Below are 56167 nucleotides of genomic sequence, written 5' to 3' on the forward strand. Positions count from 1 at the left end.
CCGCCCCTGCTCTGCCCGCGCCTGCCCGCTCGCGTCCGCCCCTGCTCTGCCCGCGCCTGCCCGCTCGCGTCCGTCCCTGCTCGCGCCTGCTTTCTTCGCGATCTTGTGACTTTCTGCAGGAACGGTGCCGCGCAAGGTCACAAGATCGCCCCGAGGCGGGCCTGCTCTCCCCGCGCCCGCCCCCCCGCGCCCGCTCCCCCCGCGCCCGCTCCCCCCGCGCCCGCTCCCTCCCGCGCCCGCTCCCCTCCCCGCGATCTTGTGACTCTGCGCAGGCCCGGGGCTGCGGGAATGATCAAGATCGAGCAGCGGCGTTCATTGCCTGCTGCAGCTGGAGCGCCACCACATCGGGACGAGACCGGATGAGCGAGGCCGGGAAGCGCAGGATGCGGTCGCCCTTGATCCAGACGTCGTTCTGCCGGATCATGTCGGCGGCCCACTGCTCGTCGACGACGTGGTACGCGCCGTCGACCTCCACGTGCAGGCGGAACTCCGGCCAGTAGGCGTCCAGAAACCGGTTCCGCCCGGCCGCGTCCCGCCGGCGCTGCTGCAACTTCGGCGCGGGTAGTTCGAACTTGCGGCAGAGCGTGACGAAATCGACCTCGGCCAGTGACAGCGCACCGCCCGCGATGTCGGCGATCGTCCTGGCGATCAGGCGGTGCCGTTTGATCCGCGGGAACACATCGAGAACCCGCCCGATCTCCTCCGGCGTCACGCGGCGCTGCTGGCAGGCGGAAACGACGATGGTACGGGCCTCGTCGTCACCCTCCGCCCACGCCGCCGCGTCGACGACCGAACGTGCCTGCGTGGTGCGGGGTGGACGGCCGGTCCGGCAATGGCTCTGCGGCAGCCGGGCGGTGCGGAAGATCTGGATCTCCGGCATGTCGGGTGGCAGCCGCTCGGCGTTGCCGGTCCGATTCCGGGGCGCCGGGATCAGCACCTGGATCGGCTCCCGGCGGAGACCGACGACGCCGCCGGCCGTCGCGGAGCTTCGCCCGGCGAGAAGCGCGCCCGGTCCGGCGGTCAGGACCGCTACCCAGAGCTGTTGTTCCGGATGCATCGGGCCGTTGTGGGTCAAGAGCAAATTGCGACAAATCGTACGCCAGCGGCCCAGCTCGAGGTGCCGATGTACCGGATGCCGGCCCAGCAACGCTTCCGCCTGAGTCCGCGTCAGCACGCCCGACTGTTCGAAGGCCAGCCAGTCGAATTCGCTCGCATCCCCGTTGGGGCAGTCCCATCGCACCGGCCCACCATGACGTCGCGGGCATCCGGTTCGCTTCCCGAAGTCGCCAGCCTGTGGATACGCCGCCCCCATGTGGAAACCGCCGCAGAGTCACCGCCACAGCAAGCCTCCGCCACAGCAAGCCTCCGCCGTCACTGAGCAGCCGCCGCAAAGCCCGCGATCTTGTTGATTCCCGCAGGAACGGTCCTGCGCAAAGTCACAAGATCGCGGGAAGGTGGCCGGGAGTGAGCGGGGCGTGGGGTGGCCGGCCCCCGTTTCGCCGCGATCTTGTGGAGTTGCGCAGCTCCGGGTCTGTGCAGAGTCACAAGATCGCGGGGAGCGGGCCGGGAGTGGGCGGGGTGTGGGGTGGCCGTCCCCCGTTTCGGCGCGATCTTGTGGAGTTGCGCAGTCCCGGGCCTGTGCGGAGTCACAAGATCGCGGGGGAGCGGGAAGCGGGGAGCGGGGAGCCGGGAGGGGCGGGGAGCGGGGATCCGGGAAGGCGGGGATACACGAAAGCCCGCGTCGAGACGACGCGGGCTTTGTGGGGGTTGCTGAATATGGCTCAGCTGGCGAAGAACGCGCGGGGGTCCGCGACGAGCACGCCCTGCTCGGTCAGGCGCTCGATGAGGCCGGAGGGCGAGATGTCGTAGACGATGGCGAGCGCGCGCAGGTCGTCGGCGCGGATCGACAGGACGCGGCCGTTGTAGTCGCCGCGCTGCTGCTGGATGGCCCGGGCGTAACGAGCCACGTAGGCGAGGTCCTCGCCGGTGGTGTCGTACAGCTTCTCCAGGTCCAGCACGATCTTGTTGGTGGCCTCGAGGCGGATGCCGCTGCCGTCGGGCAGAAGCTCCGAGACGGGCACTCGGTAGAAGTCGGCCAGTTCGGCCAGGCGCGAGACGGTCACCGCGCGGTCGCCCCGCTCGTACGAGCCCACGACGACGGCTTTCCAGCGGCCGTTGGACTTCTCTTCGACGCCCTGCAGGGACAGGCCCTGCTGCTGGCGGATGGAGCGCAGGCGGGCGCCCAGCGACTTCGCGTACTCAGACGGCATACGGACACTCCCGGTACTGTGCTGGCCCGGAGGGTTCTTTCCTCGCGGATCGCTACGCTGCGTGACGGTACGGAGTTTGCGACCGCCGGTCAAGTGTTGGTTACCGATGAGTCGCGCGGGCCGCACCAAAGTTACCGGCTGTATCCCCAGTTACAGGATTTGTCCGGTTCGCTCCAGTCAGGCACGTCACCATGGTCAACGCTGCGTCCACTGGTAACGTAGCGTCAGCCATCGGGACGGCCTGAAGCGGGGCTTGTTCCGACCGACATCCTTTAACGACCCGTCCCGTGAGGCGGGGAAGGAGGTCCGCCGTGGCGCAGCCACGCGCAGACGCGCCCAGCAAGATCATTTTGGAAGGGTCCGACCTGCACCGGGTCGTCGACCGGATCGCTCATCAGATCCTTGAGAAGACTTCCGGCGCCACCGGTACCGTGCTGCTCGGCATCCCGACCCGCGGTGTCCCGCTCGCCCACCGCCTCGCCGCCCGGATCCACGCCTTCGAGGGCGTCGAGGTCCCGGTCGGCTCCCTCGACATCACGCTCTACCGCGACGACCTGCGGCTCAAGGCCACCCGCGCGCTCGGCAAGACCGAGCTGCCCAGCGGCGGCATCGACGGGCTGCGCGTGATCCTCGTCGACGACGTGCTCTTCTCCGGCCGCTCGGTGCGCGCCGCCCTGGACGCCCTGCAGGACCTGGGCCGGCCCAGCTCGGTGCAGCTCGCGGTCCTGGTCGACCGCGGTCACCGGCAGTTGCCGATCCGCGCCGACTACGTGGGCAAGAACATCCCGACCGCGCTCAGCGAGAGCGTCAAGGTCGCGCTCACCGAGATCGACGGCGCCGACGAGGTCCGCCTGATCGGAGGCCTCAAGTGATCAAGCATCTGCGCTCGGCCGCGGACCTCGACGCCGCGACCGCCACCCTCATCCTGGACACCGCCGGCGAGATGGCCTCGCTGTCCGGCCGCGAGGTCAAGAAGCTGCCGGCGCTGCGCGGCCGGACCGTCGTGAATCTGTTCTACGAGGACTCCACCCGTACCCGGATCTCTTTCGAAGCCGCTGCCAAGCGGCTCTCCGCCGACGTCATCAACTTCTCGGCCAAGGGTTCGAGCGTCTCCAAGGGCGAGAGCCTGAAGGACACCGCGCTCACCCTGCAGGCCATGGGTGCCGACGCCGTGGTGATCAGGCATGGCGCGAGCGGCGCGCCGCACCGGCTCGCGGAGTGGGTGGACGGCTCGGTCGTGAACGCCGGCGACGGCACCCACGAGCACCCGACGCAGGCGCTGCTCGACGCGTACACGATGCGCTCGCGCCTCGGCCGGCTCGACGGCCTGCGGGTGGCGATCGTGGGCGACGTGCTGCACAGCCGGGTGGCCCGCTCCAACGTCCTGCTGCTGACCACGCTCGGCGCGCAGGTCACCGTGGTCGGCCCGCCGACTCTGGTCCCGCTGGATCTCGCCGCCGCGCTCTCCGAGAAGACCCAGATCTCGTACGACCTGGACGCGGTGCTGCCGGACAGCGACGTGGTGATGATGCTGCGCGTGCAGACCGAGCGGATGCAGGACTCGTACTTCCCGTCGGCCCGCGAGTACAGCCGGCGGTACGGCCTCGACATGCGCCGGCTCCAGAAGATGCCCGACCACGCGATCGTGATGCACCCCGGCCCGATGAACCGGGGCATGGAGATCGCTCCCGAGGTCGCCGACTCACCCCGTTCCACCATCGTCGAACAGGTCGCCAACGGCGTCAGCGTCCGGATGGCCGTCCTCTACCTGCTTTTGGGAGGCAAGTGATGGCGTACCTGCTCAAGGGCGTCTCGGTCCTCGGCGCCGAGCCGGCCGATCTCTTCATCAAAGATGGCGTAATTTCCGACAAATCAGACGATAAAGCGGAAGTCGTCGACGCGACGGGTCTGGTGGCCCTGCCCGGCCTCGTCGACGTGCACACCCACCTGCGCGAACCCGGCCGCGAGGACGCCGAGACGGTGGAGACCGGCTCGCGCGCCGCGGCCCTCGGCGGCTACACCGCGGTCTGCGCCATGGCGAACACCTCGCCGGTGGCCGACACCGCGGGCGTGGTCGAGCAGGTGTGGCGGCTGGGCCGGGAGGCCGGCCTCGTGGACGTGCAGCCGATCGGCGCTGTCACGATCGGCCTGGCCGGCGAGCGGCTCGCCGAGCTCGGCGCGATGGCGACCTCGGCCGCGAACGTGCGGATCTTCTCGGACGACGGCTTCTGCGTGGCCGACCCGAAGCTGATGCGCCGGGCCCTCGAGTACGTGAAGGCGTTCGACGGCGTCATCGCCCAGCACGCCGAGGAGCCGCGGCTCACCGAGGGCGCGCAGATGCACGAGGGTGAGGTCAGCACCCGCCTCGGCCTGACCGGCTGGCCCGCGGTCGCCGAGGAGGCGATCATCGCCCGGGACGTGCTGCTGGCCGAGCACGTCGGCAGCCGCCTGCACGTCTGTCACGTCTCCACGGCCGGCTCGGTCGAGGTCCTGCGGCAGGCCAAGGCGCGCGGGGTCCGGGTGACCGCCGAGGTGACGCCGCACCACCTGCTGCTCACCGACGAGCTGGCGGCGGGCTACGACCCGGTCTTCAAGGTCAACCCCCCGCTGCGTACGAGGAAAGACGTCGAAGCTCTCCGCCAGGCGCTGCGGGACGGCGTGATCGACGTCGTCGCGACCGACCACGCGCCGCACGCGGTGCAGGACAAGGAATGCGAGTGGGCGTACGCGCGCCCCGGCATGCTGGGCCTGCAGACCGCGCTGCCGATCGTGCTGAGCGTCTTCGGCGAGGACTGGGAGCTGATCGCCGACCGGATGTCGATCGCGCCGGCCCGGATCGCCGGACTGACCGGGCACGGCGGCGACCTGACGGCCGGCACGCCGGCCAACCTGACGCTGGTGGACCCGTCGTACCGCGGGGTCGTCGACCCGGCGGAGCTGGCGAGCCGCAGCCGAAACACGCCGTACGCGGGTATGACCCTGCCCGGTCGCATCGTGGCGACCTTCCTGCGGGGCGAAGCGACGGTTCTGGACGGAAAGGCGGTCAAGTGACCAAGGCGATTCTGGTTCTCGAGGATGGGCGCACGTTCCACGGCAGCGCCTACGGCGCCGTAGGGGAGACGTTCGGCGAGGCGGTGTTCACCACCGGCATGACCGGCTACCAGGAGACGCTGACCGACCCGTCGTACCACAAGCAGGTCGTGGTGCAGACCGCGCCGCAGATCGGCAACACCGGGGTGAACGACGAGGACGACGAGTCGGACCGGATCTGGGTGGCCGGGTACGTGGTCCGCGACCCGGCCCGCCGCCCGTCGAACTGGCGCTCCCGGGGCGACCTCGGCGAGCGTCTCGCGGCCGAGGGCGTCGTCGGCATCAGCGGCGTCGACACCCGCGCGCTGACCCGGCACCTGCGCGAGCGCGGCGCCATGCGGGTCGGCATCTCCTCGCTCGACCTCGACCCGGCCGCGCTGCTGGCGAAGGTCAAGGGCCAGCCGGAGATGCTCGGCGCCGACCTCTCCGCCCAGGTGACGACGTCCTCGCGCTACACCGTGAAAGCGGAAGGTGAGCACCGCTACACGGTCGCCGCGCTCGACCTCGGCATCAAGCGCAACGTGGCCCGCCGGCTCGCCGAGCGCGGCGTCACCACGCACATCTTCCCGGCGTCCTCCTCGATCGAGGACCTGCTCGCGGTGAGCCCGGACGCGGTCTTCTTCTCGCCCGGCCCGGGCGACCCGGCGACCGCCGACGGCCCGGTGGCGCTGGCCCGCGAGGTGATGCGCCGCGAGGTGCCGCTGTTCGGCATCTGCTTCGGCAGCCAGATCCTGGGCCGCGCGCTCGGCTTCGGGACCTACAAGCTCGGGTACGGCCACCGCGGCATCAACCAGCCGGTGCTCGACAAGACCACCGGCAAGGTCGAGGTGACCAGCCACAACCACGGGTTCGCCGTGGACGCCCCGCTGAACACCGTGATCGACACGGACTTCGGCGGCGTCGAGGTCTCGCACGTCTGCCTCAACGACAACGTGGTCGAGGGCCTGCGGGGCATCGAGGTCCCCGCCTTCACCGTCCAGTACCACCCCGAGGCCGCTGCCGGCCCGCACGACGCGGACTACCTGTTCGACCGGTTCGTCGAGCTCGTGGAAAAGAAGGGCTGACGCGACATGCCGAAACGTGAAGATCTCAAGCACATCATGGTGATCGGCTCCGGCCCGATCGTCATCGGCCAGGCCTGCGAGTTCGACTACTCCGGCACCCAGGCGTGCCGGGTCCTGCAGTCCGAGGGCATCCGCGTCTCGCTGGTGAACTCGAACCCGGCCACGATCATGACCGACCCGGAGTTCGCCGACGCCACCTACGTCGAGCCGATCACCCCGGAGTTCGTCGAGCTGGTCATCGCGAAGGAGCGCCCGGACGCGATCCTGCCGACGCTGGGCGGCCAGACCGCGCTGAACACCGCGATCGCCCTGCACGAGAGCGGCGTCCTGGAGAAGTACGGCGTCGAGCTGATCGGCGCGAACGTCGACGCCATCCGCAAGGGCGAGGACCGCCAGCTCTTCAAGGACATCGTGGCGAAGGCCGGCGGCGAGACCCCGCGCTCGCGGGTCTGCCACTCGATGGACGAGGTCCGCGACACCGTCTCCGAGATCGGCCTGCCGGTCGTCATCCGGCCGTCGTTCACCATGGGCGGCCTCGGCTCCGGCATGGCGCACACCGACGAGGACCTGGAGCGGATCGCCGGCGCCGGCCTCGCCGCCTCCCCGGTGCACGAGGTCCTCATCGAGGAGAGCGTGCTCGGCTGGAAGGAGTACGAGCTCGAGCTGATGCGCGACAAGAACGACAACGTCGTGGTCGTCTGCTCGATCGAGAACGTCGACCCGATGGGCGTGCACACCGGCGACAGCGTCACCGTGGCGCCGGCCATGACGCTCACCGACCGCGAGTACCAGAAGCTGCGTGACCTGGGCATCGCCGTGCTGCGCGAGGTCGGCGTGGACACCGGCGGCTGCAACATCCAGTTCGCGATCAACCCGGACAACGGCCGGCTCATCGTCATCGAGATGAACCCCCGGGTGTCCCGCTCGTCCGCGCTCGCCTCGAAGGCCACCGGCTTCCCGATCGCCAAGATCGCCGCGAAGCTGGCCATCGGCTACACGCTCGACGAGATCCCGAACGACATCACGCTCAAGACGCCGGCCGCCTTCGAGCCGGCCCTCGACTACGTGGTCGTGAAGATCCCGCGGTTCGCCTTCGAGAAGTTCCCGGGCGCCGACAAGGAGCTCACCACCACGATGAAGTCGGTCGGCGAGGCGATGAGCCTGGGCCGCAACTTCGCCGAGGCGCTGAACAAGGCGATGCGCTCGATGGAGACCAAGGCGGCCGGCTTCTGGACCGCACCGACCTTCGAGAACCTCGACGAGGCCCTCGAAGCCCTGAAGATCCCGCACGACGGCCGGCTCTACACGGTCGAGGCCGCGCTGCGGCTCGGCGCCACGGTCGAGCAGGTGCACGCGGCCAGCGGCCGGATCGACCCGTGGTTCCTCGACGAGATCCAGGCGCTGGTCGACCTGCGCGCCGAGATCCTCGCGGCCCCGGTCCTCGACGACGAGCTGCTGCGCCGGGCCAAGCGGAACGGCCTGTCCGACAAGCAGCTCGCGGTGCTGCGGCCGGAGCTGGCCGGCGAGGACGGCGTGCGCGCGCTGCGCCACCGGCTCGGCATCCGCCCGGTCTACAAGACCGTCGACACCTGCGCCGCCGAGTTCGCGGCGAACACCCCGTACCACTACTCGTCGTATGACGAGGAGACCGAGGTGGCGCCGAGCGACCGGCCCAAGGTGATCATCCTGGGCTCCGGCCCGAACCGGATCGGCCAGGGCATCGAGTTCGACTACTCCTGCGTGCACGCCGTCCAGGCGCTCCGCGGTGTCGACTACGAGACCGTGATGGTCAACTGCAACCCGGAGACGGTCTCCACCGACTACGACACCGCGGACCGGCTCTACTTCGAGCCGCTCACCTTCGAGGACGTCCTCGAGGTCTTCCACGCCGAGGACAGCTCCGGCAGGGCGGCCGGCGGCCCGGGCGTGGTCGGCGTGATCGTGCAGCTCGGCGGCCAGACCCCGCTCGGCCTGGCGAACCGGCTCAAGGAGGCCGGCGTCCCGATCGTCGGCACCTCGCCCGAGGCGATCGACCTGGCCGAGGACCGCGGCCTGTTCGGCGCGGTGCTGGCCGAGGCCGGCCTGCGCTCGCCGGACCACGGCACCGCGACCACCTTCCCCGAGGCCAAGGCGATCGCCGACAGCATCGGGTACCCGGTCCTGGTCCGCCCGTCGTACGTGCTCGGCGGCCGGGGCATGGAGATCGTGTACGACGAGCCGACCCTCCAGGGCTACATCGAGCGGGCCACCGAGATCTCCCCGGACCACCCGGTGCTCGTCGACCGGTTCCTCGACGACGCCATCGAGATCGACGTGGACGCGCTCTGCGACGACACCGGCGAGGTCTACCTGGCCGGCGTCATGGAGCACATCGAGGAGGCCGGCATCCACTCCGGCGACTCGGCCTGCACGCTGCCGCCGGTCAACCTGGCCGCGCCGCACCTGGCCGAGGTCCGCCGCTACACCGAGGCGATCGCCCGCGGCGTCGGGGTGCGCGGCCTGCTGAACGTGCAGTACGCGCTCAAGGACGAGACCCTCTACGTGCTGGAGGCCAACCCGCGCGCCTCGCGGACCGTCCCGTTCGTCTCCAAGGCGACGGCGGTCCCGCTCGCCAAGGCGGCCGCCCGGATCGCGCTCGGCGCCACCATCGCCGACCTGCGGGCCGAGGGGCTGCTGCTGGCCGAGGGCGACGGCGGCTCCACGCCGGTGAACGCGCCGATCGCGGTGAAGGAGGCGGTGCTGCCGTTCAAGCGGTTCCGCACGCTCGCCGGCAACAACGTGGACAGCCTGCTCAGCCCGGAGATGAAGTCGACCGGCGAGGTGATGGGCATCGACGCCGGCTACGGTCAGGCGTTCGCCAAGTCGCAGGCCGCCGCGTACGGCTCGCTCCCGACCAGCGGCAAGGTCTTCGTCTCGGTGGCGAACCGGGACAAGCGGTCGATGATCTTCCCGGTCAAGCGGCTCGCCGACCTCGGCTTCACGATCGTGACGACGGCCGGCACCGGCGAGGTGCTGCGCCGCTACGGCATCGAGTGCGAGGTCGTCCCGAAGCACTACGAGAGCCCGGGCACGAACGCCGTCGAGCTGATCCTGGCCGGCGAGATCGCGCTGATCATCAACACCCCGCAGGGCTCGGGCGCGAGCGCCCGGCTCGACGGGTACGAGATCCGCAGCGCCGCGGTCACCGCGAACGTGCCGAGCATCACCACGGTGCCCGGCGCGGCCGCCGCGGTGATGGGCATCGAGGCGCTGATGCGCGGCGACATGACGGTCCGCCCCTTGCAGGAGTGGCACGCTCTGCTCCGCCCGGAGCTCGTCCAGCAGGGTTCAGCTCAGTGAAGTTCTTCGACAACGCCGTCCGGCCGGTCCTGTTCCGGCTGGGCGGCGGCGACGCCGAGCACGCCCACGAGTGGACGCTGAACCGGCTCGCCTCGCTGCCCGGGCCGGCTCTCGACGCGATGCGCCGCCGGTACGCGTTCGCCGCGCCGGTCGACGTGTTCGGCGTCCGGTTCCCGAACCGGGTCGGCCTGGCCGCCGGGATGGACAAGAACGGCGTCGCGCTGCCGGCCTGGCCGGCGCTCGGGTTCGGCTTCGTCGAGGTCGGCACGGTCACCGCGAAGCCGCAGCCGGGCAACGACAAGCCGCGGCTGTTCCGCCTCAAGGAGACCGAGGCGATCATCAACCGGATGGGGTTCAACAACCTCGGCGCGGCCGCCCTGGCCGACCGGCTCGCGGCGCTCGGCAGGCTGGACGTGCCGCTCGGCATCTCGCTCGGCAAGTCCAAGGTGACGCCGCTCGAGGAGGCGGTCGAGGACTACCTGTTCTCGTACCGGCTGCTGCACCCGTACGCCGACTACATCGCGGTGAACGTCTCCTCGCCGAACACGCCGGGGCTGCGCAGCCTGCAGGACCGGGACTCGATCGCGGCGCTGCTGAAGGCGCTGAACGGCCCGGTGCCGGTGCTCGTGAAGATCGCCCCGGACCTGACCGAGCCGGCCATCGCCGAGCTCCTCGAGGTCTGCCTCGAGCACGGCGCGGCCGGGCTCATCGCGACCAACACGACGCTGTCCCGTGACGGCATCGCCGAGTCCGACCAGCACCTCGCGGGCGAGGCCGGCGGGCTCTCCGGGAAGCCGCTCACCGAGCGGGCCCGGGACGTGGTGAGGTTCGTCCACACCGAGACCGGCGGCCGGCTGCCGATCATCGGGGTCGGCGGCGTGATGACCGTCGACGACGCGTCCCGTCTGCTCGACGCGGGCGCCTCGCTGGTGCAGCTCTACAGCGGGTTCATCTACCGGGGACCGGACCTGGTCCGCGCGGTCGCCCGCGGCGCCCGCCCGATCCGTTCGCACCGCGCCCGATGAGCGCCGGGCGCGAGGACCTGCTCGCGCTCGACCGCGCGCACGTCTGGCACCCGTACGGCCCGATGCCCGGCCGCACCGACCCCTATCTGGTGGAGAGTGCGGCCGGGGTCCGGCTGCGGCTGGGCGACGGCCGGGAGCTCGTGGACGGGATGTCGTCCTGGTGGGCGGCGATCCACGGCTACCGGCACCCGGTGCTGGACGCCGCGATGGCCGAGCAGGCCGGCCGGATGAGCCACGTGATGTTCGGCGGGCTCACCCATGAGCCGGCGATCCGGCTGGCGAGCACCCTCGTCGAGCTCACCCCGCCCGGCCTCCAGCACGTCTTCCTCTGCGACTCCGGCTCGGTCGGGGTCGAGGTGGCGATCAAGATGGCGCTGCAGGCCCAGCGGGCCCTGGGACGGCCGGGACGGCAGCGCCTCGCCACCTGGCGGGGCGGGTACCACGGCGACACGTTCCACCCGATGAGCGTCTGCGACCCGGTCGGCGGCATGCACGCGCTCTGGTCCGGGGTCCTGCCGGCCCAGGTCTTCGCCGGGCCGCCGCCCGCGGAGTTCGACGACGCCTACGCGGCCTCCCTGGAGGAGATGATCGAGCGGCACGCGGACGAGCTGGCCGCCGTGATCGTCGAGCCGGTCGTGCAGGGCGCCGGCGGGATGCGCTTCCACCATCCGGAGTACCTGCGGGTGCTGCGGGAGGCGACCGCCGCGCACGGCATCCTCCTGATCTTCGACGAGATCGCCACCGGGTTCGGGCGGACCGGCCGGCTCTTCGCGGCCGAGCACGCCGGGGTGAGCCCGGACATCCTCTGCCTCGGCAAGGCGCTCACCGGCGGCTACCTGACGCTCGCGGCGACGCTCTGCACGCCGGCCGTGGCCGCGGCGATCTCGGCGGGCGAGGGGGGCGGCCTGGCCCACGGCCCGACGTTCATGGGCAACCCGCTGGCCTGTGCCATCGCGAACGCGTCGATCGGCCTCCTGCGCGACGGCCGGTGGGCGGCCGGCGTACAGAAGATCGAAAGCCGGCTGAAAGACGGCCTGGAGCCGCTCCGCGGCGCGCGAGGGGTCGCCGACGTCCGCGTTCTCGGCGCCATCGGCGTGGTGCAGCTCGATCATCCGGTGGACATGGCGGCGGCGACGGCGGCCGCGGTGGCCCAGGGCGTCTGGCTGCGGCCGTTCCGGGACCTGATCTACACGATGCCGCCCTACGTCGCCGACGAGGCGGACGTGGACCGCATTACCGCGGGGATCACCGCCGCGGTGGCAGCTACCTGACACGTTTGGGGGAAAAATAATGGAGACCTTCGGCGAACGGCTTCACGCGGCCGTAGCGGAGCGTGGTCCACTGTGCGTAGGCATCGACCCGCATGCATCTCTTCTCGCCCGCTGGGGCCTCTCCGACGACATCGCGGGCCTGGAACGCTTCGCCCGTACGGTGGTCGACGCACTGGCCGATCGGGTGGCGGTTCTGAAACCACAGTCCGCGTTTTTTGAGAGATTTGGGTCACGTGGCGTCGCGATTCTTGAGTCAACTATCCGACAGTCGCGAGAGGCGGGTGCTCTTGTCCTCCTGGACGTGAAGCGGGGCGACATCGGCTCGACGATGGCCGCGTACGCGTCCGCGTATCTCGATCCAGCGAGTTCTCTGCGTGCTGACGCGATTACTGTGAGTCCCTATCTCGGAGTCGGCTCGTTGCAGCCGGCATTCGACCAGGCGGCCGCTCACGGCGGCGGAGTCTTCGTCCTCGCGCTGACCTCGAACCCCGAGGGCCCGGCCGTGCAGCACGCCGTCGCGGCGTCCGGGAAAACCGTCGCGCAGACGATCATCGACGAGATTGCCCAGGTCAACGCGGGTGCGCAGCCGCTCGGCAGCCTCGGCCTCGTGGTCGGCGCGACGATCGGCGAGACCGGACACGACCTCTCCAAGGTCAACGGACCGCTCCTCGCGCCGGGCCTCGGGGCGCAGGGCGCGACACCCTCCGACCTGCGCGCGGTCTTCGGCGAAAGCCTGCGGAACGTGTTGCCCTCGTACTCACGCGAGGTTCTCGCCGCGGGCCCGGAGATCGCCGATCTGCGGGCCGCGACGGACCGTGTTCTGGACGACTGCCGCGCCGCGCTCGGGTGAAACGGCCTGCTTAACAGGGCGTCAGGATGCGGTCGACGGGGTACCCCCACGTTGCCGAAAGCGCCGTTGACCGCTAGTTTTCCCGGCGCCGGGAACCACATGCCCCTTTGGTTCCCTGGCACACCACGTTTCACAAAGCGCCGGTATTGAACTACCGCCGCGTAAGGGACCTGAGGAGAACTGGTGCCGCTCCCGTCACTGAGCCCCGAACAGCGCCAAGCTGCGCTGGAGAAGGCCGCGGAAGTTCGCAAGGCTCGGGCTGAGCTGAAGGAACAGCTCAAGTCCGGCAAGACCACCCTCGCCGCCGTGCTCGACCGCGCGGAGGCCGACGAGGTCGTCGGCAAGCTGAAGGTCTCGGCCGTGCTTCAGGCGCTGCCGGGCATCGGCAAGATCCGGGCGACCCAGATCATGGAGAAGCTCAAGATCGCTGAGAGCCGCCGGCTCCGTGGTCTTGGCGACCAGCAGCGCAAGGCCCTCCTGGGGGAGTTCGCTGCGAACTGACTCATGGGCTCGTGTAGACATGAGCCGTGAGCATGGATGACGACGCGCGCCCGGCAGCCCGCCTCACCGTTCTTTCCGGCCCCTCCGGGGTCGGCAAGGACAGTGTGATCGAGCTGATCCGGGCGCGCTCGCCTTGGATCAAGTTGTCCGTGTCGGTGACGACCCGCAAGAAACGGGACTACGAGACCGACGGCGAGCACTATCACTTCGTGAACCGCGCCGAGTTCCAGCGCCTGATCGACGGCGGGCAGCTGCTGGAGTGGGCGGAGTTCGCGGGCAACCTCTACGGGACACCGCGGGCGCAGGTCGAGGGCTGGCTCTCCCAGGGCCGGCCCGTTCTGTTGAAGATCGACCTGCAGGGCGCCCGTCAGGTGCGTGCCGCGATGCCGGAGGCCCAGCTGGTCTTCCTGGCGCCGCCGAGCGTCGAGGAGCTCCAGCGCCGTCTCATCGGCCGGGGCACCGACGACGCCGAGACGATCAAGCGCCGGTTGGCCCACGCCGACGAGGAGCTCGCCGCCGAGTCGGAGTTCGACGTCACCGTGGTGAACGACTTCGTCGAGCGTGCCGCGGATGAGCTGGTAGGATTGCTCGGTTCGTTATACCTCGCACACGAGCATTGATTCTCGACGATTAAGGACTTCACCACAGTGGGAACCATCGCGAACCCCGAAGGCATCACCAACCCGCCGATCGACGAGCTGCTCGACAAGACCTCGTCGAAGTACTCGCTGGTGATCTTCGCGGCCAAGCGCGCCCGCCAGGTCAACGCCTACTACAGCCAGCTCGGCGAGGGCCTGCTGGAATACGTCGGACCGCTGGTCGAGACCACGCCGCAGGAGAAGCCGCTCTCCATCGCGATGCGCGAGATCAACGCGGGCCTGCTGACCGCGGAGCCGACCGACAACCCGTGATCTGATCGTTTCACCATGCTGATCCCGCGTCCCGAAGCCTGGGCGCGGGATCGTTTGTTATCTAAGGTGCGGTAGTGACCGAAGTCGTTCTTGGAGTGTGCGGTGGCATCGCCGCGTACAAGGCCTGCGAGCTGCTGCGGCTCTTCACCGAGTCGGGGCACGGGGTGCGCGTCGTGCCGACCGCGTCGGCGCTGAAGTTCGTCGGCGCGCCGACCTGGGCCGCGCTGTCCGGGCGGCCGGTCGCCACCGAGGTGTGGGACGACGCGCACGAGGTGCCGCACGTGCGGATCGGCCGGGCCGCCGAGCTCGTCGTGGTCGCGCCGGCCACCGCCGACATCCTCGCGAAGGCCGCTCACGGCATCGCCGACGACCTGCTCACCAACACGCTGCTCACGGCGACCTGTCCGGTGATCTACGCGCCGGCCATGCACACCGAGATGTGGGAGAACCCGGCGACCCGGGCGAACGTGGCGACCCTGCGGTCCCGGGGCGCGTTCGTCCTGGAGCCCGCGGTGGGCCGGCTCACCGGCAAGGACACCGGGAAGGGCCGTCTTCCCGATCCGGCGGCCATCTTCGAGTACGCGTTACGCGTACATCGCAGGGGTCTTGATGTTGATCTTGCGGGTCGTCATGTCGTGGTCACCGCGGGCGGGACGCGCGAGCCACTCGATCCGGTGCGTTTCCTCGGCAACCGCAGTTCCGGCAAACAGGGCTATGCCATCGCGAAAGCCGCGGTGGCCCGTGGCGCCCGGGTGACCCTCGTCGCGGCGAACGTGTCCCTCCCCGATCCGGCGGGCGTCGACCTGGTCCGGGTCGGCACCACCGAGGAGCTGCGCAAGGCCACGGTCGAGGCGTTCGCGGCGGCCGATGTGGCGATCATGGCGGCGGCCCCGGCCGACTTCCGCCCCTCGAGCGTCGCCGTTCAAAAGATCAAGAAAACCGACGAGGGTACGCCGGCCCCGATCGAGCTGACCACCAACCCGGACATAGCGGCCGAACTGGGGGCGTCCAAAGGGCCAGGTCAGCTGCTTGTCGCCTTCGCTGCCGAGACTCACGACGCGCTCGAGCACGCGCGCGCCAAAATGGTGAGGAAACGAGCCGACCTGATCGTCGTTAACGAGGTGGGTCCCGACCTGGTGTTTGGGCAGGACCGCAACACGGTCACCCTGCTGGGCGCCGGGGGATCCACCGACACCTACGGGGAACTCCCCAAAGACGATGTGGCCGATATGATTCTTGACCACGTCGTGGCACGCCTGGATGCCCAGGTCCCTGAGCGGCCAGTGAGCTGATTACACTTCCGCGTTACGTTGTATTCGACAAATCTGAGGAGCACCGTGGCACGCCGCCTGTTCACCTCCGAGTCGGTCACGGAAGGCCACCCGGACAAGATCGCTGACCAGATCAGCGACGGCATTCTCGACGCCCTGCTCGAGCAGGACCCACGCAGCCGTGTCGCGGTGGAGACCCTCATCACGACCGGCCAGGTGCACGTGGCCGGTGAGGTCACCACGCAGGCCTACGCCGACATCCCCAAGATCGTGCGCGACACGATCCTGCGGATCGGCTACGACTCGTCGAAGAAGGGCTTCGACGGCGCGTCCTGCGGCGTGAGCGTCTCGATCGGCTCGCAGTCCCCGGACATCGCGCAGGGCGTGGACAGCGCCATCGAGCTGCGGACCGGCGACAGCGAGCACGTGCTCGACTCGCAGGGCGCCGGCGACCAGGGCATGATGTTCGGCTTCGCCTGCTCGGAGACCCCCGAGCTGATGCCGCTGCCGATCGCGCTGGCCCACCGCCTGGCCCGCCGGCTCTCCGCCGCCCGCAAGGACGGCACCATCCCCTACCTGCGTCCCGACGGCAAGACCCAGGTCACCATCGAGTACGACGGGCTGCGCCCGGTCCGCCTCGACACGGTCGTGGTCTCGTCGCAGCACGCCGCCGACATCTCCCTCGAGTCGCTGCTCACCCCGGACATCCGGGAGCACGTGATCGGCCCCGAGCTGGAGAACCTCGGCATCGACACCGAGGGCTACCGCCTGCTGGTGAACCCGACCGGCCGCTTCGAGATCGGCGGCCCGATGGGCGACGCCGGCCTGACCGGCCGCAAGATCATCGTTGACACGTACGGCGGCTACGCCCGCCACGGCGGCGGCGCGTTCTCCGGCAAGGACCCGTCCAAGGTCGACCGCTCCGCGGCGTACGCGATGCGCTGGGTTGCCAAGAACGTGGTCGCCGCCGGCCTGGCCGAGCGCTGCGAGACGCAGGTCGCCTACGCGATCGGCAAGGCGCACCCGGTGTCGCTGTTCGTCGAGACCTTCGGCACCGAGACCGTGCCGGTCGAGAAGATCGAGAAGGCCATCAACGAGGTCTTCGACCTGCGGCCGGCCGCGATCATCCGCGACCTCGACCTGCTGCGCCCGATCTACCAGCAGACGGCCGCCTACGGCCACTTCGGCCGTGAGCTCGCCGACCTGCGCTGGGAGAGCACCGACCGGGCGGCGGACCTGAAGAACGCCGCTTCCTGAGTTTCCCTCGATCAAGGCCCGGCTCACGCCGGGCCTTGATCCGTATGCGGGCGTTCTGCGTGTTCGTTCGCATGAATGTTGTGGATGGTTCCGGTGGCCACCCCGTCGCCGGTGAACGGCTGATCCTCGTCCGGCACGCGATGCCGGCCGTCGACCCCCTGGTACCGGCCTCGCAGTGGCCGCTCGCGTGGGACAGCCGGGTCGCCGCCCGGCTGCTGCGCCTGCACGTGACACACCCGGCCCACTACGTCGCGAGCACCGAGCCGAAGGCCGCGCAGACGATGCAGGAGATCGCCGGCGCGCAGCGGGTGGTCACCGATCCCGATCTCGCCGAGGCGCACCGGCCGCACCACTGGTTCAGCGACGACGAATACCGGGCGGCCGCCCTCGCGTACCTGGGCGGCGCCTGCCCGGACGGGTGGGAGCCGCACCCCGCGGTGATCGCGAGGTTCGACGCGGCCGTGGTGCGGCACGCCGCCGCGGCGGCCGGGCTGGGGCGGACGCTGGTGCTCGGGAGCCATGGGCTGGCGCCGGTCGTCTGGATGGCGTCGCGGTACGAGCTGTCGCCCGACCCGGCCGGGTTCTGGTCGGCGCTGCGGTTCCCGGACATCGTCGAGATCGATCTGGTGGGCGGGCGGGTTCGCTGTCTGACGCACTGAGCGGGTCCGGACGGCGCTCGATCGTGTCCGGCTGCGGGTCATCGCTCGATCGTTTTCGGCTGCGGGTCGTTGCTTGATCGTGTCGGGCTGCAGCCGGATTCGATCTTCTGGGGGCGGCGGCGCGGGGGAGTGTCGGGGGGTCCGGGCAGAATGTTCGGCGATGGGGACCAAGGGCGCGCGCAGTGAACGGGAACCGGCCGAGCGGCTTCCGGTGGCCCGCGTCTGCGTCGACGTGCCGCTGCCCCATCTCGACCGGCCGTTCGACTACCTGGTCTCCGCCGACGACGACGAGGTGGCGCAGCCGGGCGTCCGGGTGAAGGTGCGGTTCGCCGGGCAGCAGATGAGCGGGTTCCTGCTGGAGCGGGTGGAGTCGTCGGAGCACGGCGGCAAGCTGGCCTACCTGGAAAAGGTGGTGTCGGCCGAGCGGGTGCTCGACCCGGAGATCACCCGGTTGGCGCGGGCGGTGGCGCAGCGCTACGCCGGCAACCTCGCCGACGTGCTGCGGCTCGCGATCCCGCCCCGGCACGCGCGGGTCGAGGCCGCCGCCGCGAAGCCGAGAGCCGAGGCCGCGGCCATACCCGATGCCGCGCTCGCGCAAGCCGGCCGCGAGGATGCCGCGCTCGGGGAAGTCGGCCGCGAGGATGCCGCGCTCGCGGAAGCCGGCCGCGAGGAGGCCGCGCTCGCGGAAGACGGTCGCGAGGATGGCGCGCTCGGGGAAGTCGGCCGTGAGGGTGGCGGGCCGGCGGACAGCGGTGCCCCGGCCGTCGCTTCGGAAAGCGCGGGCCCGGCCGGCGGCGTGGACCTCCTGCCCGGGCCGGCCGCCGGGGGGTGGGACTCCTATCCGACCGGCATGGGTTATCTGCGGGCGCTCGAGGAGGGCCGGCCCGCCCGCGCCGTCTGGTCGGCGCTGCCCGGGGAGGACTGGCCCGCCCGGATCGCCGAGGCGGCGGCCGCCACGGTCAAGGCCGGGCGGGGCGTCGTCGTGGTGGTGGCGGACGCTCGCGACCTCGACCGGGTCGACAAGGCGCTCGGCGCGGTGCTGGAGCCGGGCGAGCATGTGGCCCTCAACGCCGCGCTCGGGCCGGCCGAGCGCTACCGGCGGTTCCTCGCGGCGAGCCGGCATCAGGCGAAGGTGGTGGCCGGCACCCGGGCCGCCATGTGGGCGCCGGTCGCGCAGCTGGGGCTCGTGGTGATCTGGGACGACGGCGACGACGTGCACGCCGAGCCCCGGGCGCCCTATCCGCACGCCCGTGAGGTGCTGCTCACCCGGGCCCAGTTGGCCGAGTGCGCGGTGCTGGTGGGCGGCTTCGCCCGTACCGGGGAAGCACAACTCCTGCTGGAGACCGGATGGGCCAAGGAGATCGTGGCTGACCGTGGGGTTCTGAGGCGGCGGTCGCCGGCGATCGCGCCGACCGGGGATGATCCGCAGCTGGCGCGGGATCCCGGTGCGGTGAGCGCGCGTCTGCCCAGTCTGGCGTGGCAGACCGCGCGGCAGGCGTTGCAGGCCGGGGCGCCGGTGCTGGTGCAGGTGCCGCGGCGGGGCTATCTGCCGGCCGTGGCGTGCGCCGAGTGCCGTACCCCGGCCCGCTGCCCGCACTGCTCCGGCCCGCTGGGGTTGCAGGGCGCCCGCGACGTGCCGGTGTGCCACTGGTGCGGCCGGGCTTCGGCGGCCTACGCGTGTCCCGCCTGCGGCGAGCGCAGGCTGCGTGCTTCGGTCACGGGCGCCAGACGTACGGCGGAAGAGCTGGGTCGCGCCTTCCCGGGTGTGCCGGTGCGCACGTCCGGCCGGGATGAGGTTCTCGTCACCGTCCCGGACGAACCGGCCGTGGTGGTGTCCACGCCGGGTGCCGAGCCGTCGGCCGCCGGTGGCGGGTTCGGGGCGGTGCTGCTGCTCGACGCCTGGGCGCTGCTGAGCCGCTCCGATCTGCGCGCCGCCGAGGAGACGATGCGCCGCTGGCTGAACGCGGCGGCGCTGGCCCGGCCGGCCCGGGACGGCGGCAAGGTGGTCGTCGTGGCGGACGGTTCGCTGGCCCCGGTGCAGGCCCTGCTGCGCTGGGACCCGGGCTGGTTCGCGGCCCGTGAGCTGGCCGAACGCCGCGAGCTGGGCTTCCCGCCGGCGGCCCGGATGGCGAGCGTCACCGGCGTCGCGGCGGCCGTGGCCGACCTGCTGGCGCAGGCGAAACTCCCGGAGGGCGCCGAGGTGCTCGGCCCGGTTCCGGCCCCGGAGGACCAGGAGCGGATGCTGCTGCGGGTGTCCCGGTCCAAGGCCGGTGACCTGGCGCGGGCGCTGCACGAGGCGGCCGCCATGCGGAGCACCCGCAAGGCCTCCCAGCCGGTGCGCATCCAGGTGGATCCGGCCGACCTGTTCTGACGTCGGGTCCGGGCGCGGCGAAACGTAGACTGGGCGGGTGCAAGCCACCACAGTCAGGAGTTTCGCCGCGTGACCGTCCAAGCCATCCGTCTTTTCGGCGACCCGGTCCTGCGGACACCGGCCGATGCCGTCGTCGACTTCGACAAGGAACTGCGCAATCTCGTCAAGGATCTGATCGAGACGATGCAGGACGAGGGCGGCGCCGGCCTGGCCGCCCCGCAGCTCGGCGTCGGTCTGCGGGTCTTCACGTTCGACGTGGACGACGTGGTCGGTCACATCGTGAACCCGGTGCTCTCGTTCCCCGACGAGGAGGAGCAGGACGGCCCCGAGGGCTGCCTCTCCATCCCCGGCATCTACGTCGACACCAAGCGCCGGCAGAACGTGGTCGCGAACGGCTTCAACGAGCACGGCGACCCGATCCAGCTGGTCGGCACCGGCCTGATGGCGCGCTGTGTGCAGCACGAGACCGACCACCTCGACGGTGTGCTCTTCCTGGACCGGCTGGACGCCGCGACCCGCAAGGACGCGATGAAGCAGATCCGGTCCGCCGAGTGGTACGACGCCGCGAAGCCGCCCACGATCAAGGAGAGCCCGCACGCCGCGGGCAGCATCTTCGGGTTCGGCCGGTGATCGCGTGCGGATAGTCTTCGCCGGCACGCCCGAGGTGGCGCTGCCCAGCCTCGAGGCGATCGCCGCCTCCGGCCACGACCTGGTGGCCGTGGTGACCCGCCCGGACGCGCCGGCCGGCCGGGGCCGCCGCCTGGTGCGCTCGGCCGCCGGCGCCTGGGCCGACGAGCACGGCATCGAGGTGCTCACCCCGGAGAAGCCGCGCGACCCGGAGTTCCAGGAGCGGCTGCGGCAGATCGCGCCGGACTGCGTGCCCGTGGTGGCGTACGGCGCCCTGGTCCCGCCCAGCGCCCTGGAGATCCCGAAGCACGGCTGGGTGAACCTGCACTTCTCGCTGCTGCCCGCCTGGCGCGGCGCGGCGCCGGTGCAGCACGCGGTCCTGCACGGCGACTCGGTGACCGGCGCCAGCGTCTTCGAGCTGGAGGCGGGGCTCGACACCGGCCCGGTCTACGGCACGCTCACCGACCAGATCCGGTTCAACGACACCTCCGGCGACCTGCTGGAGCGGCTGGCCGTCGAGGGCGCCGGGCTGCTGGTGGCGGTCCTCGACGCGATCGAGGCGGGCACCGCCCGGGCACACCCTCAGCCGCACGACGGCGTCTCGTTCGCGCCGAAGCTGACCGCCGACGACGCCCGGATCCGCTGGGACGACCCGGCGTTCGCGGTCGACCGGCGGATCCGCGCCTGCACCCCGGCGCCGGGCGCGTGGACGACGCTGCGCGGCGACCGGCTGAAGCTGGGCCCGGTGCGCCCGGTGGCGAACGTGCCGTCGCTCCGGCCCGGCGAGCTCCTGGTGGAGCGCACGCAGGTGCTGGCCGGCACCGCGACGACTCCGGTGATCCTGGGCGAGGTCCGGGCAGCCGGCAAGAAACCGATGGCCGCGACCGACTGGGCGCGCGGCATGCGGATCGAAGCAGGGGAGAAGCTGGCGTGACCAGTGGTTCGGAACATCGGGCCTCGCGGCCGCACGGCGGCCGTCCGAGCAGGCCGGCCGGGCCGGGATACGGCCGGGACCGGCGCGACGACCGCAGTGGCCGGGCGCCCCGGGCGGGCCGGCCGGCGTCCGACCCGGCGCGGCAGGCCGCCTACGAGGCGATCGCCGCGGTGCACCGCGACGACGCGTACGCGAACCTGGTCCTCGCCGACATCCTCGGCGGGATGGGCCTGCACGGCCGGGACGCGGCGTTCGCGACCGAGCTGACGTACGGGACCCTGCGCGCCCTCGGCACCCTCGACCTGATCATCGCGGACGCGGCCGGCCGGGACGTGGCCCGGATCGACCCGCCGGCCCGGGACGCTCTGCGGCTCGGCGTCTACCAGCTGCTCTACACCCGGGTGCCCCCGCACGCCGCGGTGAACCAGACGGTCGACCTGGTCCGCTCGGTGGCCCCGGGCGCGGCCGGCTTCGCCAACGCGGTGATGCGCACCGTCTCCGAGACCTCGCTCGAGGCGTGGCTCGAGAAGGTCGCGCCCGACTACGAGTCGGACCCGATCGCCAACCTGTCGGTGATGCACCACCACCCGCAGTGGATCATCCGGTCGTTCGCCGAGGCGCTCGGCGGCGACCTGGACGACACCGCCCGGCTGCTCATCGAGGACAACCAGCCGCCCGCTGTGCACCTGTGCGCGCGGCCGGGACGGGCCGACGCCGTCGACCTCGCCGACGAGGTGGGCGGGGTGCCCGGCGCGTTCTCGCCGTACGCGGTCTATCTGAACGGCGGCGCGCCGCGCGACCTGGCCGCCATCCGCGAAGGCCGCGCCCACGTGCAGGACGAGGGCTCGCAGCTGGTGGCCGCCGCCCTGCTCGCCGCGCCGATCGAAGGACAGGACACCCGCTGGCTCGACCTGTGCGCCGGGCCGGGCGGCAAGACCGGCCTGATCGGCGCGATCGCGGCGGGCCGGGGCGCCGAGGTGACCGCCGTCGAGGTGGCCGAGCACCGGGCCCGCCTGGTCGACCAGGCCACCGAGGGCATGCCGGTCACGGTGCTGCCGATGGACGGCCGCTCGGTGGGCCGCGACCCGGACCTGCCCGAGGAGTCGTTCGACCGGGTACTCGTCGACGCGCCGTGCACCGGCCTCGGCTCGCTGCGCCGCCGTCCCGAGTCGCGCTGGCGCCGCCAGCCGGCCGACCTGCCGCCGCTGACCCGGCTCCAGCGCGAACTGCTGGTGGCGGCGCTGCGGGCGGTCCGGCCGGGCGGCGTGGTGGCGTACGTGACGTGCTCACCCCACATGGTCGAGACCCAGGTGACGGTCAGCGAGGGCGCCCGCCGCAGCGGCGTCGAGGTCGACTTCGTCGATGCCCGGCCGCTGCTGCCGCCGGGCATGCCGGGTCTGGGCCCCGGCCCTACGGTGCAGCTGTGGCCGCACCGCCACGGCACGGACGCGATGTTCCTGGCAGTCCTGCGCCGCACCAGCTGACCGCACCCCGACGCGCGCCCGCCGCGCTCCGCCGCACTCCCGGCTCGATCTTGTGGATTTCCGCGCCAGCGGGCCTGCACGGATTCACAAGATCGGGGCTGAGGGCGGGCTCAGGGCGGGCTGAGGGCGGGCGAGCGGGGCTGTCCGGCTCGATCTTGTGAACTTGCGCGGCAGCGGGCCTGCAGGAAGTCACAAGATCGGGGATGGGGGCGGACGAGCCGGGCTGACAGCGTCGATCTTGTGGATTCCTGCGGCAACGGGTCTGCGCGATTTCACAAGATCGGCGCCAGGGGGAGGGCGGGTGGAGGCGGGCGCTCGAGACCCGCCGTCACGCGTCAGTCGCGGGAGGGGACCAGCGCCTTCTCGGGGGAGGTTCGCGGCGACGGCACCACCGGCGCGGCCGGCCGTGGCCCGAACCGATCGGGACGGTCCAGCCGGGCGCTCGCCTCCGCGAGTTTGGCCGACATGACCCGGGCCAGCGGCTTCTCGATGAGCCGGTGCAGCAGGTACGCCGCCACCAGCATGGCCACGACGACGACGGCCAATACCACCAGGCGCGGCGCCTGGTCGCGGAGGCCGTAGATCATGGTCCAGCCGATGTACTCGTGCAGGAGATAGAACGGGTACGTCAAAACGCCCGCCGTGGTCAGCCAGCGCCACTGGATCCGGCTCGTCCAGCCGAGGGTGATCACCAGCAGCACCACGAAGAACGCCGTGACGAGCGCGGCGCCGACCAGCGTGTTCATGGTCATGTCGAAGCGTTCGTTGAAGTGCCGCACCTGCCGGTCGGTCCAGTAGATCGACAGCACGAACGACAGGCCGAGCAGCCCCCAGAGCAGCAGGTCCGGCCCGAACCGGTAGATCAGGTAGAGCGCGATGCCGGCCACGAAGAACGAGGCGTAGTTCGGCTGGAGGAACGTCTTCAGCAGCGGCACGCCGGAGTTCTGGGCGAGCATCGCCGCGATCAGCCAGCCGTACCCGAAGACGATCGCCCGCTTCAGGGTGAGCCCGCGCCAGATCACGAACGAGAAGAGGATGTAGAAGAGGCCCTCGCTCCAGAGCGTCCAGTAGACGGCGTCGATGTGCGGCGCGCCGACCGCCTCCTGCATCATCGACAGGTTCAGCAGGATGTCGCTGTAGCGCCGGTGCTCGCGGACGACCGGCCAGATCGTCAGGACCACCGTGGTGATCGCGATGGCGGCCCAGTACGCCGGGAAGAGCCGGGTCACGCGGGACCGGAAGAACGCGCCCGGCGACCGGCCCCAGCTGCTCATGCAGATGACGAATCCGCTGATCATGAAGAACAGCTCGACGCCGAGCCAGCCGTACTGGCTGATCGCGTGCAGGGTGGGGAAGGCCGTCTCGCGGGAGGTGCCCCAGGCGTCCTCGACACCGGGCCCGTACCCGGAGAAGTGGTACATCGCCACGTAGAGCGCGGCGACGAGGCGGAGCCCGTCGAGGGCTGCCAGCCGGGGGCGGCGAGCTTCGGTCATGGCGGGTAACGATACATAGAACAAAGCCTGTACACAGGGCGGACCCAGTGCGGTCACAGGGGGTGCGCACTGCCGATACGCAGGGCGGAAGTCATACACTTTCAGCCGTGACACTGTCGCCGATCATCGCGCCGAGCATCCTTGCGTCCGACTTCTCCCGGCTCGGGGAGGAGGTGCGGGCGATCGAGGGGGCGGCCGACTGGGTCCACGTGGACGTCATGGACAACCACTTCGTGCCGAACCTGACGATCGGGCTTCCGGTGGTGCAGAGCCTGCGCAAGGCCACGAGCATCCCGTTCGACGTCCATCTGATGATCACGGACCCGCAGCGCTGGGCGCCGGCCTACGCCGAGGCGGGCGCCTACAACGTCACGTTCCACGCGGAGGCCTGCGACGACCCGGTGGCGCTCGCCAAGACGCTGCGGGCGGCCGGCGCGAAGGCTGGCCTCGCGATCGACCGGGACACCCCGGTGGAGCCGTACCTCGAACTGCTGCCCTACCTCGACACCATCCTGATCATGACGATCAAGGCGGGCTTCGGCGGCCAGGCGTTCATGCCGGAGCTGCTCGACAAGGTGCGCGACGTGCGCCGCCGGATCGCCGTGAACGACCTGGAGATCCGGGTCGAGGTGGACGGCGGCATCGCGGCCGACACCATCGAGCGGGCGGCCGAGGCGGGCGCCGACGCGTTCGTGGCGGGCACCGCTGTCTACGGCGCCGCCGACCCGGCCGAGGCGATCCGGAAGTTGCGCGGTCTGGCCGCGGGGGCGATGGGGGTGGCGTGACGGCCCGATGAGGGGCCATCATCGGATCCAATGTCCTTGGCGAAGAAGGTCCCGGAAGGTGCGATGAGCGAGGCTGAGGCCCGGCCCGAGATCGATCCCGAGCTCGACCCCGAGGAGGGGCCCGACCTGATCCTGGTGGTCGACGACGATCAGGACATCGCGAGCTTCGTCGAGTTCAACCTGAAGGTCCACGGCTTCGAGGTGATCCGGGCCCGGGACGGTCAGGAGGCTCTCGAGCTGATGGAGGACCATCGGCCCGGCCTCGCCGTGGTCGACTGGATGATGCCGCGGATGGACGGTGTCGAGCTGGTGCGCCGGCTGCGGGCCGAGCCGCTCACCTCGGCGCTGCCGGTGATCATGCTGACCGCCAAGAGCATGACCGTGGACAAGGTGGTCGGCCTCACCGCGGGCGCCGACGACTACCTGGTCAAGCCGTTCGACACGGCCGAGCTGATCGCCCGGGTCTCCACGACGCTGCGCCGCAACAAGGACGCCCGCGAGGTGTCGCCGCTGACCGGCCTGCCCGGCAACGCCCGGGTCCGCCGCGAGATCGGCGAGCGGATGCGCACGGCCGGGGAATACTCGGTGGGCTACATCGACATCGACCGGTTCAAGAGCGTCAACGACGTCTACGGCTTCGACCGCGGCGACGACTTCATCATCGCGCTGGCCCGCAGCCTGCAGAAGGCGAGCGCGCAGACCGGCCCGCCGTCGATCTTCCTGGGGCACATCGGCGGCGACGACTTCGTCTTCATCTGCACGCCCGACCAGGTGCTGCCGCTCACCAAGCGCATGGTCACCGACTTCGAGAACGCGGCCGACCGCCTCTACGAGCCGAAGGACGCACAGCGCGGCTTCATCGAGGTGCCGGACCGCCGCGGCAACAAGCAGAAGGCGGCCCTGGTCACGCTCTCCATCGGGGTGGCGCAGTCGACCTCCGAGGGCCGGAGCTTCACCGACCCCCGGGTGGTCATCGCGGTCGCCTCGGAGATGAAGAAGGTCGCGAAGTCACAGCCCGGCTCCTACGTGGCGATCGACCGCCGGCGGGATTCCGAGGGCGGGGCGTAACGCGGCACGTACTCCTGGCCGGTGAGGGCCTGGATCCGCCGCATCAGTTCGTCGGTGTCCTGGCGCACCGAGGACCCGCCGACGATCAGGGGCTCGCCGAAGGTGATCGAGACCGGGTGGCGGCCCGGCCGCAGGATGCCGCCCGGTCGCAGGCCGCGGGTGCCGATGATGCCGGCCGGGACGATCGGGACGCCGGCCTGCGCGGCCAGCCGGACCGCTCCGGTGCGTCCCCGGTGCAGGCGCCCATCCGGGGAGCGGGTGCCCTCCGGGAAGACCGCGACCAGCCCGCCGGCCCGGAGGATCGGCGCCGCCGCGTCGAAGGCGCCGAGCACCGCGCGCCCGCCGGCCCGCTCGACCGGTATGGCGCCCATGCCGGTGACCATGGGCCGGGTCAGCCGGCGCCGGAAATACTCGGCCTTCGCCCAGAACGCGATGTGCCGGGGCACGGTCACCCCGAGGAAGAGCTGGTCACCGACGGAGAGGTGGTTGGGGCAGATGATCGCGCCGCCGGCCGGGATCTTCTCCAGGCCCGCGACCTGCGGTCGCCAGATGCGGCGCAGGGCGGTGCCGACGGTCGCGCTGGTCAGTGCATAAAGAGCGGGCGTACGGGTCATCGCGCGGCTCCCAGGTGTGCGGTGATCACGGCGTCGACCAGGGGCGCCGGGTCTTCGAGGCCGGTCGCGAGCGGCAGCCGGCCCCAGTTCCAGAGCTGCACCACGCCGTGCAGCCCGGCCCAGAGCGCGCCCGCGGTGACCTCGGCGGGCCGCCCGTCGTCCGGCTGGGCGGCGGTCACCAGGTCGACGAGGAGGGCGAAGAGCGGCAGGCCGGTGTCGCGCAGGCCCAGGTTGCCGCTCTCCAGCAGGTCCTGCCGGAACATCAGCTCGAACATGCCGGGCTCCTCGGCAGCGAACCGGGCGTAGACCCGGGCGAGCGCCACCACCCGGTCGCGCGGGCGGTCCGGCGCGGCCGCCAGCGACGCGGTGATCCGGTCGCCGAGATCGGCGAAGCCCGCCCCGGCGATGGCGGCGAGCAGGTCGAGGTGGGTCAGGAAGTGGCGCCGCGGCGCGCCGTGGGACACGCCGGCCCGGCGGGCGATCTCCCGCAGCGACAGCGCGGCCGGGCCCTCGGTGCGCAGCAGTTCCGCCCCGGCGGCCACGAGCCTCTCGCGGAGCCCCTGGTCAGGTTCCATAGACACTGTCTACCAGAGCCGAGTAGACATTGTCTACGCCCACTGAATCAGTAGGATTTGGACAGTGGCGTTTCATTCCCCTGGTCAGATGAATGTGAACTAGCTCGCTGGCCGGGTGGCAAAATCGCCGCACCGTGCAAGACTCGGGAGTGACCCACCACGCGCTGGCGGGACTCGGTGAAATTCCGAACCGGCGGTGATCCGTTGCGCAAGCAGCGGTAAGCCCGCGACCCGGACGTCGACCATCGGCGGCCGGTGGATCTGGTGAGACTCCAGGGCCGACGGTTGATCAGGCGAAAGCCCGGTCAGACAGTCCGGATGGGAGACAGCGCGCGGAATCGGCGAGTCGTGCCCGCTTGACGAAGAGCGGCGTGGCCCGTCCGAGGGTGCGCTAAGCGTACCCTCGTGCCCGATTCCTCGTCGCCTCATCCCTGCCTCGCCGCGCGTGACCGCTCCGCGCGAGAGGAACGCCGTGAAGGTGACCGAGGACGAGGCGATGCGCCGCGCGATCGCGCTGGCCGCCCGTGGCCTCGGCACGACCAGCCCCAACCCGGTCGTCGGCTGCCTGCTGCTCGGTCCCGGCGGGGAGGTGGTCGGCGAGGGCTTCCACGCGTACGCCGGAGGGCCGCACGCCGAGATCGTCGCCCTCGCCCAGGCGGGCGAGCTGGCCCGGGGCGGCACCTGCGTCGTCTCCCTCGAACCCTGCAACCACACCGGGCGCACCGGCCCGTGCTCGCACGCCCTGATCGCGGCCGGGGTGCGGCGCGTCGTGATCGGCGTGGACGACCCCAACCCGGTCGCCTCCGGCGGCGCCGCCACGCTGCGGGCCGCCGGCATCGAGGTGGCCACCGGGGTGCGCCGCGAGGAGGCCGAGGCCGGCAACGTCGCCTGGCTCACCGCGGTCCGGCGCGGCCGGCCGTACGTCACCTGGAAGATGGCCGCGACGCTGGACGGCCGCTCGGCCGCCGCGGACGGCACCAGCCAGTGGATCTCGTCCCCGGAGTCCCGCTCCGACGTGCACGTGCTGCGCAGCACCGTCGACGCCATCGTCGTCGGCGTGGGCACGGTGCTGGCGGACGACCCGCAGCTCACCGTCCGGGACCTGCGCGACGGCACGCTGGCGATCAAACAACCTCTGCGGGTGGTGGTCGACTCGTCCGGCCGTACCCCCGAAAACGCCCGCGTCCGGGACGCCGCCGCACCCACCTGGATCGTCACGGCGGCCGCGGTGGGAAGCGGCCCGCAGGGCCGGGTCGACCTGGCCCGGATGCTCACCCGGCTCTACGCCCGTGGCGTGCGGAATGTGCTGCTCGAGGGCGGTCCGACCCTCGCCGGAGCTTTCCTGGCGGCCGGACTGGTCGATCGGGTGATCGGGTACGTCGCGCCGAAACTGCTCGGCGACGGCCGCACGGCCCTGGTCGACGCCGGTGTCGGCACCATCGCCGAGGCCGTCGAGCTGGAGTTCACCGACATCGCGCAGATCGGCGGCGACCTGCGCTTCACCGCACTGCTCCGCCCCAAGCCAGAGGAGAACTGAATGTTCACCGGGATCGTCGAGGAACTGGGTGAGGTCATCCGCCTCACCGACGCGGGGGGCGACTCGGCGGTCATCGCCGTCCGCGGCCCGCTCGTCACGTCGGATGCGGGGCACGGCGACTCGATCGCGGTGAACGGGGTCTGCCTCACCGTGATCGACAACGAGGACGGCGTGTTCACCGCCGACGTGATGGGCGAGACGCTGCGCCGCAGCTCGCTCGGCGCCCTCACGGTCGGCAGCCAGGTCAACCTGGAACGGGCCGCCGCGCTGAACAGCCGCCTCGGCGGTCACCTGGTGCAGGGGCACGTGGACGGCGTCGCGCGAATCATCGCCCGCGAGCCGGCCGACCAGTGGGAGGTGGTGCGCTTCTCGCTCCCGGCCGAGCTGGCGAAGTACGTCGTGGAGAAGGGCTCGATCACCGTCGACGGCGTCTCGCTGACGGTGATGGACGTGACGGCGGACAGCTTCGCGGTCGGGATGATCCCGGCCACCTCGAAGCTCACCGTGCTGGGCAGCAAGGCCATCGGCGATCCGGTCAACCTCGAGGTCGACGTGATCGCGAAGTACGTCGAGAAGATGCTGGGGAGCCGCAATGTTTGAGAGAGTCGAGCAGGCGATCGCGGACATCGCCGCCGGCAAGGCCGTGATCGTGGTGGACGACGAGGACCGCGAGAACGAGGGCGACCTCATCTTCGCGGCCGAGCACGCCACGCCGGAACTGGTCGCGTTCATGGTCCGGTACACGTCCGGCTACGTCTGCGTGGCGATCCCGGAGGCCGAGGCCGACCGGCTCGACCTGCCGCCGATGGTGGAATACAACCAGGACTCCTACAAGACCGCGTACGCCGTGACGGTGGACGCCCGGGTGGGCGGGACCACCGGCATCTCGGCCGCCGACCGGGCCCGGACCATCCGCCTGCTCTCCTCGGCGGAGACCCAGCCGTCCGACCTGTCCCGGCCCGGGCACATCGTCCCGCTGCGGGCCAAGCCGGGCGGCGTGCTGCGCCGTCCCGGGCACACCGAGGCCTCGGTCGACCTGGCGGTCCTCGCCGGCGCCCGGGCGGCCGGCGTGCTCTGCGAGATGGTGAACGACGACGGCACCATGCAGCGCCGCCCCGACCTGGAGCGGTTCGCGGCCGAGCACGGCCTCACGCTGGTGTCGATCGCCGAGCTGGTGGCGTACCTGAGCCTGCGCAAGGGCCGCCAGGTGGAGCGGGTTGTGGAGACCAAGCTGCCGACCGAGCACGGCGACTTCACGGCCGTCGGCTACCGCACCGAGGCCGACAACGGCGAGCACGTGGCGCTCGTCTTCGGCGAGATCGGCGACGGCGAGGACGTGCTGGTCCGGGTGCACTCGGAATGCCTCACCGGCGACGTCTTCGCTTCGAAGCGGTGCGACTGCGGCCCCCAGCTGGACGCCGCCCTCGAACGGGTCGCGGCGGCCGGCCGGGGCGTGGTGCTCTACATGCGCGGCCACGAGGGGCGGGGCATCGGGCTGCTGCACAAGCTCCAGGCGTACCAGCTGCAGGATCGCGGGCTGGACACCGTCGACGCGAACCTCGAGCTGGGTCTGCCGGCCGACGCGCGCGACTACGGCACCGGCGCGCAGATCCTCGCCGACCTGGGCATCCGGTCGATGCGCCTGCTCACCAACAACCCCGCCAAAAGAGCAGGGCTCGAGGGGTACGGGCTGCGCGTGACCGGCCGGGAGTCCCTGCCGGTCCGGCTGCACCCGGAGAACGTGCACTATCTGCGGACGAAGCGGGATCGCATGGGCCACCTGTTCGAGGCCTTGGGCTGACTGCTCACCGCTTAGCATGAAATAAGTCGAAAAAGGGGGACGTACATGGCCGGCTTCGGTGATCCGCACATGGAGACCGTCGACGCGGCCGGGCTCAAGCTCGGCATCGTCGGCTCGCGGTGGCACAACGACCTGGTCGACCACATGATCGAGCGGGCCAAGTCGGCCGCCGAAGCCTGCGGGGTGACCGACGTGGGCGTCTTCCGGGTCGCCGGCTCGGTCGAGCTCCCGGTCGTGGCGCAGGCGCTGGCCCGCAAGTACGACGCCGTGGTCGCGCTCGGCGTCGTGATCAAGGGCGAGACCCAGCACTTCGAGTACGTCTGCGACGCCGTCACCAGCGGCCTCACCCGGGTGGCCCTGGACGAGAACACGCCCGTCGCGCACGGCGTGCTCACCGTCCAGAGCCTCGGTCAGGCCCGCGACCGGGCCGGCCTCGAGGACTCGATCGAGGACAAGGGCTGGCAGGCCACCGTGGCGGTGCTGGACGCCGCCCTGACACTCCGCGAGATCGGCAAGCCCGGCCTGTTCGGCCACTGAGCCCCTTCGCCCTCCCCTCCGCGCTCCATGCCTCTTGCCGCGCGCCAGCCCCACCCGCCTCGATCTTGTGACTTCCGGCAGCACCGTTGCTGCGCGAGGTCACAAGATCGCGGCTGAGCGGGGCGTCGGCGGCGGCCCGGTGCCGATCTTGTGACTTTCCGCAGCACCGTTTCTGCGTGAAGTCACAAGATCGCGGGAGGAGGGCGGGAGGGGTGTGAGAGGGCGTCAGAGGCGTCCGGCTTCGATTATTCGGGACAGGAACTGGCGCGTGCGCGCCTCGACGGGGTCGCCCAGCACCTGCCCGGGCGGCCCCGCCTCGAGCACCCGGCCGCCGTCGAGGAACGCCACCCGGTCGGCCACCTGCTTCGCGAAGCCCATCTCGTGGGTCGCCAGCACCATGGTCATGCCCTCGCCCTTGAGGTCCTTGATCATGGTGAGCACCTCGCCGACCAGTTCCGGGTCGAGCGCCGAGGTGACCTCGTCGAGCAGCAGCAGGCGCGGGTTGTTCACCAGCGCCCGGACGATCGCGACGCGCTGCTGCTGACCGCCGGAGAGCCGGTCCGGGTACGCGCCCGCCTTCTGTTCCAGCCCGACCCGCTTGAGCCAGGTCATCGCCTGCTCCTTCGCCTCGGCGGCGGGACGCCGGTGCACGCGGACCGGCGCGAGCGTGATGTTGTCCAGCACGGTCATGTGCGGGAACAGGTTGTAGGACTGGAAGACCAGCCCGATCCGCTGCCGTACCCGATCGGGGTCGGCCCGTGGATCGGTGATCTCGTCGCCGTCCAGGGTGATCGCGCCGTCGTCGATCTGTTCCAGGAGGTTGACGCAGCGCAGCAGCGTCGACTTGCCCGAGCCGGAGGCGCCGATCAAGGCGATCACCTCGTGCTCGGCCACGTCCAGGGTGAGACCGTCGAGGATGACGTGATCGCCGAACGACTTGCGGACGTCCACGCAGGAAAGGACCATGTCAGGACCCCGCGTTCTGGCGGCGGGCCGCGCGCAGGGTCACCCAGTCGGTGACCGCGATCAACGGCAGGGCGAGCAGGACGAAGAGCACCCCGGCGACGATGTACGGGGTGAAGTTGGCGTCCTGGGCCACGCCGATCTGGGCGGCCCGGATCGCGTCGATGGGACCGGCCAGCGAGATCAGGCCGACGTCCTTCTGCAGCGCCACGGTGTCGTTGAGCAGGGGCGGGGTGACCCGCCGGACCGCCTGCGGCAGCACCACGTGGCGCATCGCCTGGCGGTAGCTGAGCCCCAGCGAGCGGGCCGCCGCGATCTGGCTCGGGTGCACCGACTCGATGCCGGCCCGGAACACCTCGGCCAGGTACGCGCCGTAGGTCACGATGATCGCGGCCGCGCCGAGGACCAGCACGTCCGGCGTGCCCTGCAGGCGCAGCCCGGGGATGCCGAAGGCGTACAGGTAGATCACGATGATCAGTGGCAGGCCGCGGAACGTGTACGTGTAGCCGGTGGCGATCGCCCGGACCGGGAAGAAGACCGGGCCGCGCAGGGTCCGCAGGATCGCGACCACGAGGCCGAGGGTGAGCGCCAGCGTGGCGCAGACCACGAGCAGCCGGATGTTCAGCCAGAGCCCGAGCAGGATCTCCGGCAGGTACTCGGTCGCCGCCTCCGGGTCGAAGAACGAGCTCTTGACCCGGTCCCAGCCGGGGGCGCCGGTGATCGCGATGGTGAGCACGGTGCCGACCACGGCCGTGGAGAGGGCCGCGAGCAGTACGGAGCGGACCGCCTGACGGCGGCGGTAGGCGATCCGCTCCCGTTGCCTGGTGCTTGGTGCGTAGGTCACGAGAGTTCGGGCGCTCCGCCGGTGTCGGCCAGCCAGGTCTTCTCCAGGACCGCGAGGGTGCCGTCCTGCCGCAGCTGGTCGACGGCCTTGCTGACGCAGCCGGTCAGCGAGGAGTCCTTGTCCAGCACGATGCCGAACTGCTCGGGTACGCCGACCTGCGGCAGCTGGCCGACGATGACGCCGTCGTCGAGCTCGGCCGCGGTCATGTAGAACGCGGTCGGCAGGTCCACGACGATGCCGTCGACGGTGCCGTTCACCAGCGCGGCCTTGGCGTCGTCGTTGTTGTTGAAGACCGACGGCTGCTGATCCGGTTTGATCAGGTCGGTGACGGCCTGGTAGCTGGTCGTGCCCACCTGGGCGCCGAGCTTCGCGCTCTTGAGCTCGGCCAGCGACTTCGCGCCGGCGATCTTCGAGCCCTTCGTGGTGATCACGGTCTGCCGCACCAGGTAGTACGGCGAGGAGAAGTCGACGGCCTGCTTGCGCTCGTCGGTGATGGAGAACTGGTTGATGTCGATGTCGAACTTCTTCGGGCCCGGCGCGATCGCGTTGTTGAACGTCACCGACGTCCACTGCACGTCGGCGGCCGGGTATCCGAGCCGGTCGGCGACCGCGTAGGCGACAGCGGACTCGTAGCCCTTGCCGTTGGCCGGCTTGTTGTCGCTGAACCATGGCTCGTAGGCGGGGTTGTCGGTGCCGATGGTGAGCTTGCCCGGCGTGAGGGTCGCGAGGCTCGCGGGCGCGCAGGTCTCCGCGGAGGCGGACGACGCGGACGCCGTGGGGGAGGAGTCTTCCTCCACGGGGGAACAGGCGGTGACAGCGGCGAACAGGAGCGCAGCGCCGCCGACCGCAACGGGGGTGTATCGGCTGACCATGCCGGGCAGCTTAAAAGAACGTCCCAGGTGCTGGGGGCGTTCGTCGTCAAGACGTGATGAGCTGCCACAATCGTTGCTCGTGAAGACGTTCGAAGAACTGTTTGCCGAGTTGCAACGCAAGGCGGCGGAACAGACCCCCGGTTCGGGCACCGTCGAGGCGCTCGAGCGCGGAGTCCACTTCATCGGCAAGAAGGTCGTCGAGGAGGCCGCCGAATCCTGGATGGCGGCCGAGCACGAGGGCCCGGAGCGCGCCGCCGAGGAGATCTCCCAGCTGCTCTACCAGGCACAGGTCCTGATGATCGCCACCGGCCTCGAGCTCAAGGACGTTTACCGACATCTCTGACAGCGCGTCCCGGACCCGTTGACAGAGATCGAAGGAGCACGTCCATGCTGCGCATCGCCATTCCCAACAAGGGCACCCTGTCCGCACCCGCGTCACAGATGTTGCGGGACGCGGGTTACCGCCAGCGCACCGACCCCAAAGACCTGCTGTGCCGTGACGAAGCCAACAACGTCGAGTTCTTCTACCTCCGGCCGAAGGACATCGCGACGTACGTGGGCTCCGGTGACCTGGATCTCGGCATCACCGGCCGGGATCTGCTGGTCGACTCCGGCGTCCCGGCGACCGAGCTGCTCGACCTGAACTTCGGCCGGGCCACGTTCCGGTGGGCCGCGCCGGCCGGCACGATCACCGGCGCCGGCGAGATCGGCGGGCGGCGGATCGCCACGGCGTACCCCGGTGTGGTGGGCCGATACCTGGCCGAGAACGAGGTGAAGGCGGACGTCGTGCGCCTCGACGGCGCCGTCGAGAACGCGGTCCGCCTCGGCGTGGCCGATCTGATCGCGGACGTCGTCGAGACCGGCGCCACGCTGCGCCAGGCCGGCCTGGTCACCATCGGCGACCCGATCATGACGTCGTCAGCGATCCTGATCGGCCGCGAGGAGCAGGCGCCGGCCGGCGCCGCGCAGCTGCTGCGCCGCCTCCAGGGCGTGCTGGTCGCGCGGAACTTCGTGATGCTGGCCTACGACGTCCGGGCGGATCTGCTGGAGCAGGCGACCGGCCTCACCCCGGGCATCGAGTCGCCGACGGTGTCCCCGCTGCACCGGGAGGGCTGGGTCGCCGTGCAGGCGATGGTCCAGCGCAAGGACGTGCACCGGATCATGGACGAACTGTACGACCTCGGCGCCCGGGCGATCCTGGTCACCGACATCGCGAATTGCAGGCTCTGATGACCGCAGTGATCTACCGCCCCAAGCGGATCCGGACCGTGGCGATCCCGCTGGCGCTCGCCATCGTGGTCCTGTTCACCGTGCTCAGCTTCGGGCTGACCGGCAACGCCGGCTTCGAGAACTCGAAGGCCACGTTCCAGCGCGGCGACCAGGCCGCCATGATCGGGCTGGGCGTGCTGCTCGGCCTCGGCATCCTGGCGTTCTGCCGGCCGCGGGTCACCGCCGACGAGAAGGCGGTGCACGTGCGCAACGTGATCGGCGGCTACGACCTGCCGTGGGACGTGGTGCGGGCGGTGCGCTTCGACCGGAACTCGGCCTGGGCTCACCTGGAGCTGCACGACGACGAGCAGGTGGCGATCCACGCGCTGCAGGCGGTCGACAAGGACTACGCGGTGGAGGGCGTCCGGACGCTCCGAGGCCTGCATTCGGCCGCTACCGGGGCCTGATAGACTCGTTCGCAGTCGACCACGCCCAGACTCGTTTCGCTCTTGAATCGGCCTGGGCGCGAAAGAGGAGCCCGCTAGGTTCCCACCCGAGTCATTTCACTGGCCGGGTCCGGTCACCCCGCCGGGGTTCGCCCCGGCGTGGGGGAAGCGTCCTCCTGGACGCCGATGACCGGTCGAGCGGGCCCTGGCATGTTCTTTCGAGAGCGTGTGCCGGGGCCTTCTGCTTTCCCGGCGTCCCGCCCCGGCGGGACACTCGGGGCCGACCGCCATTGGCATCATCCGCACGCGCTTGTGCGTTGCAGATGAGAACAACGTTCTGAGGAGGCCCCATCAGCGTCGAACCACGCGTGAACGAACAGATCCGGGCTCGTGAGGTCCGCCTGGTCGGTCCGGAGGGTGAGCAGGTCGGCATCGTGCCGCTCGAGCGCGCTCTCCAGCTGGCCGCGGACGTCGACCTGGACCTGGTCGAGGTTGCTCCGATGGCGCGGCCGCCGGTGTGCAAGCTCATGGACTTCGGCAAGTTCAAGTACGAGAGCGCACTCAAGGCTCGCGAAGCGCGGCGCAACCAGCAGCAGACCGTCATCAAGGAAATGAAGCTGCGGCCGAAGATCGACCCGCACGACTACGAGACCAAGAAGGGTCACGTGGTGCGGTTCCTCAAGGCGGGCGACAAGGTCAAGGTGACGATCATGTTCCGTGGTCGTGAGCAGAGTCGTCCCGAGCTGGGATTCCGGCTGCTTCGCCGGCTCAGCGAGGAGATCTCCGAGCTGGGCTTCGTCGAAGCCAGCCCGAAGCAGGACGGCCGGAACATGATCATGGTGCTGGCCCCGCATCGGGCCACCAAGGTCGCTGCGGCCGCCACGGCCGCCGCCAGTGCGCGTCCGCCGCGGGAGCCGCGCGAGGGCGAAGCCGCCGAGGCCGCTCCGGCTGCCCCGGCTGCGGAGACCGTAGAGTAGTCAGCTTTTCCCCGTATTCCCCTCGGTTTGCGGGGAAAGATCAGAAAGAGGCGTTCAGTGCCGAAGATGAAGAGCCACACCGGCATGGGCAAGCGCGTGAAGGTGACCGGCAAGGGCAAGCTCGTCCGCGAGCAGGCCGGCAAGCGTCACCTCCTGGAGCACAAGAGCTCCCACGTCACCCGCCGGATGACCGGCACGGTCGTCGTGGCCAAGGCCGACACCAAGCGAGTGAACAAGCTTCTGGGCCGCTGACGCGAGCCTGACCAGTTCCCCTAAGGAGTAACTAGAAATGGCACGCGTCAAGCGGGCGGTAAACGCCCAGAAGAAGCGCCGTACCCTGCTCGAGACTGCGAGTGGCTACCGCGGCCAGCGCTCGCGCCTGTACCGCAAGGCCAAGGAGCAGGTGCTGCACTCGATGCAGTACTCGTACCGCGACCGCCGTGACCGCAAGGGCGACTTCCGCCAGCTGTGGATCACCCGGATCAACGCGGCCGCTCGTGCCAACGGCATGACGTACAACCGCCTGATCCAGGGCCTGAAGCTGGCCGAGATCGAGGTCGACCGCAAGATCCTGGCCGACCTCGCGGTCAACGACGCCGCCGCGTTCGCCGGCATCGTCGAGATCGCTCGCGCTGCTGTCGCGGCCGAGGGCACCGGCGGCGCCGCCGCGCAGGCTGCCTGATTAACGCGAAGCACGTTGGAAGGCGCCTCCCTCGTGGGGGCGCCTTCTCCCTTTGGTGAGTCGGAGCGGATGTTCACACCTCGTACCCCCAGAATCGTCGCGGCCCGGCGCCTTCAGCGCCGCAGGGACCGCGACCAGACCGGCCGCTTCCTCGCCGAGGGCCCGCAGGCCGTCCGGGAGGCCCTCGCCGCCGGCGCCGTGCTGGAGCTCTTCGGCACCGGTGAGGCGCTGAGCCGGTACGCCGACCTGGCCGCGATGGCGCCCGAGGTCTCCCCGGTCACCGACGAGGCGCTCACCGCGCTGACCGAGACGGTCTCCCCGCAGGGTCTCGTCGCGATCTGCGAGCAGACCGACGTGCCGATCACCGAGGCGCTCGCGAAGCAGCCCCGGCTGGTCGCCGTGGTCGCCGAGATCCGTGACCCGGGCAACGCCGGCACCGTGCTGCGCACCGCCGACGCGGCGGGCGCGAGCGCGGTGATCTTCGCGGGCGACGCGGTCGACCCCTACAACGGCAAATGTGTACGGGCCTCGGCCGGCTCGCTGTTCCACGTGGACGTCGTCCGCTCCCCGCTGTCGGTGATCGAGCTGCTGCAGGACACCGGCCTCCAGGTGCTCGCGACCAGCGGCACCGGTGAGGACGACGTGGACTCGCTGCTCGACGGCGGGCAGCTGGCCGCGCCGACGGCGTGGCTCTTCGGCTCGGAGGCGCACGGGCTGCCCGCCGACCTGCTGAAGGCAGCCGACCGCCGGGTGCGCGTCCCCATCTACGGCGGCGCGGAGAGCCTGAACCTGGCCGCGGCCGCCGCCGTGTGCCTATATGCCTCGGCCCGAGCGCAGCGCTGAGGGTAAGCTGGGGCGCATGTCAGGTCGCCTTCTGTTTATCCAGCCCGCTGGTCGCGGGCCGCAGATCTGACTTCTCTGCGCTCTCTCTGACCGGCGGGCTGCGGCCGCGCCGCGCCTCCGTAGACTGCCCTGTGGCCCAGATTCTGGGTGGCACTGCCGGTGTGTGAGGGAGACCATGTCCTACCGCAACGATCCATACGATCCGAAGCAGGCTGTCCTGCTGGCGCCCGAGTCGCTAGAGGGCGCGGTCGCGGACGCTGAGAAGGCGTTCGCGTCCGCCGCCGACCTCGACGCCCTCGCCGCCCTCAAGCCCGCCCACCTCGGCGACCGCTCGCCGGTGTCGCTGGCCCGCCGCGAGATCGGCTCGCTGCCGCCGGCCGCGAAGTCCGACGCCGGCAAGCGCGTCAACGTGGCCCGCCAGGCCGTGCAGGCCGCCTACGACGCCCGCGCCGCCGAGCTCGAGGCCGACCGCGCCGCCCGGGTGCTGGTCGAGGAGCGCGTCGACGTCACCCTGCCGTGGACCCGCCGCCCGCGCGGCGCCCGGCACCCGCTCACCACGCTCATGGAGCACATGGGCGACGTTTTCATCGGGATGGGCTACGACATCGTCGACGGTCCCCAGCTGGAGCTGGAGTGGGCCAACTTCGACGCGCTCAACATCGGCCCGGACAACCCCGTACGCGGCTCCTCGGACACGTTCTTCGTGGACCTGCCCGGTCTCGTCATGCGCACGCACACCTCGCCCGGCCAGGTGCGCACCATGCTGAACCGGCAGCCCCCGATCTACATCGTCAGCCCCGGCCGCGCCTACCGGACCGACGAGCTGGACGCCACGCACAGCCCGGTCTTCCACCAGATCGAGGGCCTGGTCATCGACGAGGGCATCACGATGGCCCACCTGCGCGGCACGCTCGACCACTTCGCGAAGGCGATGTTCGGCCCGGACGCGCGGACCCGCTGGCGGCCGCACTACTTCCCGTTCACCGAGCCGTCCGCCGAGTTCGACGTCTGGTTCGCGCAGCACCGCGACGGCCCGCGCTGGGTCGAGTGGGGCGGCTGCGGCATGGTCAACCCGCGGGTGCTCACGGCGTGCGGCATCGACCCCGCGCGCTACAGCGGGTTCGCGTTCGGCATGGGAGTCGAGCGGACCCTGATGTTCCGCAACGGCGTCAGCGACATGCGCGACATGGTCGAGGGCGACGTGCGGTTCACCACGAACTTCGGAATGGAGTCCTGAGGCGATGAAGACGTCACTGTCGTGGCTGCGCGAGTTCGTCGAGCTGCCCGCGGAGATCACCGCTTCGGAGCTGGACACCGCGCTGACCAACCTGGGCATGGAGGTCGAGGGCATCGTCGACCAGGCCGCCACCGTCACCGGTGACCTGGTCGTCGGCCGCGTCCTCACCATCGAGGAGCTGACCGGCTTCAAGAAGCCGATCCGCTTCACCACCGTCGACGTCGGCCGCGAGGCTCCGCAGGAGATCGTCTGCGGCGCCCGCAACTTCGCCGAGGGCGACCTCGTGGTGGTCATCCTCCCCGGCGGCGAGCTGCCGGGCGGCTTCAAGATCGGCGCGCGGAAGACGTACGGGCGCAACTCGAACGGCATGATCTGCTCGGCCGCCGAGCTGGGCCTGTCCGGCGACCACTCGGGCATCATCGTGCTGCCCGCCGGCTCCGCCGCGCCGGGCACCGACGCGCGGCCGGTCGTCGGTCTCGACGAGGTGCTGATCGAAGTCGAGATCACCCCGGACCGCGGGTACGAGATGAGCGTCCGCGGCATGGCGCGGGAGCTGGCCACGTACTTCGATGTGCCCTTCATGGACCCGGCAGATCTGGATACTCCGTCCGGGACCGCTTCCGTTCCGTGGGAGATCGCCATCGAGGACACCGTCGGGTGCGACCGGTTCGCGGCCCGGGTGGTCCGGGGCATCGACCCGGACGCCCCGTCCCCGGAGTGGATGCAGCGCCGCCTCGTCGCGGCCGGCATCCGCACCATCTCGCTCCCCGTCGACATCACCAACTACCTGATGCTCGAACTCGGCCAGCCGATGCACGTCTTCGACCTGGACCGGCTCAAGGGCGGCCTGGTCGTACGCCGGGCCCACCCGGGCGAGAAGCTGACCACCCTGGACGGCGTGGCCCGCGTGCTCGACGCCGAGGACATGGTGATCTGCGACGAGACCGGGCCGATCTCGCTCGCCGCCGTGATGGGCGGCGAGACCAGCGAGTGGCAGGAGGGCACCGTGAACGTGCTCCTCGAGGCCGCGCACTGGGACCCGATCATGGTGGGCCGCACGGCGCGGCGCCACAAGCTCTTCAGCGAGGCCGCCAAGCGGTGGGAGCGCGGCGTCGACCCGCAGCTGCCGCTGGTCGCGCTGGAGCGGGCCGTCGAGATCCTCACCGAGCGCGCCGGCGGGGACGTCGACGAGCGGATCCTGGACGTCAACCACGTGGTGCCGCCGTCGGTCGTCCGGCTGCCGGTGTCGCTGCCCTCCACCATCATCGGGCTCGATTTCGACGCCGCCCGGGTGGCGGAGCTGCTGTCGAAGGTCGGCTGCTCCACCGAGCTCGCCGGTGACGAGATCGAGGTCGTGCCGCCGTCCTGGCGTCCCGACCTGCTCGCCCCGATCGACCTGGTCGAGGAGGTGGCGCGGCTCGGCGGCTACAACGAGATCCCGAGCGTGCTGCCGCCCGCGGGCAGCAGCAACGGCCTCACCCCGGCGCAGCGGCAGCGTCGCTCGATCGGGCGGGCGCTCGCCGAGAACGGGTACGTGGAGGTGCTGTCCTACCCGTTCGTCGCGCCGTCCACCGCGGACGCGCTCGGCCTGCCGGTGGACGACCCCCGCCGGAGCGCGGTGCGGCTGACCAACCCGCTCTCCGAGGAGGAGCCGTTGCTGCGTACGTCGCTGCTCGCGCCCCTGCTCGGCACCCTCAAGCGGAACCTCGGCCGGGGACGCCGCGACGTGGCGCTCTTCGAGACCGGCACGGTGTTCCTGCCGCACCTCGCCGCGGCCGCCCCGCCGATGCTGGGCGTCGACCGCCGTCCCACCGAGGACGAGTGGACCGCCGCCAACGCGATCGTCCCCGAGCAGCCGTGGCACCTCGCCGTCGTGCTGACCGGCGACGCCGAACCGGCCGGCTGGTGGGGCGAGGGGCGCGCCGCCTCCTGGGCGGACGCCGTCGAGGCGGCGCGCGTCGCGGTCGCGGCGGCGGGCATTCCCGCTTCGCGGATCTCCGTACGGGCCGGCGAGCGCGCGCCGTGGCACCCCGGACGCTGTGCCGAGATCCTGGTCGACGGCGTGGTGATCGGTCACGCCGGCGAGCTGCACCCCGCGGTGGTGGCGGCGTTCGACCTGCCCAAGCGGACCGCGGCCGCCGAGATCGACCTCGACGTGCTCCCGGCCGCGCCGGTGATCGACGCGGTGCGGATCTCGACGTTCCCGGCCGCGCTGATCGACGTGGCGCTGGTCCTGGACCGCACGGTCCCGGCCGCCGAGGTGCAGGCCGCACTCGCCGAGGGAGCGGGAGAGCTGCTCGAGTCGGTGGCGCTCTTCGATGTGTACGAGTCGGAGCAGCTGGGCGCGGACAAGCGGTCCCTCGCCTACAAGCTGACCTTCCGCGCCCCCGACCGGACCCTCACCTCCGAGGAGACGATCGCAGCCCGCGACGCGGCCGTGACCGTCGTCGGTTCCCGTTTCGGAGCCGTCCTCCGGGGCGCCTAGTGCTCTCTCTCCCTCCCTCTCCCGATCTTGTTGTTCCGGGGTGACCCGTTCTCGTACAGAACAACAAGATCGGGAGTGGGGTGGGGTGGGGCGGGGTCAGCTCGGTTGGGGAGCTGCGGCGGGGGAGCGGTTGCCGTCCGTGTCGACGGCCCTGACTCCGAAGAAGACGTTGTCCTTGGAGAGGTCGATCGTCACCTCGGACACGTTGCCGGCCCGTACCACGTGCTGCCAGTCGGGGGCCGTCGTCTCGCGCCAGACCACCTCGTAGCCGGCCAGGTCGGGTTCGGTGCCGGGCTGCCAGCGCAGCGTCGTCTCGTTGGTGAGCCGGGTCGTGTCGATGACCACGCCGCGCGGCGTTCCGGGGGCCTGGGCCAGGGACCAGAGCGTCGCGGCGTTGACCCGGGCCACCCGGGCGATGTAGCCGAAGTCGCAGAACTCGACGAGGTCGCCGTACTGGACGCCGTCCTCGACCCGGACGTCCTGGTGCTCGTGCGCGAAGTTCTCCCGCGGCTCGGTGAAGCGCCCGGCCGGGTATCCGCGCAGCAGGAACGAGATGTGGTCGCTGCCGCGCCGGTAGCGGTCGCGGCGCCAGACCACCCGCACGTCGGCGCCCTCCGGTTCGACGTCCTTGACGAACCGGCCCAGCTGCCGGGACGGGCCGTCGTTCTCCCCGCCGACGCTGCGGCGGGTGTTCGCCTGGGCCGGCGTCTCCGAGGTGGGCACGCCCTCCACGAAGAGCCGCACCGTGCGGTTGTCCGGGCGGGTCCCGTCGTGGGCGTCGCCGGTGCCGACGATGTCGTTGCTGAACATGCCCTGGACGTCGGCGCCCGCGTCCTTGAGCACCTGCGCCATGTGGTCGGAACCGTAGAGCCCCTGCTCCTCGCCGGCCACCGCCGCGAACACCAGGGTCGCCTCGGGCTCGCGGGTGGCGAGCACCCGGGCCAGCTCCATGATCACGGCAACGCCCGAGGCGTCGTCGTCGGCGCCGGGCGCGTCGCTCACGGCGTCCATGACGTCCGAGGCGCGTGAGTCGTAGTGGCCGGTCACCACGTAGATCCGCTCCGGGGTGCGGCTGCCCCGCAGGGTGGCGATCACGTTGGTGATCGTGGTGGGCGCCGGGATCCGGGGCGAGACCGGCTGGACGAACGACTGGAGCTCCACTGTCATCCGTCCGGCGGACCTGGCCGCGTACCCTTGCAATTGCTCGAAAATCCAATCGCGGGCGGCGCCGATGCCGCGGGCCGGGTCGGTCTGCGACGAGAGGGTGTGCCGGGTGCCGAACGCGGCGAGACGGCGCACGGTCGCCTCGATCCGCTTCGGGTCGATCTCCTTCAGAATGGCCCTGAGCTGGGCATCCGGCTTCCGAGGCCGGGTGCCTGACGCCTGCGCGGCACCGGGCGCGGCCGTCGCCGCCACCGCTGCCGCCGCCGATAGGGAGAGCACGGTACGCCGAGTAGACATAGCCGCGAGTCTATGCGTTCGGATTGCGGACGGGGGCTGTCCTGATTCGCGCGTAGCGTCGCCCGCATGACGACACCGAAGGGTTACACCACCGTCGCGCCGTGGGTGGTCACCGGCGACACCGGCGCCTTCCTCGACTTCGTGACGGCCGTCTTCGCCGGTGAGGAGCTGGGCCGGGTGCTCACCGAGGACGGCGCGGTCGGGCACGGCGAGATCCGGATCGGCGACACCGTGGTCCTGGCGTTCGACAGGCGCCCCGGCTGGCCGGTGATGCCGAGCCTGCTGCGCGTCTTCGTCCCGGACGCCGACGAGGTCTTCACCCGCGCCACCGCGGCCGGCGCGCACGTGGTCACCGCCGTGGCGAACGACGCCTTCGGCAATCGGGGCGGCCGGATCCGCGACCCGTTCGGCAACATCTGGTGGGTGATGAGCCACCTCGAGGACGTCGCCGAGGACGAGATCTGGCGCCGCCTCGCCGAACCCTCGTACGCCGAGGGTATGCGCATCGCCCAGGAGACCCTCGACGCCGAACTCAGCGGCACTGAACACGGCCGCAGCAGCACCCCGCTGAAACCGGCCGGGAGCTGACCGCGATGGCGCCCGGCATTGTGGAGGAGGTGCTGGCGGCGGCCGCGCGCGACGATCGGACCGCGCTGATCCGGCTCCTGCACCCCTATCTGCACTGGACCGAGGACGGCCGCACCATCCGCGGCCGCACCAACGTCGTCGCCCGGCTCGCGGCCGGACCGCCGCCCGCCCCCGCGTCGTCGATCGAGCTGAGGGACGCCCAGATCTATCGCTGGGTCGCCCCCGGGTCGCTCTGAAGGTCGGACCGCCGCCGCCACACCCAGGTCAGGTAGGCGGCGCAGACCGCCAGCATGATGACTCCACAGGCGATCCAGGCCCCGCGGTCGAACGACTCCTCCACCCGCGCGGCCCGGACGAAGGCGAGGATCGCCAGCACCAGCGGGCCGCCGCCCCAGGTGAGGTCGGCCAGCGTGAGGTCGCGGAGTATTCGTCCCAGCATGCCCCGCACTGTACGAGATCAGCGGACGATCTCGACCGGGGTGCCGGATCGCGGATGGGCGAAGACCTCGGCCGCGCTGCCGCCCCGGGCGAGGAGCTCGAAGAACGAGCGGCCGTTCCAGCCGGAGCTGCCCGGGGCGAACGACATCGTGCCGGCCGGGACCTCGAAGACGCCGTCGCTGATCACGGCCTCGGCCTCGGCGCCGCCGATGCGGACGCGGACGCGGGAGCCGGTGGGGGCGGGCGGCGCGTCCCAGGTGGTCTTGATGTTGCCGTAGCCGTCGGTGTAGGCGACCGCCTGCTTCGGCGGCGGGCCGACCGGGAGCTCCTCGCCGAGCAGCGAGTCGTCGCCGGCGGCCAGGGCGGCGAGCGCGGCCGGGAAGACGTCGCGGGAGCGGAACTGGGAGCCGTGGTCGGCCACATCCACGGCCCGGACCGGGACGCCCTCGGCGGCCAGGAAGGAGAGCGCCGCGCCGGCGTTCACGGCGACCACGAGCACGCCCGAGTCGAGGCGGGCCGCGGCGAGGCGCTCGCCCGCGTTGTTCGCCCGGGGCTCGTCCCGGTCGCGGCGGGGCGCCACGTTCGCATAGACGATCCGGTCGGCCGGGCCCTCGCCGAGGGCGAGCTGGCACACGCAGAAGCCGGCCGCGACCGTGTCGAAGGCCGGCACCGGCACGGCCGTGACGTCGGCCGCCGGCAGCAGGAGCGCGAGTCGCTGGCGGACCTCGGCGAACGCGAGATCCCCGAGGCCGTAGTCGGCGACGACGGTGAGGAGCATGACCCGAAGGTTACGCCCTGTTTGCCCTGAGTAGGCGCCGAGCGTCCGAACGATCCCCGGCGTCCACCCGCGCGCATCCCGACGAGATCAGCTCCCAGTCGCCGCCGGCGAGCGCCGCGTCGATCCGGGACCGCACGAGCTCGACCCGGTTCGGCTCGGTCGCGAACAGGATCCGCAGGTGGAGCCGGCCGTCCTCGGTGCGGGCGGCGGTGTGGTGCGGCGCGAGCGGGCAGGGCGGCTCGTGATGCACGTCGCCGCACAGCGCCGTCGTGATGGCCGCGCCGGGTTCGATCTGGCTGGAGGAATGGAGGATCGCCTGGTGCGCATAGACCTGCCGCATGACGCAACGGTAGCTCTAGTCGATCGTGTGCCCGCCGTTCACGGTGATCCGCTCGCCGGTCACGAACCGGGCCGCGTCCGAGCAGACGAACGCGACCACGTCGGCGATGTCCTGCGGCGTGCCGATCCGCCCAAGAGGGACATCAGCGACATATCCGGAGACGTCGGGATTGCCGTGCCGCTCCACCGGAATCCAGCCCGGCGCCACCACGTTCACCGTCACCCCGTGGACGCCCAGCTCACGCGCCCACGTCCGGGCCAGCCCGATCTGCGCGCCCTTCGCCGCGTTGTACGCCGACGCCCCCGGGATGGCCCGCTCGAACGAGTCCGAGCCGATGTGGACGAACCGGCCGGTCCCGAGCGCGCGCATCCCCGGCAGCGCGGCCGCGAGCAGCAGCGTCGGGCTCTTCACGAAGAACTCGAGCTGGTCGAGGTGGTCACGCCAGGTGACCTCCTCGGCGGGCGCGGCCGGCTGCGGCCCGGTCGCGTTGGCGATCACCGCCTGCACCGGCCCGAGCTGGTCGGAGGCGGCCGCGACGAGGTCCCGTACCTGTGCCTCGTCGGTGCTGTCGGCGCGCAGAGCCGCAGCCTTCCCGCCCTGCTCGCGGATCTCCGCGGCGACGCGCTCGGCGCCTTCGGCGTCGGAGCGATAGTTGATCGCCACCGGCCATCCGTCGGCGGCGAGACGCCGGGCGATGTGCGCGCCCAGACCGCGCGATGCTCCGGTGACGAGAGCGCTTCCCAAGATCGGCACAGGGGGAAGATACCCCGCTCAGCGCGAGATGTAGAGCCGCTTCCCGGCCGGGCGGAAACCGACGCGCTCGTAGACCCGCCACGAGTCCTCGCCGCTCGCCTCCAGCCAGGCGATCTCGACGCCGCGCGCGAAGAGCCGCTCGGCCAGCCCCGCGGTGATCGCCTGGCCGAGTCCGCGCCCGCGGAACGGCTCGCGGACGCCGATGCCACCGATCTCACTGGTCCCGTCCTGGGGCGGCATCGCCTGCCCGCCGCCGGCGCAGTGTCCATTCTCGGTCAGGGCGGCCAGCGGGATTCCGCCGCGTTCCTGGTTGCGGCGCAGGCGGGCCACGTCGGCTTCGGACGCCTGCGGCGCCTCGCCGAAGGCCTCACCGGTGGCTGCGGCCAGGGCGGCCCGGTCCGGGTCGGTGGTGGGTTCGGCAAGGGACAGACCGGAGGGTACGGGTGAAGCCGTCAACCGCGAAGGGGTGCAGATCAGGTACTCGTGGCGTGCTTCGACCGTGAAGCCGGCCGCCAGGAGCATGTTCTCCAGCTCGGGGGCGGTGCTCGTGACGTACTCGAGCCGGGGTTTGCGCCCCGCCTCGAGGAAGGTCTCGATCAGGGCGTCGACGTCGGCCGCGGTGATCGTCGCGTGCGGTCGCGGGGTCGCGTAGTTGACCCACTGACTGTCGGTGCCCGGGTCCAGGCCCGCTATGAAGGGGCCGACCTCGGTGGCCTGCGGGCGGGTGCGGAGGTTGGCCACCACGGAGTTCTGAATGCGCTCGTCCATCGGTGGAGAAGGTGTCAGCCTCCGGCGCGCGCCGCAATCGATATATGGAGACTCCGGCGCGGGCCGGCCGCCTGCACGGTCCGCACCGGAGTCGTGTCTCACTGTGGTGCAGATCGCCGCTGATGTCCATGGCTGTCGATGGCTCGCGATTTTGTCGTATCCGCTCGCTAGGGTTCCGGCCATGCTCTCGTTCGCGATCCCGTCCGCGTGGCGCCGGTTCGTGCTGCCGCGCCGGGCCGACGCCCCGCCGATGCCCCCGGTCCAGGCGGTCAAGGTGCGGCATGCCACCGAGCTGCTGACCGCCTTCCGGGATGACGCGCTCCCCTCGTTCGCCCACCGGCTGACGCCCGGTGACATCGCCGAGGCCGGCCGGGCCTACCTCGCGGGCGACCCGGCCGCCACCCCGCTCGGCGCCGCCGCCGTGGTCCAGGCGATCTCCGGGGTGCTCGGCTGGGCCCGGCTCGACGAGCTCCAGGCGTTCGGCGACCTCTGGCGCGAGCGGCACGGCCTCGGGTTCGCCGCGGCGGCGACGGCCGAGCTCGCGGCGCTCTACCCGGGCGAGTTCGCGGTGGGCCGGCCGATCACCCGGGGCGTGCCGGAGCGCGACGCCACCGGCTACTCGACCGTTCTGGCCTTCACCATCGCATACCGCTTGCGTACGGCCGTGTCGGCCGCGTCCCCCGACGACTACGCCGGGGTCGTCGCCGCCCTGGCCGCCGTGCGCGGTGAGTCGATGCCGCAGCGCGCCCTCGTCTCGGTGCTGGTCCCCGACGAGGCGGCCTGGGCCGAGGAGATCATCGCGGCGGTGCTGCCGCGGCACGCCCTGGGGTCGCTCAAGCTGACGCTGCTGACCGTGGCCGCCGACGGCGCGACCGGGCTGCGCCTCGCCGAGCAGGTCAGCACCTACCAGGCGACCTACGACTCCCAGCTGCTCTACACGTTCGTGGCCGGCGTCGGCGACGGCGCGGTGCCGGCGCTGACCCACTGGCTCGACGACCACGGCACCGCCGACGGACAGAGGAAACTGCTGGCGGCGCTCGTCGCGATCGGCACCGACGAGGCGTTCGCCGCGCTCGCCGAGCGGCTCGACCGGCCCGGCGTCCCGGCCGCGGTCGCCGAGGCGGCCGCCCGTCATCCGGAGCGGGCCCTCCGGATCCTCGCCGCCTCCGACCGGCCGGCCGCGGCGCGGCTGCTGCGCACCCGGGTGGCCGCCCGGATGGACCTCGCCGCCGAGGTCCGCGGCGAGCTCGGCGGCCGGGCCGGCGAGCGCCTCGACGCGGTCCTCGCCTCACTCGGCGCGTCCGCCGAGGGCGGCGCCGACCCGGCCGACCTGCCGCCGATCCTGGTGAACCCGCCGTGGATCACCCGGGTCGCCCGGGAACCGCTCGTCGTCACCGGGCTGGACAGCGACGCGACGGTGCTCGTCGACTGGGCCGAGGGCGAGCGCGAGTCCTGGGGGCGGAGCGAGTGGGCCCGCCGGCACGGCGGCGAGCACGACTTCGCCGCGACGGCCGCGCGGATCGGCACCCCGGCGGGAAACAAGTGGGACGAGCTCTTCCTCTTCCTGTCCGGGCCCGATGAGCTGACCGTCCCGGCGATCGCGGGCTGGACGCCGCGCGACGTCTGGGGCATCGACGACTGGGGCCGGGCACTGCTCTCCCGCTACCAGGCCGCCGCCGTGCCGGCCCTGATCGACTGCGCACGACGGGCCCCGGCCCAAGCCGCGCCGATCCTCGCCCCGGTGGTGTCGGCCGAGGTGGCGCTGCTGATGGCGGGCTGGCACCAGCGCCTCCGCTCGGTCCGCAAGGTCGCGGCCGGCTGGCTGGCCCGGCACGCTTCGCCCGCCGCTCGCGCGCTCGTGCCGGTCGCGGTGGGGCCCGTCTCCGGCAAGGCGGCGGCCGCCCGCGCCGACGCCGAGGATGGATTGCGCGCGCTGGCCGCCATGGGACACACCGATTGCGTACGAGGGGCAGCCGCCGTCCACGGCCCCGAGACCGTCGCCGCCGTCGAGGAGATCCTCGCCGTCGACCCGCTGACCATCCTGCCCCAGGTCATCCCCGGCCTGCCGGAGTGGGCGAACCCGGCGCTGCTCCCGCCGATCCGGCTGACCGGCGGGCACGGCACGCTGCCGGCCGAGGCGGTCGGCCACGTGCTCACGATGCTGGCGATGTCCCGGATCGGGGCGCCCTACCCGGGCCTGGCCCTGGTCGCCGCCGCGTGCGAGCCGGCCGGCCTGGCGGAGTTCGCCTGGGGGCTGTTCACCGAGTGGCGGGAGGCCGGGCACCCGGCGAAGCAGAGCTGGGCGCTCGACGCGCTGGGCCTGCTCGGCGACGACGAGACGGTCCGCCGGCTCGCCCCGGTGATCCGCGCCTGGCCGGGCGAGGGCGGTCACGCCCGCGCCGTGGCCGGCCTCGACGTGCTGGCCGAGATCGGCACCGACGTGGCCCTGACGTACCTGCACGGCATCGCGCAGAGGGTGAAGTTCAAGGGCCTCAAGGAGCGCGCGCAGGAGAAGATCACCGAGCTGGCGGCGGCGCTCGGTCTCACCGCCGACGAGCTGGCCGACCGTCTCGTCCCCGACCTCGGGCTCGACGAGACCGGCAGCCTGGTCCTCGACTACGGCCGGCGGCGGTTCACGGTCGGCTTCGACGAGCAGCTCAAGCCGTTCGTGGCGGACGCGGCGGGCAAGCGGCTCAAGGCGCTGCCGAAACCGGGCGCGCAGGACGACCCGGAGCTCGCGCCGGAGGCATACCGGATGTTCTCCGCCCTGAAGAAGGACGTCCGGGCCATCGCCGCCGATCAGGTGCGCCGGCTCGAACGGGCCATGGTGGACCAGCGCCGGTGGAGCGGCGCCGACTTCCGGCACTACTTCGCCGGCCATCCGCTGATGCGTCACCTGGTGCGCCGGCTGGTCTGGTTCCGTTTCGAGCACTCCAGCGGCATCCGGCCGGCCGAGGACGGGTCGTTCGCCGACGTGGACGACGAGGCGGTGGTGCTCGGCGACGACGAGCGGATCGGGGTGGCGCACCCGCTCCAGCTCGGCGATGCGCTGGCGGCCTGGGCCGGGGTCTTCGCCGACTACGAGATCCTGCAGCCGTTCCCCCAGCTCGGCCGCGAGGTCGAGGCGCTCACGCCGGAGCAGGCCGAGGAGCGGCTCGGGCGGGGCTTCCTCGGTGTCCGGGTGCCGACCACCACGCTGCTGGGGCTGGAACGCCGTGGCTGGCAGCGCGGAGCGCCACAGGACGCCGGCGTACAGGGGTGGTTCGAGCGCGATGTGCCCGGTGGCCTCACCCTGGTCGTCGAGATCGACCCCGGCATCGCCGTCGGGGCGCTCGACGTGCTGCCCGAGCAGAGGATCGTCGAGGTCTACGCGGACGACCGCGACGGCCACCGCACCTATCAGCGCCGCGAGTCGAGCAGGTTGCGCGAGCTCGACCCGATCACGGCGGCCGAGGCCCTGCGCGACCTGAGAGAGGTGCTGTCGTGAGCGCTGTTGCCGACGTCCTGACGGAGGTGCTGTCGTGAGCGCTGTTGCCGACGTCGCGGCGGGACGGGCGCAGCGGCCGCCGGCCGAGGTGCGGTTCGCCGGGGAGCTGGCCCGGCTGCGGGCCTCCGACGACGCGCCGAGGCCGCCCGGGTGGGCGCTCAGCCTGCGGGCCGCGCGGGCGTTCATCGTCGGCGACCGGAAACTCGGGGTGGCCCGCAAGTTCGTCGGCGACCCGTCGCTGATCGACCGCGCGCTGGTCAGCCTCGCCACGAGCCGCGGCCTGCTGCTGGTCGGCGAGCCCGGCACGGCGAAATCGCTGCTGTCCGAGCTGCTCGCGGCGGCGGTGAGCGGCGACTCGACGCTGACCATCCAGGGCGGCGCGGCCACCACCGAGGACCAGATCAAATACTCGTGGAACTACGCCCTGCTCGTCTCCGAGGGGCCGACCGAGCGGTCGCTGGTCCCGGCGCCGCTGCTGCGCGGCATGGCGCGGGGCCGGACCGTGCGGTTCGAGGAGATCACCCGGTGCCCGCTCGAAGTGCAGGACTGCCTGCTCTCGCCGCTCTCCGACCGGGTCATGGCGGTGCCCGAGCTGCCCGGCGACGCCGGCATGGTCTTCGCGCGGGACGGTTTCAACATCATCGCCACGGCGAACACCCGGGACCGCGGCGTCAACGACATGAGCTCGGCGCTGAAGCGGCGCTTCAACTTCGAGACGGTCTTCCCGATCGGCGACTTCGACACCGAGCTCGACCTCGTCGAGTCCGAGGCGGCCGAGCTGCTGCGCCGGTCCGGGGTGACCGCGCCGCCGCGGCGCGACGTGCTCGAGGTGCTGGTCACCACGTTCCGCGAGCTGCGCACCGGGCGGACCTCGCGCGGCGACGAGATGGAACGCCTCTCCTCGGTGATGAGCACGGCCGAGGCGGTGTCCGTGGCGCACGCGGTCGGACTGCGCGGCTGGTTCCTGAACGGCACCGCCGGCACGATCGGCGACCTGGTCTCCTGCCTCGCCGGCACGGCCGCCAAGGACAACGCGGACGACCTTGCGAAACTGCGCCGCTACCTCGAACAGCACACCGCGTGGCGGACCGGCCCGCAGTGGCGCGAGCTGCGGGAGGCGCGCCGGGAGTTGCCGGGCGGATGAGCCTCACCGTCCTCGGGGTCCGGCACCACAGCCCGGCCTGCGCCCGCCTCGCCGGCGACACGATCGCCGCGCTGAAGCCGGCATACGTGCTGATCGAGGGCCCGGCCGACATGAACGACCGGATCGGCGAGCTGCTGCTCGGCCACGAGCTGCCGGTGGCGATCTTCACGAGCTACGCGGACGAACACCGGCGGCACGGGTCGTGGGCGCCGTTCTGCGCGTACTCGCCGGAGTGGGTGGCCCTCACGGCGGGCCGGGCGGCCGGGGCCGAGGTGCGGTTCATCGACCTGCCGGCCTGGCACGAGGCGTTCGCCGACCGCAGCAACCGGTACGCCGACGCCGAGCAGCGCTACGCCGAAGCGGTCGAGCGGCTGTGCGCGGCCTTCGGGGTGGACAACACCGACGCGCTCTGGGACCACCTCGTCGAGATGGATCCGGGTGAGGGGCTGGCCGAGCGGCTCGACGCCTACTTCGACCTGATCCGCGGGGAGGCCGCGGCCGGGGCGTCGGACACGGCCCGGGAGGCCTACATGGCCGGCTGGATCCGCGCCGCCGTCGCGGCCGCCGGCGATCGGCCGGTGGTGGCGGTGGTCGGCGGTTTCCACCGGCCGGCCCTGCTGCGCCTCGCCGGCTCGGCGGACGCCGGCTCCGAGCGCGCCGGCTCCGAGCGCGCCGGCTCCGAGCGCGCCGGCTCCGAGCGCGCCGGCTCCGAGCGCGCCGGCTCCGAGCGCGCCGGCTCGGCGGACGGCGGTTCCGGCGCCTTCTCCACGGCCGGGGCCGATTCCGGCGCTCCGGGCGGCTGGCCCGCGGTTCCGGAGCCGCCCGAGGGGGCGACCGGGGGCAGTTATCTCGTTCCCTATTCGTTCCGGCGGCTCGACGCGTTCGGCGGGTACCAGTCGGGCATGCCGTCGCCGGCGTACTACCAGCGGCTCTGGGAGGACGGCCCGGCCGCGGCCGCGCGCCACCTGGTCACCGCGGTCGCCGGCCGGCTGCGCGAACGCGGGCAGCCGGTCTCGACTGCCGACCTGATCGCGGCCCGGACCAGCGCCGAGGCGCTCGCCCGGCTGCGCGGGCACGATCAGCCGGCCCGGGTCGACGTGCTCGACGGGCTGGCCGCCGCGCTGATCAACGAGGCGCTCGAGGTGCCGCTGCCCTGGTCGGTGCGGGGCGTCATCACGGCCGGACAGCATCCGGCCGTCGTCGAGATGACAGCGGTGCTCAGCGGTGACCGGGTGGGCCGGCTGCACCCGGACACCCCGCTGCCGCCGCTCGTGCACGCGGCCACCGCAGAGCTGGAACACCACGACCTCGACCGGCCCGGCGACCGCGACCTCGACCTGCTCGACACCGGAGCCCGGGAGCGCAGCCGGGTGCTGCACCGGCTGCGGGTGCTCGGCGTCCCCGGCTACCGGCGTACGGCGGGGCCGGCCACCGGCGTCGACCCGGTCCTCACCGAGACGTGGACGATCCGCGCCGACGAGAACCGGCTGGTCGCGTTGATCGAGGCGGGCGGGTACGGCCCCACGCTCGGCTCCGCCGCCACCGCGAAGATCGGCCAGCGGGTCGACGAGGCCGGCAACGACCTCGGACGCCTCGCCGACGCGCTCTTCGACGCGGCGCTCTGCGGGGTCACCGAGCTCGCCGGCGACCTGCCGGCCCGGCTCGAACGCGGCGTCGCGGCCGGCAACGACCTCGGCGAGCTGGGCCGGGTCCTCGCCGTGACGGTCGCCCTGTGGCGGCACGACCGGCTGCTCGGCACGTCCGGCAGCGACCTCCTCGGCGCGGTGATCGCGAGCGCGGCCCGGCGCATCCTGTGGCTGGCCGAGGGCCGGCCCGGCGCCGGGCTGCCCGCCGACCTCCCGCGGATCCGCGCGGTGGTGGCGGTCCGGGACGCCGTCCGTCATGCGTCCGGGACGGGCGCCGACCCGGCCCTCGCCATCGCCGTGGCCGGGCGCATCGCGGCCGACCGGGCCGCGCCACCGGATCTTCGCGGCGCCTTCTACGGGCTGGCCCGGGTGCTGTCCGGCGACGACACCGACGCGGCGCCGGCGGTGCGCGGGGCGTTCGCGGGCGGCGCGGCCGGTGACTGGCTGGCCGGTCTCTTCGCGGTGGCGCGGGAGACGGTGCTCGCGGACGGCGGCATCCTCGGCATCCTCGACGAGCTGGTGCGCGGGATCGGCGCGCAGGAGTTCCTGCTGGCGTTGCCGGCGCTGCGGCAGGCGTTCGAGTTCTTCCCGCCGCGCGAACGGGCCACGATCGCCGAGCGCCTGCTGGAGCTGCGCGGCCTCGGCGGTTCCGGCCGCGACCTGCTCCGGACCACCGTGCCGCCGGAGATCGTGGCGGCCGGGATGGCCCTGGACGAGCTGGTGGAGGAGCGGCTGGCGCAGGCGGGTCTGCTCGCCTCGGGCCTGCCTGCCGCGGCCGGGCCTTCCGTCGCTGAGGCGGGTGGGGTGGCTGATCCGGGCTCCGGCTCGACGCTGGTCGCGGGTGAGGTCGCCTCGACGGCGGGGACGGTGGGGGTGGGCGGTGAGTGATCCGGGGCTCGAGCGGTGGCGGCTGATCCTCGGGGCTCCGGCGGAGGGGAGTCTCGGGGCGCCCGACGGGGAGGCGGCGGGGCGGGATGCGGCGCTGGACTGGCTCTACGGGCGTGACGAGGAGCTGGACCGGCGGGACATCCGGCGGCAGGGTGGGCCGGGCGCCTCCCGGCTGACCACTGTGGACTGGCTCGACGACATCGTCCGGCTCTTTCCGAAGGAGACCGTCGAGCGGTTGCAGCGGGACGCCGTCGAACGGTACGAGGTGCACGACATCGTCACGGACCCGGCAGTTCTGGAGCGGGTGGAGCCGAATCCGGCGTTGTTGCGCGCTGTCCTTCGTACAAAACATCTCATGAATCCCGAAGTGCTCCGCCTGGCCCGGCGCCTCGTCGAATCGGTCGTGCGGGATATGACCGAGAAGCTCGCGACCGAGGTGCGGCGTAGTTTCTCCGGAGCGCGGGCCCGGCAGTCGACCCGCTTCAAGCAGGCGCGGGACTTCGACGCGCGGCGCACGATCCGGGCGAACCTCGGGCGGTACGACCCGGAGGAGCGGCGCCTCGCCGTGGAGACGCCGTACTTCCTGGCGCGCAACCGGCGGCACCTCGCGCCCTGGCAGGTGATCCTGCTGGTCGACCAGTCCGGCTCGATGCTGCCGTCGGTCATCCACTCGGCGGTCACGGCGGCCTGCCTGTGGGGCCTGCCCGGCGTGAAGACGCACCTGATCGCCTTCGACACCGAGGTCGTCGACCTGACCTCGGACGTCAGCGACCCGGTCGAGCTGCTCATGAAGACGCAGCTCGGCGGGGGCACCGACATCGCGCGCGCGGTCCGGTACGCGGCCCAGCTCGTGGAACAGCCGCGCCGCACCATCGTCGCGATCGTGAGCGACTTCTTCGAGGGCGGTTCGGAGGCGTCGCTGGTCCGCGCCGTGCGGGAACTGGTCGACCAGGGCAGCACCGTGCTGGGTCTGGCGGCCCTCGACGAGCAGGCCGATCCGGCCTACGACCGCGCGTGCGCCCAGCGGCTCGCGGACGCGGGGGCCTGGATGGGCGCGATGACGCCGGGGCAGCTGGCCGAGTTCGTGGCGGAGAAGGTGGGCCGGTGATCACTCCTGAGCGGGACGACCTGCTCGCTCTCGACGCGGACGCGCTGGCGGCGCTCGCCAACCGCGGCCTGGTGAAGCGGGCCGCGCGGGAGGTGGAGCGCGAACCACCCGTGCTGTCGGCGGAGGACGGCGCCGTGGTGGTTGCGGAGTTCGCCGACGGAGTGCGGGCCGAGCTGCCGGAGGGTGGGCTCGACCGGGGGAGTTGTTCGTGCGGCGCCACTACGGTCTGCCGGCATGTGATCGGGTTGGTGCTGGCCTATCAGGCAGTGATGGAAGGCGGGACGGCTCCGGCCTCCTGGTCGCCCGGTGATTTCAGCGACGAGGAGATCGCCGCTCGGATCGGGAGCCGGCTGGTGGCCGCGGCCCGGCGGGTGGAGCGGGCCGGATATGCGGCCCGGGTCCGGCGGGGGACGGTTCCGGTGGTGGAGCTTCCCGCCGCTACGGTGCGATTCCTGGTGCCGGGTGATCTCGGGTACGTGCACACCGACGCCCGCGCCGGGGTCCGGGACGACGTCGTGGCCCTGGCCGTGTGGGCGTTCCGGGTCGCCGACCGGCACCACCCCGGGGAGGCGGAGTGCCTCGTCGACGTGGGCGGGTCCGGGGAGGCGCCGGCCGACGAGGGGACCGGGCTCGAAGCCGTGCTGGAGTTCGCCGGTGAGGTGCTGCGGTTCGGGGCCGTGCACGCGGGGGAGGGTCTGGCCGCCGCGGTCGCCGGGCACCTGGGCCGGCTCGAACGGGCCGGGCTGCGCTGGCCGTCCGACGCCACCGCCGAGCTCGCCGACCAGCTGGCGGGATATCGGGAGCGCAGCGCCCGCTACTCGCCGGAGACGCTGGCCGATCTGATCGCCGAGCTCTTCGCCCGTCACCGGGCCGTCG

54 protein-coding genes and 1 riboswitch (1 of these 55 running past the window's edge) are annotated in these 56167 nt (G+C 71.9%); of the genes, 40 read left to right on the forward strand and 14 right to left on the reverse strand.

The window, feature by feature from the left end; genetic code table 11:
• Positions 1–292 precede the first annotated feature (292 nt).
• A complete protein-coding gene (locus AB0G10_RS07205; RefSeq protein ID WP_360917780.1) occupies positions 293–1312 on the reverse strand; it encodes a hypothetical protein in 1020 nt (339 codons plus the stop codon).
• Between the two features lie 469 nt (positions 1313–1781).
• Positions 1782–2270 (reverse strand): transcriptional regulator, encoded by a 489-nt coding sequence (locus tag AB0G10_RS07210; protein ID WP_014446326.1) that lies wholly within the window; start codon positions 2268–2270, stop codon positions 1782–1784.
• Positions 2271–2581: 311 nt separating this feature from the next.
• Here AB0G10_RS07210 and pyrR point away from each other — a divergent pair, with 311 nt between their 5' ends.
• From pyrR to AB0G10_RS07300, 18 genes are all read left to right on the forward strand, one after another.
• Complete coding sequence (gene pyrR, locus AB0G10_RS07215) at positions 2582–3142, forward strand: bifunctional pyr operon transcriptional regulator/uracil phosphoribosyltransferase PyrR (RefSeq protein ID WP_360917782.1); 561 nt, start codon at positions 2582–2584, stop codon at positions 3140–3142.
• Positions 3139–4059 (forward strand): aspartate carbamoyltransferase catalytic subunit, encoded by a 921-nt coding sequence (locus AB0G10_RS07220; RefSeq protein WP_360917784.1) that lies wholly within the window; start codon positions 3139–3141, stop codon positions 4057–4059. Before pyrR ends, AB0G10_RS07220 begins: the two co-directional genes overlap by 4 nt.
• On the forward strand, positions 4056–5321 hold the full coding sequence (locus AB0G10_RS07225; RefSeq protein WP_360917786.1) for a dihydroorotase: 1266 nt from the start codon (positions 4056–4058) through the stop codon (positions 5319–5321). The genes AB0G10_RS07220 and AB0G10_RS07225 overlap by 4 nt, the downstream gene beginning before the upstream one ends.
• Positions 5318–6424 carry a glutamine-hydrolyzing carbamoyl-phosphate synthase small subunit gene (gene carA / locus AB0G10_RS07230; RefSeq protein WP_360917788.1) on the forward strand — a complete coding sequence of 369 codons (1107 nt, stop codon included), beginning with the start codon at positions 5318–5320 and terminating at the stop codon, positions 6422–6424. Before AB0G10_RS07225 ends, carA begins: the two co-directional genes overlap by 4 nt.
• 6 nt (positions 6425–6430) lie before the next feature.
• Positions 6431–9763: a carbamoyl-phosphate synthase large subunit gene (gene carB / locus AB0G10_RS07235; protein ID WP_360917790.1), complete on the forward strand. Its 3333-nt coding sequence runs from the start codon at positions 6431–6433 to the stop codon at positions 9761–9763.
• Positions 9760–10788 (forward strand): quinone-dependent dihydroorotate dehydrogenase, encoded by a 1029-nt coding sequence (locus AB0G10_RS07240; protein ID WP_360917791.1) that lies wholly within the window; start codon positions 9760–9762, stop codon positions 10786–10788. The genes carB and AB0G10_RS07240 overlap by 4 nt, the downstream gene beginning before the upstream one ends.
• Positions 10785–12059 carry an adenosylmethionine--8-amino-7-oxononanoate transaminase gene (locus AB0G10_RS07245; protein WP_360917793.1) on the forward strand — a complete coding sequence of 425 codons (1275 nt, stop codon included), beginning with the start codon at positions 10785–10787 and terminating at the stop codon, positions 12057–12059. Before AB0G10_RS07240 ends, AB0G10_RS07245 begins: the two co-directional genes overlap by 4 nt.
• A 19-nt stretch (positions 12060–12078) precedes the next feature.
• Positions 12079–12909, forward strand: a complete 831-nt coding sequence (gene pyrF / locus AB0G10_RS07250) for an orotidine-5'-phosphate decarboxylase (protein WP_360917795.1) — start codon at positions 12079–12081, stop codon at positions 12907–12909.
• 183 nt (positions 12910–13092) lie between these two features.
• The gene (mihF, locus tag AB0G10_RS07255) at positions 13093–13410 is read left to right on the forward strand and encodes an integration host factor, actinobacterial type (protein ID WP_014446317.1); all 318 of its coding nucleotides are present in this window, start codon (positions 13093–13095) and stop codon (positions 13408–13410) included.
• A gap of 32 nt (positions 13411–13442) precedes the next feature.
• The gene (gmk, locus tag AB0G10_RS07260; RefSeq protein WP_360917985.1) at positions 13443–14030 is read left to right on the forward strand and encodes a guanylate kinase; all 588 of its coding nucleotides are present in this window, start codon (positions 13443–13445) and stop codon (positions 14028–14030) included.
• A 27-nt stretch (positions 14031–14057) separates the two neighbouring features.
• Positions 14058–14321, forward strand: a complete 264-nt coding sequence (rpoZ, locus tag AB0G10_RS07265) for a DNA-directed RNA polymerase subunit omega (protein ID WP_014446315.1) — start codon at positions 14058–14060, stop codon at positions 14319–14321.
• A gap of 74 nt (positions 14322–14395) precedes the next feature.
• A complete protein-coding gene (gene coaBC, locus AB0G10_RS07270; RefSeq protein ID WP_360917797.1) occupies positions 14396–15613 on the forward strand; it encodes a bifunctional phosphopantothenoylcysteine decarboxylase/phosphopantothenate--cysteine ligase CoaBC in 1218 nt (405 codons plus the stop codon).
• Positions 15614–15658: 45 nt separating this feature from the next.
• The gene (gene metK / locus AB0G10_RS07275) at positions 15659–16849 is read left to right on the forward strand and encodes a methionine adenosyltransferase (protein WP_360917799.1); all 1191 of its coding nucleotides are present in this window, start codon (positions 15659–15661) and stop codon (positions 16847–16849) included.
• 71 nt (positions 16850–16920) lie between these two features.
• Positions 16921–17508: a hypothetical protein gene (locus AB0G10_RS07280; RefSeq protein ID WP_360917801.1), complete on the forward strand. Its 588-nt coding sequence runs from the start codon at positions 16921–16923 to the stop codon at positions 17506–17508.
• Between the two features lie 160 nt (positions 17509–17668).
• A complete protein-coding gene (locus AB0G10_RS07285) occupies positions 17669–19879 on the forward strand; it encodes a primosomal protein N' (protein ID WP_360917803.1) in 2211 nt (736 codons plus the stop codon).
• 69 nt (positions 19880–19948) lie between these two features.
• Complete coding sequence (gene def, locus AB0G10_RS07290; RefSeq protein WP_360917804.1) at positions 19949–20509, forward strand: peptide deformylase; 561 nt, start codon at positions 19949–19951, stop codon at positions 20507–20509.
• Between the two features lie 4 nt (positions 20510–20513).
• Positions 20514–21440, forward strand: coding sequence for a methionyl-tRNA formyltransferase (fmt, locus tag AB0G10_RS07295; protein ID WP_360917805.1), 927 nt, complete (start codon positions 20514–20516; stop codon positions 21438–21440).
• Positions 21437–22924, forward strand: a complete 1488-nt coding sequence (locus tag AB0G10_RS07300) for a transcription antitermination factor NusB (RefSeq protein ID WP_360917806.1) — start codon at positions 21437–21439, stop codon at positions 22922–22924. The genes fmt and AB0G10_RS07300 overlap by 4 nt, the downstream gene beginning before the upstream one ends.
• Before the next feature lie 335 nt (positions 22925–23259).
• Here the strand turns inward: AB0G10_RS07300 and AB0G10_RS07305 are convergent, their stop codons facing one another.
• Positions 23260–24417, reverse strand: a complete 1158-nt coding sequence (locus AB0G10_RS07305) for an acyltransferase (protein ID WP_360917807.1) — start codon at positions 24415–24417, stop codon at positions 23260–23262.
• 107 nt (positions 24418–24524) lie between these two features.
• Between AB0G10_RS07305 and rpe the strand changes: the two genes are divergently transcribed.
• Both rpe and AB0G10_RS07315 read left to right on the forward strand, forming a co-directional pair.
• A complete protein-coding gene (rpe, locus tag AB0G10_RS07310) occupies positions 24525–25202 on the forward strand; it encodes a ribulose-phosphate 3-epimerase (protein ID WP_360917808.1) in 678 nt (225 codons plus the stop codon).
• A gap of 63 nt (positions 25203–25265) precedes the next feature.
• Positions 25266–26270: a response regulator gene (locus AB0G10_RS07315; RefSeq protein ID WP_360917809.1), complete on the forward strand. Its 1005-nt coding sequence runs from the start codon at positions 25266–25268 to the stop codon at positions 26268–26270.
• Here the strand turns inward: AB0G10_RS07315 and AB0G10_RS07320 are convergent.
• Both AB0G10_RS07320 and AB0G10_RS07325 read right to left on the reverse strand, forming a co-directional pair.
• Positions 26225–26884 (reverse strand): lysophospholipid acyltransferase family protein, encoded by a 660-nt coding sequence (locus tag AB0G10_RS07320; protein ID WP_360917810.1) that lies wholly within the window; start codon positions 26882–26884, stop codon positions 26225–26227. The two genes, AB0G10_RS07315 and AB0G10_RS07320, sit on opposite strands and share 46 nt — an antisense overlap.
• Positions 26881–27459 carry a TetR/AcrR family transcriptional regulator gene (locus AB0G10_RS07325; protein ID WP_360917811.1) on the reverse strand — a complete coding sequence of 193 codons (579 nt, stop codon included), beginning with the start codon at positions 27457–27459 and terminating at the stop codon, positions 26881–26883. Before AB0G10_RS07325 ends, AB0G10_RS07320 begins: the two co-directional genes overlap by 4 nt.
• Before the next feature lie 159 nt (positions 27460–27618).
• A riboswitch (FMN riboswitch) is annotated at positions 27619–27793 on the forward strand.
• Positions 27794–27955: 162 nt separating this feature from the next.
• Here AB0G10_RS07325 and ribD point away from each other — a divergent pair.
• The 4 genes from ribD to ribH are packed head-to-tail and all read left to right on the forward strand — an operon-like array spanning position 27956 to position 31334.
• Entirely contained in the window at positions 27956–28996 is a 1041-nt protein-coding gene (ribD, locus tag AB0G10_RS07330; protein WP_360917986.1) for a bifunctional diaminohydroxyphosphoribosylaminopyrimidine deaminase/5-amino-6-(5-phosphoribosylamino)uracil reductase RibD, read from the forward strand.
• Positions 28997–29596 (forward strand): riboflavin synthase, encoded by a 600-nt coding sequence (locus AB0G10_RS07335; RefSeq protein ID WP_360917812.1) that lies wholly within the window; start codon positions 28997–28999, stop codon positions 29594–29596.
• The gene (locus AB0G10_RS07340) at positions 29589–30797 is read left to right on the forward strand and encodes a bifunctional 3,4-dihydroxy-2-butanone-4-phosphate synthase/GTP cyclohydrolase II (protein WP_360917813.1); all 1209 of its coding nucleotides are present in this window, start codon (positions 29589–29591) and stop codon (positions 30795–30797) included. Before AB0G10_RS07335 ends, AB0G10_RS07340 begins: the two co-directional genes overlap by 8 nt.
• 45 nt (positions 30798–30842) lie before the next feature.
• Complete coding sequence (gene ribH, locus AB0G10_RS07345) at positions 30843–31334, forward strand: 6,7-dimethyl-8-ribityllumazine synthase (protein WP_360917814.1); 492 nt, start codon at positions 30843–30845, stop codon at positions 31332–31334.
• A 225-nt stretch (positions 31335–31559) separates the two neighbouring features.
• On the opposite strand, the gene AB0G10_RS07350 is transcribed toward ribH, so the two are convergent.
• Genes AB0G10_RS07350 through AB0G10_RS07360 form a run of 3 tightly spaced genes read right to left on the reverse strand, consistent with a single transcriptional unit; the run spans position 31560 to position 34013 of the window.
• Positions 31560–32300, reverse strand: coding sequence for an amino acid ABC transporter ATP-binding protein (locus AB0G10_RS07350; protein ID WP_360917815.1), 741 nt, complete (start codon positions 32298–32300; stop codon positions 31560–31562).
• Position 32301: 1 nt separating this feature from the next.
• Positions 32302–33141 (reverse strand): amino acid ABC transporter permease, encoded by an 840-nt coding sequence (locus AB0G10_RS07355; protein WP_360917816.1) that lies wholly within the window; start codon positions 33139–33141, stop codon positions 32302–32304.
• A complete protein-coding gene (locus AB0G10_RS07360) occupies positions 33138–34013 on the reverse strand; it encodes an ABC transporter substrate-binding protein (protein WP_360917817.1) in 876 nt (291 codons plus the stop codon). The genes AB0G10_RS07355 and AB0G10_RS07360 overlap by 4 nt, the downstream gene beginning before the upstream one ends.
• 73 nt (positions 34014–34086) lie before the next feature.
• On the opposite strand from AB0G10_RS07360, the gene AB0G10_RS07365 reads away from it, so the two are divergent.
• From AB0G10_RS07365 to pheT, 9 genes are all read left to right on the forward strand, one after another.
• Positions 34087–34356, forward strand: coding sequence for a phosphoribosyl-ATP diphosphatase (locus tag AB0G10_RS07365; protein ID WP_229072420.1), 270 nt, complete (start codon positions 34087–34089; stop codon positions 34354–34356).
• 44 nt (positions 34357–34400) lie between these two features.
• On the forward strand, positions 34401–35243 hold the full coding sequence (gene hisG / locus AB0G10_RS07370; RefSeq protein ID WP_360917818.1) for an ATP phosphoribosyltransferase: 843 nt from the start codon (positions 34401–34403) through the stop codon (positions 35241–35243).
• A complete protein-coding gene (locus AB0G10_RS07375; protein WP_360917819.1) occupies positions 35243–35689 on the forward strand; it encodes a PH domain-containing protein in 447 nt (148 codons plus the stop codon). Before hisG ends, AB0G10_RS07375 begins: the two co-directional genes overlap by 1 nt.
• Positions 35690–36036: 347 nt before the next feature.
• Positions 36037–36645, forward strand: coding sequence for a translation initiation factor IF-3 (gene infC / locus AB0G10_RS07380; RefSeq protein WP_360917820.1), 609 nt, complete (start codon positions 36037–36039; stop codon positions 36643–36645).
• A gap of 57 nt (positions 36646–36702) precedes the next feature.
• Positions 36703–36897 (forward strand): 50S ribosomal protein L35, encoded by a 195-nt coding sequence (gene rpmI, locus AB0G10_RS07385; RefSeq protein ID WP_360917821.1) that lies wholly within the window; start codon positions 36703–36705, stop codon positions 36895–36897.
• A 37-nt stretch (positions 36898–36934) separates the two neighbouring features.
• Positions 36935–37327, forward strand: a complete 393-nt coding sequence (gene rplT / locus AB0G10_RS07390; RefSeq protein ID WP_014446291.1) for a 50S ribosomal protein L20 — start codon at positions 36935–36937, stop codon at positions 37325–37327.
• Between the two features lie 69 nt (positions 37328–37396).
• The gene (locus tag AB0G10_RS07395) at positions 37397–38170 is read left to right on the forward strand and encodes an RNA methyltransferase (protein ID WP_360917822.1); all 774 of its coding nucleotides are present in this window, start codon (positions 37397–37399) and stop codon (positions 38168–38170) included.
• 175 nt (positions 38171–38345) lie between these two features.
• Positions 38346–39407 (forward strand): phenylalanine--tRNA ligase subunit alpha, encoded by a 1062-nt coding sequence (gene pheS / locus AB0G10_RS07400; protein ID WP_360917823.1) that lies wholly within the window; start codon positions 38346–38348, stop codon positions 39405–39407.
• A 4-nt stretch (positions 39408–39411) separates the two neighbouring features.
• Positions 39412–41892 carry a phenylalanine--tRNA ligase subunit beta gene (pheT, locus tag AB0G10_RS07405; protein WP_360917824.1) on the forward strand — a complete coding sequence of 827 codons (2481 nt, stop codon included), beginning with the start codon at positions 39412–39414 and terminating at the stop codon, positions 41890–41892.
• Positions 41893–41988: 96 nt separating this feature from the next.
• On the opposite strand, the gene AB0G10_RS07410 is transcribed toward pheT, so the two are convergent.
• Complete coding sequence (locus tag AB0G10_RS07410) at positions 41989–43353, reverse strand: M28 family metallopeptidase (protein WP_360917825.1); 1365 nt, start codon at positions 43351–43353, stop codon at positions 41989–41991.
• A 66-nt stretch (positions 43354–43419) separates the two neighbouring features.
• Here AB0G10_RS07410 and AB0G10_RS07415 point away from each other — a divergent pair, with 66 nt between their 5' ends.
• Complete coding sequence (locus AB0G10_RS07415) at positions 43420–43941, forward strand: VOC family protein (RefSeq protein ID WP_360917826.1); 522 nt, start codon at positions 43420–43422, stop codon at positions 43939–43941.
• A 5-nt stretch (positions 43942–43946) separates the two neighbouring features.
• Positions 43947–44177, forward strand: coding sequence for a DUF4440 domain-containing protein (locus AB0G10_RS07420; protein WP_360917827.1), 231 nt, complete (start codon positions 43947–43949; stop codon positions 44175–44177).
• Here AB0G10_RS07420 and AB0G10_RS07425 read toward each other — a convergent pair.
• The 5 genes from AB0G10_RS07425 to AB0G10_RS07445 are packed head-to-tail and all read right to left on the reverse strand — an operon-like array spanning position 44147 to position 47018.
• The gene (locus AB0G10_RS07425; RefSeq protein WP_360917828.1) at positions 44147–44380 is read right to left on the reverse strand and encodes a hypothetical protein; all 234 of its coding nucleotides are present in this window, start codon (positions 44378–44380) and stop codon (positions 44147–44149) included. The two genes, AB0G10_RS07420 and AB0G10_RS07425, sit on opposite strands and share 31 nt — an antisense overlap.
• 18 nt (positions 44381–44398) lie before the next feature.
• Complete coding sequence (locus tag AB0G10_RS07430) at positions 44399–45157, reverse strand: hypothetical protein (RefSeq protein WP_360917829.1); 759 nt, start codon at positions 45155–45157, stop codon at positions 44399–44401.
• Positions 45158–45167: 10 nt separating this feature from the next.
• Positions 45168–45497, reverse strand: coding sequence for a hypothetical protein (locus AB0G10_RS07435; protein WP_360917830.1), 330 nt, complete (start codon positions 45495–45497; stop codon positions 45168–45170).
• Between the two features lie 15 nt (positions 45498–45512).
• The gene (locus AB0G10_RS07440) at positions 45513–46250 is read right to left on the reverse strand and encodes an SDR family oxidoreductase (RefSeq protein WP_360917831.1); all 738 of its coding nucleotides are present in this window, start codon (positions 46248–46250) and stop codon (positions 45513–45515) included.
• An 18-nt stretch (positions 46251–46268) separates the two neighbouring features.
• Positions 46269–47018, reverse strand: a complete 750-nt coding sequence (locus AB0G10_RS07445; protein WP_360917832.1) for a GNAT family N-acetyltransferase — start codon at positions 47016–47018, stop codon at positions 46269–46271.
• 181 nt (positions 47019–47199) lie between these two features.
• Here AB0G10_RS07445 and AB0G10_RS07450 point away from each other — a divergent pair, with 181 nt between their 5' ends.
• The 5 genes in view from AB0G10_RS07450 to AB0G10_RS07470 are tightly spaced (at most 34 nt apart) and all read left to right on the forward strand, a layout consistent with a single transcriptional unit that may run on beyond the window.
• Entirely contained in the window at positions 47200–50505 is a 3306-nt protein-coding gene (locus AB0G10_RS07450; protein ID WP_360917833.1) for a DUF4132 domain-containing protein, read from the forward strand.
• A gap of 34 nt (positions 50506–50539) precedes the next feature.
• The gene (locus AB0G10_RS07455; protein ID WP_360917834.1) at positions 50540–51649 is read left to right on the forward strand and encodes an AAA family ATPase; all 1110 of its coding nucleotides are present in this window, start codon (positions 50540–50542) and stop codon (positions 51647–51649) included.
• Entirely contained in the window at positions 51646–54183 is a 2538-nt protein-coding gene (locus AB0G10_RS07460) for a DUF5682 family protein (RefSeq protein ID WP_360917835.1), read from the forward strand. Before AB0G10_RS07455 ends, AB0G10_RS07460 begins: the two co-directional genes overlap by 4 nt.
• Positions 54176–55291 carry a VWA domain-containing protein gene (locus tag AB0G10_RS07465; RefSeq protein ID WP_360917836.1) on the forward strand — a complete coding sequence of 372 codons (1116 nt, stop codon included), beginning with the start codon at positions 54176–54178 and terminating at the stop codon, positions 55289–55291. Before AB0G10_RS07460 ends, AB0G10_RS07465 begins: the two co-directional genes overlap by 8 nt.
• A protein-coding gene (locus AB0G10_RS07470) for a hypothetical protein (RefSeq protein ID WP_360917837.1) crosses the window boundary here: on the forward strand, positions 55288–56167 show its start. It continues 1205 nt past the right edge of the window; 880 of the gene's 2085 nt are visible here — the first part of the coding sequence; it begins with the start codon at positions 55288–55290; its stop codon lies off the right edge, out of view. The genes AB0G10_RS07465 and AB0G10_RS07470 overlap by 4 nt, the downstream gene beginning before the upstream one ends.

The sequence above is a fragment of the Actinoplanes sp. NPDC023714 genome (assembly GCF_040639855.1).
GTDB lineage: Bacteria > Actinomycetota > Actinomycetes > Mycobacteriales > Micromonosporaceae > Actinoplanes.

What these genes read in the sequence shown, in the direction of transcription:
- AB0G10_RS07205 (WP_360917780.1), bottom strand. Translation starts at nt 1,312, where the DNA reads ATGGGGGCGGCGTATCCACAGGCTGGCGACTTCGGGAAGCGAACCGGA.
- AB0G10_RS07210 (WP_014446326.1), bottom strand. Translation starts at nt 2,270, where the DNA reads ATGCCGTCTGAGTACGCGAAGTCGCTGGGCGCCCGCCTGCGCTCCATC.
- carB (WP_360917790.1), top strand. Translation starts at nt 6,431, where the DNA reads ATGCCGAAACGTGAAGATCTCAAGCACATCATGGTGATCGGCTCCGGC.
- AB0G10_RS07245 (WP_360917793.1), top strand. Translation starts at nt 10,785, where the DNA reads ATGAGCGCCGGGCGCGAGGACCTGCTCGCGCTCGACCGCGCGCACGTC.
- pyrF (WP_360917795.1), top strand. Translation starts at nt 12,079, where the DNA reads ATGGAGACCTTCGGCGAACGGCTTCACGCGGCCGTAGCGGAGCGTGGT.
- gmk (WP_360917985.1), top strand. Translation starts at nt 13,443, where the DNA reads ATGGATGACGACGCGCGCCCGGCAGCCCGCCTCACCGTTCTTTCCGGC.
- AB0G10_RS07280 (WP_360917801.1), top strand. Translation starts at nt 16,921, where the DNA reads ATGAATGTTGTGGATGGTTCCGGTGGCCACCCCGTCGCCGGTGAACGG.
- AB0G10_RS07285 (WP_360917803.1), top strand. Translation starts at nt 17,669, where the DNA reads ATGGGGACCAAGGGCGCGCGCAGTGAACGGGAACCGGCCGAGCGGCTT.
- AB0G10_RS07305 (WP_360917807.1), bottom strand. Translation starts at nt 24,417, where the DNA reads ATGACCGAAGCTCGCCGCCCCCGGCTGGCAGCCCTCGACGGGCTCCGC.
- AB0G10_RS07315 (WP_360917809.1), top strand. Translation starts at nt 25,266, where the DNA reads ATGAGCGAGGCTGAGGCCCGGCCCGAGATCGATCCCGAGCTCGACCCC.
- AB0G10_RS07320 (WP_360917810.1), bottom strand. Translation starts at nt 26,884, where the DNA reads ATGACCCGTACGCCCGCTCTTTATGCACTGACCAGCGCGACCGTCGGC.
- AB0G10_RS07325 (WP_360917811.1), bottom strand. Translation starts at nt 27,459, where the DNA reads ATGGAACCTGACCAGGGGCTCCGCGAGAGGCTCGTGGCCGCCGGGGCG.
- ribD (WP_360917986.1), top strand. Translation starts at nt 27,956, where the DNA reads ATGCGCCGCGCGATCGCGCTGGCCGCCCGTGGCCTCGGCACGACCAGC.
- AB0G10_RS07335 (WP_360917812.1), top strand. Translation starts at nt 28,997, where the DNA reads ATGTTCACCGGGATCGTCGAGGAACTGGGTGAGGTCATCCGCCTCACC.
- AB0G10_RS07340 (WP_360917813.1), top strand. Translation starts at nt 29,589, where the DNA reads ATGTTTGAGAGAGTCGAGCAGGCGATCGCGGACATCGCCGCCGGCAAG.
- ribH (WP_360917814.1), top strand. Translation starts at nt 30,843, where the DNA reads ATGGCCGGCTTCGGTGATCCGCACATGGAGACCGTCGACGCGGCCGGG.
- AB0G10_RS07350 (WP_360917815.1), bottom strand. Translation starts at nt 32,300, where the DNA reads ATGGTCCTTTCCTGCGTGGACGTCCGCAAGTCGTTCGGCGATCACGTC.
- AB0G10_RS07360 (WP_360917817.1), bottom strand. Translation starts at nt 34,013, where the DNA reads ATGGTCAGCCGATACACCCCCGTTGCGGTCGGCGGCGCTGCGCTCCTG.
- hisG (WP_360917818.1), top strand. Translation starts at nt 34,401, where the DNA reads ATGCTGCGCATCGCCATTCCCAACAAGGGCACCCTGTCCGCACCCGCG.
- AB0G10_RS07375 (WP_360917819.1), top strand. Translation starts at nt 35,243, where the DNA reads ATGACCGCAGTGATCTACCGCCCCAAGCGGATCCGGACCGTGGCGATC.
- rplT (WP_014446291.1), top strand. Translation starts at nt 36,935, where the DNA reads ATGGCACGCGTCAAGCGGGCGGTAAACGCCCAGAAGAAGCGCCGTACC.
- AB0G10_RS07395 (WP_360917822.1), top strand. Translation starts at nt 37,397, where the DNA reads ATGTTCACACCTCGTACCCCCAGAATCGTCGCGGCCCGGCGCCTTCAG.
- pheS (WP_360917823.1), top strand. Translation starts at nt 38,346, where the DNA reads ATGTCCTACCGCAACGATCCATACGATCCGAAGCAGGCTGTCCTGCTG.
- pheT (WP_360917824.1), top strand. Translation starts at nt 39,412, where the DNA reads ATGAAGACGTCACTGTCGTGGCTGCGCGAGTTCGTCGAGCTGCCCGCG.
- AB0G10_RS07410 (WP_360917825.1), bottom strand. Translation starts at nt 43,353, where the DNA reads ATGTCTACTCGGCGTACCGTGCTCTCCCTATCGGCGGCGGCAGCGGTG.
- AB0G10_RS07415 (WP_360917826.1), top strand. Translation starts at nt 43,420, where the DNA reads ATGACGACACCGAAGGGTTACACCACCGTCGCGCCGTGGGTGGTCACC.
- AB0G10_RS07420 (WP_360917827.1), top strand. Translation starts at nt 43,947, where the DNA reads ATGGCGCCCGGCATTGTGGAGGAGGTGCTGGCGGCGGCCGCGCGCGAC.
- AB0G10_RS07425 (WP_360917828.1), bottom strand. Translation starts at nt 44,380, where the DNA reads ATGCTGGGACGAATACTCCGCGACCTCACGCTGGCCGACCTCACCTGG.
- AB0G10_RS07430 (WP_360917829.1), bottom strand. Translation starts at nt 45,157, where the DNA reads ATGCTCCTCACCGTCGTCGCCGACTACGGCCTCGGGGATCTCGCGTTC.
- AB0G10_RS07435 (WP_360917830.1), bottom strand. Translation starts at nt 45,497, where the DNA reads ATGCGGCAGGTCTATGCGCACCAGGCGATCCTCCATTCCTCCAGCCAG.
- AB0G10_RS07445 (WP_360917832.1), bottom strand. Translation starts at nt 47,018, where the DNA reads ATGGACGAGCGCATTCAGAACTCCGTGGTGGCCAACCTCCGCACCCGC.
- AB0G10_RS07450 (WP_360917833.1), top strand. Translation starts at nt 47,200, where the DNA reads ATGCTCTCGTTCGCGATCCCGTCCGCGTGGCGCCGGTTCGTGCTGCCG.
- AB0G10_RS07460 (WP_360917835.1), top strand. Translation starts at nt 51,646, where the DNA reads ATGAGCCTCACCGTCCTCGGGGTCCGGCACCACAGCCCGGCCTGCGCC.